A 56,809-nucleotide genomic window follows, 5' to 3' on the forward strand; every position below is an offset into this window, starting at 1 on the left:
TCGGCGGTGGCTTGGCCGAGTGCACCGTGGGTGCGGGCGCGGCTCCAGCCGCCGGCTCCGGCCGCGATGCTCTCCAGCCACGGGCGCGGCATCGGCGCGGCGGCGACGGTGCGGTAGATGTGCTCGGCGTCGTCGCTCGGATCGGTGTCGGTATCGGACATGGGTCCCCGCCTCGTTGGGTGTGTGGTGTGGTGCTCCGCCGCGTCGATGTCTTAGAGGCCGACGCGGCGGAGCCATTCCCGGGAGCCTCTGTCGCCGGGAGTCCAGGGGTGAGGGAGCAGCCCCCCGCCGGGCCCCATCCCGTCCTTACTGCGCCTCCGGGTTTGCCACCGCGCGCAGGCCCGGCCGCAACGGCGCCGTGAGCGCTGGGACTTGGCCGAGGTCTTCGTAGTCCGACCTGACCCGCAGATACCGGGTGTGCCCGGTCTCCCGGTAGTGGCGGCCGCGCCAGGCGTCCGCACTCGCCTCCGACGGCAGGGCGCTGGCCTCCGCCTCGCACTCACGACCGCCGGCCTGGCTAAGGCACACCACGTCCCACAGCGTCCGAGTGATCACAGGACCTCCCTCCCACGAGAACGAAGAGCAGTCAGCACCTCGCGATCCTCAGCACGACGCACCGATGCCGGAGTGGTGCTCCACGCCGGCCCGACACCCTCCGGCAAGGGACGCAGCCGGACCTCGTGCGGCCGCACCTCCTCCACCACACCGAGACGCCCGGTCAGACGGTCGATCACCACATCATCCCGCCTCACCTGACGGCCCTCGTCGTCATCCGGCCTACCGCGAAGGCGACTTCGCGGTGCAACGCGTCGACGCCCTGCTCGAACGTCGCGCGCTCGGCGCCGGTCGCGGGCCGTAGACGATCGGGACGGGCCGGCCACTCGTAGCCGGTCGCCGTGATGAGCACATACCTGCCGTCGTCCGCGACGCGCCGCATGCGTCCGACCCACGGCGGCCCAGGCGGCGACTCATCCACCAGGTACGCCCCCACGGCCGGGGGCCGCGCACTCACGAGACCGCTCCGCCCGAGAGGCGCACCTGACCGCCGGCGGCGGAGCCGAGCGCAGCCGGGCACGTCAGCTCGCCAGTGCCGCCGCTCCCCTCCCGGACCACCCGGACCAACAGGTCAGCAACGTCCGGCCACACGCGTCCCAGGCCTACAAGAACCAGCCCCGATGAGACATCGGCACGCAGGGACGGAAGCACTATGCCCACCTGATCCAGCGCCTCCCTCAGCGCCTCGACAACCAAGAAAAGATCGACGTCACGTGACTGCACGGCTGGGTTCATGGACGTGACGGTAGGGCCGGGGGCTTGACACCCACCATGCGATGTTCTCCTCTGTTCCCAGAAGCTTGCCGAGTGTTCTCGCGTGGTCTCACATCGGATGCCTTGCGTCGTAGCCCGCAACATCGAACGCCGTGATGCTGAACGCGATACGACAGGACCCGAGGCAGCTAGGAGTTGACGATGCGGCGACTGCGTTTCAATGGCACTGACAGCAAGAACGGTGGCTGCCCTGCGATTCATGAGGACCTCGACAGTGGTGAGATCATCGTGCAGGGAAAGCCGCTCTCCGCGCTGGACGATCTCGCCCAGCTTGAGCACTTCGGCCCGGGGGACGCTGCGGTAGCCGTCCCTCGCGAACTGCTTGTCAACCACGGACCCAAGGAGATCGAGCGCGTGCCGACAATCATCGGACTGGAGGAGTTCGGAAGGCTCTTCCAGTCCTTCGAGCACTCGGCCTGGCACCTGGAGACACGACGTGGCTACGCCACGGACCGGGAAGACCCCTCCTTCACGGAGTTCTTGGCGACGGGCACGGTTGCCTGTGACATCGACAGCGACTGGTGCACAAACATTCGGCGGCAGACGGACGCAGGCAAGTACGTGGGGCGTGTGCGTGTGGTGGATGACCCGCCCACGGAAGGTCAGTTGTTCCTGCTCAAGTACGCGGAGTGCAACGCGGCGACGGGCGAGGACGCGCGGAATCTATGGCGCGCGGACGCAACACGACTTCGGCTGCCTGAAGAGGACTTCTGGCTGTTCGACAGCCGCCTCGTGGCGGTACTCCGGTTCGATGACGAAGACGCCTTCCACGACGTGGAGATCATCACGGAACCGGGCGAGGTACTGCGGTACTGCCAGGTGCGTGACGCCGCAGTGCACGGGTCTGTGGCCCACGACGAGTTCGCCGCGCAGATGGGCGAGAAGGGCTAGCGAGCGGCACCGGTGAGCACGGACTTTCAGCAGGCTCGGGAGGCTCTGAGGGCTCGGTTGCGAGAGCTGCGCCTTTCCTCTCCTGGGGGCCGTGTCACCGGTACCGAGCTTGCCCGACGGCTCGGCTGGCCGCACTCCAAGATCTACAAGTTGGAGAACGGCCGGCAGACCGCCACCTCGGGCGACCTGCGGGCCTGGGCGGATGGCATGGGGCAGCCTGACACCTTCGAGGAACTGGAGTCACGACTCAAGGGCTTCGAGTCCCACATCCGCTCGTGGCGGCGTCAACTGGCTGCGGGCCACCGGCCTGTGCAGGACAGTTGGAACGCGGAAGTCTCGCGTTCCAAGGCCATCCGGGTATGGGAGGAGTCCGTGGTTCCGGGCATGCTCCAGACTGCCGACTACTCGCGGCACATATTCCTGCGGTACGCGGCCCTCCAGGGCACCATCCGGGATACCGATGACGCCGTCCGCGCGCGGATGAAACGCCAAGAGTGGTTGTACCAGGGAGGCAGGAGGCTTCACGCCTTGATGTGGGAGGCGGCCCTCCGCGCTCTGATCTGCCCGCCATCCGTTCTCGTCGCTCAGCTAGATCGTCTTACCGGTCTGATCGGGATGGATACCGTCGAACTGGGGATCATCCCCTTCGGCGCCTCGCTGAAGATCCCTGCCGCTAACGGGTTCTGGATATTTGACGAACGGCTTGTGGTCGCGGAGGACTGGCATGCTGAGCTGTGGCTCGACGATGCGGACAGCATCGATGCCTACGCGCGCGTATGGCGCACTCTTCGGGAGAGCGCAGTGTACGGAGCTGACGCACAGCACTTGATCAATACGGTGGTGCGGGAGCTGGCTCCGCGCTGAATGGTCGTGTCCGCAGCAGCGCGACCATATTCACCGCTCCCTGTGCCAGTGCGACCAGCATGGCCCACCGTGCCCAGCGATCCTTCTGCTCCGCTGCCGCCTCCTCGGTCGTTGGCAGGACCGTAGGCCAACTCGGTCTGCGGGCGTCGGCGATTATCCACAGGTGGGCAGATAAGTCACACCGGGGCGGCGGGGTGATGCTGAATGCGCGATTCCGCGAGTAGCGTCGCTGGTCAGAAAGTATGCTCCCCGCACACGCGGGGGTGGCCCTCGTCTCGACGTCGGCGAGCGCGGATCGGATCAATGCTCCCCGCACGTGCGGGCGGCTGAACAGAGAGCCCCGTCATCCACCAGAGCGGCGGGGGCTCCACCTCACCCAAGACGCTCGTACAGCGACACCACCAACGCCCCACCCCGGACAACGCCGCGATCGACGGCAGAGGCCACCGCCCGCGCTTCAACTCCTCAACGGCACCACAGAGATCCGCGATGTCCTTGTCATGATCCTCGCGGAGCCACCGGAGTTCGCCGGTGCTGCGGTTGCGGCGGATTAGTAGCCAACCGCCCCGCCCGTCCAGCAGCGGCGGCGCCACCCGCGAGCCGACCGCTCCGGTCCCGGCTGTCGCCCGGTTCTGTGGCGACCCGTCCGTGACGACGACGCGACGTGACCACTGACTGCCCTTGTGGCCAGGCGAGTTGAACTTTTCCCGGAGCTTCCGGACGTGCGCGCGTCGCGCGCCGAGCGGAATCCGCCGCGCGCTTCCATAACCGGCGACGGGACCGGTGGTGGGTGACGGCCCTCATCCGGTGGCGGTGGATCTGCCGCCCCTCCTGCGTCCTCCTGCCGTGACCCGTGCTTGCTCGCGGCGGGGTCGATCTCTGTAGGGAGAGCCCTCCGGCGTCGGACCTAGACTTCTGGAAGTACCCGAGGGGAGGTCGCCATGGCGCTGGACGAGGACGAACAGGCCATCTACGCGGCGCGCGAGTACTACGAGAGCGGCCGGACCATGGCCGCCATCGCCCGCGACCTGCACGTGTCCCGTTCGAGTGTGTCGCGGCTCCTGGCTCGGGCCAGGGAGGTCGGGCTGGTGCAGATCCATGTGCTGCCGCCGCGCTTCCGCGTCAACGACCTCGAGAAGAGGCTCGCGGAGGCGTTCGAGGTGCGGCCGCGCGTCATCGCCCTGCCGGAGTCGGCACCGGCGCCGGAGGCGTACGCACGCACAGCCAGGGCGGGCGCCCAGCTCCTCGGGGAGCTGATGGAGCCCGACACTCTGCTCGCCCTGTCCTGGGGGACGATGGTCAACGCGATCAGCGAGGTTCTCGAGTCCAAGCCCTGCACCAACTCCCGCATCGTCATGACGGACGGTGTGGGGCAGTCCGAGTCCGGCGTGCACTACTCGTTCGGGATGCTGGAGCGATTCGCCACGGCCTTCGGCTCGGACGTGCAACAGTTCCCCTTCCCGATCTTCGTCGACTCGGCGGCGGCGAAGGACATCCTCGAGCGCGAGCAGTTGCTGCGTCATGTCCGGTCCCTCATCGCCAACGCCGACGTGTTCGCCTTCAACCTCGGCACCGTTCAGGAGGGCATCCCGAGCCAGCCGTACGTGAGCGGGTACTTCCTGGACGAGACGGACTACCGGCAGCTTCGCGAGGACGCCGCCGTGGGCGACGTCTCGACGACCTTCTTCGACGCCTCGGGAGCAAGCGACGGTATCCGGATGAACGCCAGGACCACCGGTCCGGACCTGCGCACCGTCCGGGAGATCCCACGACGGGTGTGCGTGACGAGCGGAGTGGTCAAGGTGCCGGCCCTCCGGGCGGCCCTGAGGGGCGGCCTCGTCACCGATCTGGTGCTCGACGAGGGCACGGCCGAGGTGCTGCTGGCCCACTGACGGCCGCCTGCCGGCCCGGCTGCTGAGCAGCCGGCCGGCAGGATCAGGAGATGCGCCGGCCGCTGCCCTCCGTCATGAAGGCCGCCGCCGCGATGGAGACGACGCTCATCCCCAGCATCACCAGCGAGATGGCCCAGGTCCCCTCGGTAGCGCCGGTCAGCGCGGCCGCGAGGAACGGCAGGGTGCCACCGGACAGCGCGGCGGAGACCTCACGGCTGAAGGCGACTCCGGTGAAGCGGACCTTGCTGTTGAACTGCTCGGCCAGCAGCGTGGCCTGGGCGCCCAGCATCAGGTCGTTGGAGAGGGTCAGCAGGATCAGCAGGGCGAGCCAGATCACCACGGCGATGCCCGTGTCCAGCATCCAGAAGAACGGGAACGACATCAGCGCGCAGAGGACGGCACCCGAGATGAACACCGTCCTTCGCCCCAGCAGGTCGGACAGGTACCCGGACAGCGGGAGCGTGGCCAGTTTGACCACGTTCGCGAGGAGCACGCCGACGGTCCCGATCCATGCGGCCTGTCCCACGTCGTCGGTGATGTATGTCAGCGCGTAGACGCTGGGCACGTAGGTGGCGACGTTCGGACCGACGCTGGCCAGGATGCTCAGGACCACCTGTTTCGGGTGGGTGCGCATGAGAGCGACGAACGGGACGCGCTCCCGGGCGTCGTCCGCGGCCACCTTCTTGAACGCCGGCGTCTCGTCCACGCGCCTGCGTACGTAGAGCCCGACCGGCAGGAGGGCGATGCTCAGCAGGAACGGGACGCGCCAGCCCCAACTGTGGAACGCCTCCTCGGGGAGCCAGGTGAAGGGCGTGAACACCACGGTGGCGAGGATGACGCCCATGGCGTTGCCGGTCGGCGGGATCGCGGCGAAGAGCCCCCTCCGGTTGGTCGGCGCGTGCTCGGCGGCCATGAGCGAGCCGCCCGCGTACTCCGCGCCTGCCCCCAGCCCCTGCACGATGCGCAGCACGACCAGGAGCACGGCGGCCCAGATACCGATCGACTCGTAACTCGGGATGAGACCGATCAACGTCGAGGACACGGCCATCATCGTCAGCGTGATCATGAGGACCAGCCGGCGGCCGAAGCGATCGCCGAGGTGCCCGAAGACCAGGCCGCCGATCGGGCGGGCGAAGAAGCCCACCGCGAAGGTGGCGAAGGAGGCCAGCGTTCCCGCTGTGGGGTCCGAGGGGTCGAAGACGACCTTGTTCAGCACCAGCGCGGAGGCGGTGCCGAAGAGCATGAAGTCGTACCACTCCAGGGCAGTGCCGATGGTCGAGGCCGAGACGACCCTGCGGACCATCGAGCGCGTGGACTGCTCCGCTGTGGTGGCGGTGGACGTCAACGGTGCTCACCGCCCCACGGATGCGTCGCTGCTCGCCCCGAGGTAGGCGCCGCGCTGCTCGAGCTCGGAGCGCAGGCGAGCGGTGTCGGTCTCCCGGACCGGGGTGCCTCGGTCTGCGCCCCAGGCTGCAGCGATGCCCGCCGCCTCGCCCATGGCGAACGACGGCGGCATGACCCGGACGGCGGCGAGCGCCTCGTGGGTCGCCGAGAGGCAACGGCCCGCGACCAGGAGCCCGTCGACGGACTCCGGGACCAGGCTCCGGAAGGGGATCTCGTACTCGTTGGCGGTCCGCGGTATGCCGTCGTCGAAGGGGCCGGCGTTGCCGCTGGGGCTGTGGATGTCGACCGGGTAGCCGGCCACCGCGATGGTGTCGGGGAACCGGGTTCCGTTGACCAGGTCGTCCAGCGTCAGCACGTACTGCCCGACGACGCGCCGGGACTCTCGCACCCCGACCGTGGCCGCGGTGTCGATCAGCTTGCAGTGCTCCAGGCCGGGCAGCTCTCGGTGGAAGAAGTCCATCAGGACGTCCACCTGGCGCCGGGAGACGACCTCGGCCTTCGTGAGGTCCCGCGCGTCCGTCCCGTCGACCCCGTTGACCCGCGTGGTGTTGATGCGCCAGACGCCCGGCTCCATGGTCTTGAAGAGCTGGACCCCGCGGCGGGGCAGGTCGTAACGGCCGGAGGCCTGTGCCTCCTCCACCAGGTGCTGGAAGGGGAACAGCTCGTCGGGGTACTGCCGCTTGTACTCCTCGACGGCCTCGTCGTCGACGCTCCCGATACGGAAGAACAGGGTCATCGGCTGCATCAGGCCGTCCGATTCCCTGCCCTTCTCAAAGCGCGCCCCGGCGAAAGCCGCGACGTCACCGTCACCGGTCGCGTCGATCACCACACCCGCCGGGAGGTATGACATACCGGACTTGTTGACGATCACGACTCCACGTACCGCCCCGTCCTCGACTACGGCGTCCACGGCCCAGGTGTGCAGGAGCAGGTCGACGCCTTCCCCGAGCAGCATCTCCTGCGCGACCCGCTTGGCCGTCTCGGCCTCGAAGGGGGTCACAGCGTCGTGCCCGTACCTGATGAAACCGGAGTACTGCGTCCCGGCCTTGGTCCTGGACGGGTGGACTGCGCCGCCCTGCTCCTCCATCCTGCGCACGAACTCGTCGAAGACGCCCCGCACGAGCTGCGTCCGCCCGTCCAGGGAGAACGACGTCATGCACGGCCCGACGAGTCCGGCCGTCAGGTTGCCCCCGGCGACCCCGAACCGGTCGATCACGCGCACGCGCGCCCCGGTCCGCGCCGCCGAGACCGCCGCCGCCAGGCCGGCGGGACCGCTGCCGACCACCAGGACGTCGGTGGCCTCCGCCTCGTCGATATCGCGCTGGTACAGCCTCGTACTCAACGAAAGTCTCCTTCGACTCGCTTTCGGTGATGCGAACGCCGACCATCCTCAGCAGCGCGAAAGGCGGGTTCAACGGCCGGCACATCGGTGCACCGCCACAGCCACCGGACACCCCCGGACGTCCGGTGAGCACGGCTCGCCGGTGCACGAATGTGCCGATTCACCGGCGCCGTCCGCGCCTGTGGACATCTCACCGCGGCCTCAGCCGGAGAGGTGCCCCTCGCTGTACGTCACCGCGACGACGAGCAGCGAGCGGTATCGGGACGACGGCCGCTCGGAAGCGCGCTGTGAGTCGATCCTGGGGACGCCCCGGCTCGACGCAGCAGTCGTGGCGCCTTCAGCGCAGTGGTGACGCGGGGGGCCTGTGTTGCCGCGGACGTGGCCGGCCGGGGACCGCAGCGAGCGGCGGGCGGAGGACTGCTTGATCGGAGCTCCACCGGTGCTCCCCTCGGCAGAATTCCCTGCTGCCCGAGGGACGGAGCGGCAGCGAAGTTGGCCGAGAGTGAGACAGCTATGGGCTGCCACCTCCAGCGCGGCGGCTTGGGATCTCCGCAGTTGCAGAAACCACCAGGTCACTAGGGCCTGGTGTGTGCGCAGATGCTGTAGGAACCAGCCGGGGGCACGGCAGAGTTGCAGATCAGAGACCCGTCTGCCCGACAGGGTGGAGGGGGCCTCCGTTGTGCAGCACACATACGCCCGTGCCCATCCCTGCGGGAACTGTGCCCCGGAGATCGCATCGAGGGCCTGACGCGGTCCGGGCTGAAGCCCCGAGTAGAGGGCTAACTACGGGCAGCCGGCCTTCGGCAGCGACAAGCTCGCAGAGCTGGGCGAGCTGAATGACGTACGCCGCGCGGCACATGAGGCCGCCCGACGTCTCGGACGGAGCCGACCGCCAAGGTCGTCGGCGACCGACTCTCCGTAATCGACGAGCAGGATTCCCCGAAGGGACCTACGAGCGGGCGGGCAACAACGCCGCCGATCGCAGTGATGGCCGAAATCCTGGCCGGGCGCGGCGTTCAGCCACCAGGACCGACCGCCGCGCCCCCGTTCCTACTTGGTCGTGTGTGTGGGGTAGACCTCGACGTCGGTGTAGGCGCCCTTGATCTTTCCCGCGCCCGCGGGCCACTTCAGGTTCACGGTGTGTGTCTCGTTCGGGGGCGTCACCTGGATGTGGGTCGGATGGGTGTGGCCGTCGCCGTTCTTGTCGATGGCGTAGGCGAGGTTGAAGACAGCAGCGTCGCCGGGCTTGAGGTTGGTGACACGTGGCTGGGCGCGGCCTCGCTCAATGGGGCTGGAGGTGTGGTCGACGTCCTTGATGTCGACGCCCGCGAACCCCGTCGCCGAGCAGGTGGTCGAACCCCGGTTGATCATGGTGATGTCGATCCTGCCTGAAGCCGCGTCAGGCGCGGCGTCCCTGGCGTCTATGGCCAGGTCCTCTGTCTTGCAGAACTTGACTTTGCCTCCGGTCTTCGTCGCACCGTTCGCGGCGCCGGCGCGAGTCTGAGTGCCCTTGCCGGAACCCGACTTCGCGTGACTGGACTGCGAGCTCCCACCGTCCGAGGAGGAAGCAGACGAGGACGAGGCCCCCTTGGAGGACGAGTCCTTCTCAGGGCCGTCGTTGCCGCAGGCGGTGAGCGAGAGGGTGGCGACGACGCCGATGGCAGCGAGAGCAGTGGTCCGGGTGTACTTCACGGTCTTCCCCCAGGAGTAGGGCGGTGCATGTGATCCAGAAGTATTTGTATCCCGCACCGAGTTACAGGCGGTCCGCCGAGACGTCTTCGTTCTGTCACGGACGTATCGGCCACGCAGGCCGCCGAGACACCACCGCACGCCCACCTGATTCCGGCCGGTCAGCGGGGCAACGGCGAAACGGAGCTCCCTGTGAAGGGCCGTCCCGCCGCCCCGTGACCGTGCAGCGAGAGCCAGGTACGAGCAGTACCGAGCGTCAAGCCGCTCGGTACCGGTGGTCGGATGAGCCCTACGACGCCCCTGCCTAGGGTCGGAGCATTCCGGAACGGAGACGGTTTCGGTGTTCCGCATCCGTACGGCGCGGGACAAGTGCCCGACCGGTGAGGAGACTTGTGGATTCATTCCTCGGAGCACCCGTACCGCAAACGAACCGAGGGGCACCGATGACAGTAGCCACCATCCTTCTGGTCGACAGTGAACAGGTCGTGCTCGAAGGACTGCGCAAACTGCTGGACAGCTTCGACGAGTTCTCCGTGGTGTCGACGGCGCTCGATGCCGCTTCGGCACTCCATGCCCTGCGGGAACGAAGACCGCAGATCGTCGTCACGGGCCCGACGGTCGCGGGAGCAGGAGGCGTCCACGCCGCCCGGTTGATCCGTCAGGACTCCCCGCACGTACGCATCGTGGTCCTCAGCTCGAACCAACAACCCGTCTTCATGCGGGAGGCGTTCATGGCGGGCGCCAACGCCTATCTCTCCCGCTGCATCAGCGGTGAGGAGCTGCATCAGACCCTGTTGGCGGTGCACCGAGACGGCGCCGCGCTCTCCGGAGCCGCTGCGGGGCTGATCCTGCAGATCGCCTCGGGCTGCTCACCGGACGAGGGCTCACCGCTGTCCCAACTGACCGAACGTGAGCGGCAGATACTCTCGCTCGTCGCCGACGACCACGAGACCGGCCATATCGCCAAGTACCTGGGCATCAGCCCGAAGACGGTGCGCAACTACCTCAGCCGCATCTACGCGAAGCTCGGCACCCCGAATCGCGTGCAGACGACGCTCTACGCCAAGCGCTTCATGGGCCAGCCGCAACCGGACGGGGCGCCGGCGGTCCCCTAGGCGATCCCGTGCCCGGCCGGGTCCCAGTCACCTCAGTAGCACTCCTTGCTCACGCGTGATCTATTTCGCTACGCTACGTAGAGCGTAGCGAAATAGAGAATCCGCTCAGGGAGGAGCGCCAATGACCGGCAACCGCTGGTGGACCCTCGTGCTGGTGTGCGTTGCCAGTTTCATGGTGTTGCTCGATGTCACGATCGTGAACATCGCTCTGCCGGACATCGAGGCGGAGTTGGGCGCCTCTCTCAGCGATCTGCAGTGGGTGGTCGCCTCCTATGCGGTAGCACTGTCCGCCGCCCTGTTGACGGGCGGATCGTTGGCCGACAGGTTCGGCCGGCGGGCAGTCTTCGCTATCGGGATGATCTTGTTCACGGTCGCCTCCCTGCTGTGCGGGGTCGCGGGCGACCCCCTCTTCCTGAACGCCGCCCGCGTTCTTCAAGGACTGGGCGCCGCCGCGCTGCTGGCGACGTCACTGGCCCTGCTCGCCGCCGCCTATCCCGGCAACAAGGAGCGACACCTGGCGCTTGCCGTCTGGGGAGCCGTCAGCGGCGCGGCCCTCGCCGTGGGACCGCTGGCAGGCGGCATGCTGGTCGAGGCCAGCGGCTGGCGTTCGGTCTTCCTCGTCAACCTGCCGATCGGCTTCCTCGCGCTGGTCGGCGTGGCCTACCGCATGTCCGAATCGCGAGGCCGCAGGTCCGGACCCGTCGACTGGCCCGGGTTCGTCACCCTCAGCATCGGGCTGGGCTCCCTCTCCTTCGCGCTTCTGCGGGCCAACGAAGCCGGCTGGGGAAGCGCCCAGGTCACCGTGGCGTTCTGCATCGCCGCGCTCTCGCTCGCGCTGTTCGTGTGGATCGAGCGGACCCGCCGCGATCCGATGCTTCCCGGCGCCGTCTTCCAGCGCGTCACCACGACCGGGGCCAGCCTCGGGGTGCTCACGATGAGTTCCACGGCCTTCGCGCTGCTGCTCTACCTCACGCTCTACCTGCAAACGATCCTGGGACACGACCCCCTGGAGGCCGGGCTGAGACTGCTGCCCCTCACCCTCTCGATCTTCGTGGCGTCGGCGGTCATGGCCCGTGTCGGATCGGTGGTACCGGCCCGCTGGCTGGTGTCGGGAGGGCTCGCCCTCATCGGCGTCGGGCTGCTCCTCATGGGGGGTCTGAAGACCTCCGACGACTGGACGACGCTGTTGGCAGGGCAGTTGGTCACCGGCCTCGGCGTCGGATTCGTCAACCCGAACGTCGTGGCGGCGGCGATGGGAGCCGTCGACTCCGAGCGATCCGGTGTGGCCTCGGGGCTCAACAACACCTTCCGTTCCCTGGGCATCGCGCTGGGAGTGGCCGTCATGGGCGCCGTGTTCGCCGGCCGGGTCAAGGATTCCGTGTCCGACGCGCTGGCGGGTACCCCGCTCGCCGGACGTGCCGACGAACTCGCAGGCGCCGTCTCCTCCGGGCAGTTGGAGCACGCGATGGGACAACTGCCCGCACGCGAGCGCGGAATCTTCGCCCAGGCCGCTCAGTCGGGCTTCGTCGAAGGGCTCAACTCGGTTCTCGTCTTCGCCGCGGTCGTCGCTTTCGTCGGCACCGTACTCGTCATTCCGCTGATTCGGAGCCGTGACCTGGAGGGTGACGGTGATTCGGAACAGACGGCCGCCGCCTCCGGCCACTGACCGCTCCCTCCTCTTTCCCCCCACCACCCTCTTCCAGACTCAGGAGTCATCGCGGTGCACACCGAATACACTCGCGTCGTCGTCGTAGGTGGCGGCCCCGCCGGCATGATGGCGGGCCTGTTGCTCGCCAGACAGGGCATCGAGGTGATCGTGCTGGAAAAGCACGGCGACTTCTTGCAGGACTTTCGCGGGGACACCGTCCATCCCTCGACCCTCCGCATCATCGAGGAACTCGGCTGGATCGAAGAATTCCTCGCCCTGCCGCACAGCAAGGTGCGGACGATCGGCGTGCAGACCCCGGCCGGCTACACGGACTTCGCCGACTTCTCCAAGATCGGCGGCAAGCACCCGTACATCGCTTTCATGCCGCAGTGGCACGTCCTCGACTTCCTGACCCGGAAGGGCTCCCAGTACCCGGGGTTCCACCTGATCCGGAACGCGGAGGCCACCGAACTCGTTCAAGACGCCGACGAGGTCCGCGGCGTGCGTGTCAGCACACCCGACGGTCCGATGGAACTGCGCGCGGACATCGTGATCGCCGCGGACGGCCGCCACTCGGCCATGCGCGAATCCGCGGGGCTCAAGCCGTCCGTCAGCAAGTCCCCTATGGACGTGCTGTGGTTCCGCCTCAGCCGCCTGCCCGACGAGCGGCAGACCTTCCTGCACACGGGCCAGGGGTTCGTCCTGATCACCATCGACCGTGGGGACTACTGGCAGATGGCCTACGTCATCCCGCAGGGCGGCTACGCCACGGTCAAAAAACAGGGCCTCGAACGGCTCCGCGCCGACGTCGGCGCCATCGACGCCGGGCTGGGCTCGCGCATGCTGGAGGAGGTGGAGAGCTGGGACGACGTGAAACTCCTGACCGTGCGGGTCGACCGGCTGCGCACCTGGCACCGGCCGGGCCTGCTGTGCATCGGGGACGCGGCACACGCGATGTCGCCGGCAGGCGGTGTGGGCATCAACCTGGCCGTCCAGGACGCGGTGGCCACCGCCCGGATGCTCGGGCCGGTGCTGCGTGCGGGGCGCGCCCCGGAAGAGCGCGACCTGAAGAAGGTGCAACGCCGCCGCGAACTGCCTGTCAGGGCGGTTCAGCTCGCGCAGGTCAACATGCTCGCCGACCTGTATCCCAAGGACCGGCGGAAGACCGTGGAGCGGCCCTTCGCGGCGCGGATGGTGCGCCGCTTCTCGTTCCTCAACAAGTGGACCGCCTGGTTCGTCGGCGTCGGTCTGCGCTCCGAGCACATCGGCCCCGTCGTGGCCGGGGGCGGATCGGGCGCCGGGACGTCGGGCGTCGGCTCGTGACCCCGCTCCCCCGCACTCGCGGCGTCAGGTGAGGGCGGGCCACAGTGTGTCAAGGACCGTGTCCGTCCAGTCGGAGGGCACGGTCCCTTGCGTCGCCGAGAGGGCGATGAAGGAGCCGGCGAGCATGCTGACGACCGTGGGACAGTCGATCCCCTCGCGCAGTTCTCCGTCGTCGATCCCTTGCTCCAGCGCGGTCAGCAGTACCTCGACCCGAGGGTTCAGCACGCTTTCCCGAAAGGCGCGGGCGAATTCCGGATCGTCCTCGTCGCCGCTCAGCAAGGCGGCGAGCACACGGAGTCCTACGACGTCTTCGAGACCGTGACGGAATTGCCCGAGAAGGAAATGCAAGCGCTCTCGGATGGGCAATCCGGGCGGAGGTTCCGGAATCCCCTCGACGAAGCTGAGCGAGGCGCGGAGAAGCTCGTAACGGTTGCGGTAACGACGGTAGATCGTCGTTTTTGCGCGCCCTGAGTGGAGTGCGACGGCCTCCATGGTGACGCCCTGTGGGCCACGTTCCCGTAGCAACTGCAGTGCGGAGCCCATGATTACCCGGGAAACGTCTTCGCTGCGCGGACGGCCCGGTGCCGGACGGCTCACTCTTTCCTTTTGCATTACGCATCATTGTAGCGCCGACCGACGGGGCGCACCCCGTCGGTCGCAGGAAACCGTCTCTCAGAGGCGAATCGGCACTCCGGCGACGAACAACCGGCCGAGGCCGCGGAGCATGGCTTCGGCCCCGTCTTCGCTGCGGCCGATCGAGGCCAGCCAGAGCCTGTGGTCGCCGGGCAGGCAGCGCGGGCCCAGACCGGTGAGCGCGCGTCCCGGGCCTATCTCCACGAAGGCCGACGCCCCGAGCGCGTCCAGTGAGCGGATGCCGGCGTCGAAGCGGACCGGGCCCCGCATATGGGCGCTCCAGTGGTCCGGGTCGCCCAGGCGGCGCCGGTCGGCCACCTCACCCGTCACGGTGGAGACCATCTCCACACGCGGCGAGGACGGGCGTACGTCCGAGACGGCCGCCCGCAGCTCGTCCAGGGAGGGCTCCTGGAGCGGCGAGTGCAGCCCCTGCCGCACGGGCAGCGCCGAGGTGCGTATGCCCAGTTCCGTCAGCCGTTCCACGACCACGGCGAGTTCGGTAGCAGGGCCCGAGATCGACACGTCCCAGGGGGAGAGCACCGCCGCCACACCGACCCGCCGGGCTACTTCACCGAGACCGTCGAGCACGCTGCGGACGGACCGCTCCTCCGTGGCCGCCACAGCCATGGCGCCGCTGTCCACCCGCGCTGCCAGCTCGGTCTCCGCCACCAGCATCCGGACCGCGTCCCGGAGTGTGAGGGCGCCGGACAGATGTGCCGCGAGGTACTCGCCGGAGCTGAAACCCATGAGGGCGTCGGGCTCCACCCCGCGTTCCCGCCACAGCGCGGCGAGTCCGCATCCCACTGCGAACGTGGTGAGTGCGGCGTACGGGAGGTGGTAGAGCTCTCCGGGAGGCGCATCGGCGCCCGGTTCGAGCAACTGCGTCAGGGGCTTGGCGACGTACGGCGCCGCCGCGCTCGCGCAGCGGTCGAAGGCGTCGCGGTAGGCAGGCTCCGTCCGGTACAGGTTCATGCCCATGCCGGTGAACTGCGCCCCCTGGCCGCTGCAGAGAAAGGCGAGGCGTACCGGCCGCTCCGTAGCGGTCCCGGAGGCGACCCCGCGCACCGGGCCTCCCGCGAGGTGGGCCGACAGCCGCTCGGCGAGCTCGGCAGCGCTGTGGCCGGTGACGGCGATCCGGTGCGATGCGGCCGGATCGACGGCCGTGAACGCTTCGGCGCAGAGCGGGCCGGGAGAGCAGTCGTCGGCGGAGGCGAGCAGGGAGAGGAACTCGTGCGCCGTACGGTCGAGTTCAGCACGGGTACGGCCGGCGAGCGGCAACAGGTGAGCAGTCGCGGTGGGTTTCATCGGGGGCTGCCTGCGGATCTGGCGACGGCGCGGCACCATGCCGCTCCCGCATCGGCAAGCGCGATGGGAAAGGCCATGAACGTGAACGGGCCGTCCGGCAGGTTCCGTAGTCCGCCGAGTCCCTCGATCTGGATGAACTCCCGCTCCCTCCCGTGCATGTGCGCGGGCCACAGTGCCGAGGAGTCGCCGGTGCCGAAGAATTTCTCGACCATTTCCCGCGCGGGCCCGTCGAAGCTCCAGCAGTCGGTGCCCAGTACCTTCACCCCGAGATCGAGCAGGTGGTCGACGGCCTCCGGGGAGACGGCTGTGGACTCCGTGTGGTACGCGGGGGTGCCGAGGCGCAGGTCGGAATCGGTGCGGAAAAGCACCACCGTGCCCGGTCCCGGCTGCTGCTCCGAGCGCATCAACGCTTCCTTGACGTCCCGTTCGGTGACCGTTCCGCCGCACTCGCGGACGTCCAGCACGATCCCCGGGCCGCAGAACCACTCCAGCGGCAGGTCCAGCACCTTCTTCGCAGGCTGCCCCTCGCACGTCGGCCCGTAGTGGAAGGGGGCGTCCACGTGGGTGCCCTGGTGCACGGACATCCGGTAGAACTCGTTGGAGAGGAAGCAGCCGCCGGGCACGTCCTCGGCACGCAGCCGGCGGCGGCCCGAGAGCCAGCGCAGATAGTTGACCATCCGGTCGCGGCGGCTGTCGCCGGGGAGCGCCCTGATCCGGCGGGAGAGGATCCCGACGCCCTCCTCGTGCAGCCACTGCTCGAACTGCACGCCGGGCGCCCTGCGTTGGACAGGGATGCTCAGGTCGGTGAACACGGGGCGGGGGGAACTGCTGTGTGCAGTCACGGTCGAACCTCGTTCGCAGAGGGGGGCGTTCAGGGGAGTCGGTGCGGAGGGCGGGGCGACGTTCGGCCCCGGCCGGTGCGGAGGGTGGGGACCCACGCCGGTACGGACCGGCGGTAGCGGGCGTACTCGTCGCCGAAGGTCCGCAGCAGGCTCGGTTCCTCGACCCGCTTCGCGGCGGCGTACGACACGGTGAGCACCACCGCCGCCCACAGCAGGACGGCGAAGGCCGACCACAGCAGCGCCTCACCGGCGAGCAGCACCGTCATCCCGGCCGCCATCGGGTTCCTGACGATGCCGTACCAGCCGTTGGTCACCAGGTGTTCCGGCGGCCGGTCCCCCAACGGGGTGGGCTGGCGCAGATAGACACGGTCGACGGCGTACGCGGTCATCCACGCGCCCAGCAGCGCCAGCGCGACCCCGGCCGGTAGCGCTGCGGTGCGTGGTAGCGCCACGGCTGGGCCGGGCAGCACCAGGCCGAGCGACGTGGGGACGATGCCCGCCACGACCAGCGGCACCACCAGGGGACCGACCCGCAGCCCGCGGTCCGTGCTCATACGGCGCCCGCCATGGTCCGAGCGCCGGCCGTACCGGCGCCGTGCCCGTAGACGGCCCGTGTCCGGGCCGGTGCACTGGCGGCGTACCCGCCGTACGCTTGCGCTCCCCCGGCCTCCAGGGCCAGGGACGCGACGACGCAGCCGAACCGGCAGGCGTCCGCAGGCGCGAGACCCCGCGCGACGCCGGCGAGTGTTCCGGCGCACAGCGCGTCGCCGGCGCCGATCCCGTTGGCCACGGCGACGCCGGGCACGGCCGGGATCACGACGGGCTCGTGCCCGTCCCGTTCCAGCAGCACTCCGTCAGGCCCCAGAGAGGTGGTCCAGGTGCCGACGGAGTCGAGGATGCGCCTGGCGCTCCAGCCGGACCGCTCCTGCAGCACGGACGCCTGACGCTCGTTGGTGAACAGATGGCCGGCCCCGCTGATCAGGAACTGGGCATCGGCACGGCTCATACCGTCGAGCCGCTGCGGCGGGCGGGTGGCGAACGGGATGCCCTCCTTCCTGCACTCCTCGGTGTGCCGCAGCATCGCCTCCGGGTCGCGGGAGGCGAGGACGACGAGGTCAGGAGCGATCCCTTCGTACGGCGGGACACTCTCGGCACGGGTTCTCACTCCGTGCCGCTCCAGCCGGGCCCGCACCCCGCCGGGGTCCGTGCCCTCCGCGACCAGCACAGGTGCGAGTCCGAGGACACCGAGGCCGTAGGCGACGTTGGCTCCGGCGCCGCCCTGGACGCCTTCGGCAGGTGGGCCGGTTCCAGGGTCGGGGCCGGGGTCGTGAAGGTGTCTCGTGGGGTTCGGCCCGAGCGGTCCGAAGACGGCGATTCTCATGGCGTGCTGCTCCTGGCGGAATGGGGCGCTGGGCTCCGGGACGGGGCGGTGCAGGGGATGGCGGGCGGCTGCCCCCCACCGGCGGTGGGGGTTGGGCGGAGAGCAGCCGCCCGCCGCGGAGGCCGACCCGGAAGGGCCACGGCCAGGGCGACCTCCTGCTGTCAGGAAGCCTTCACGGCTCCCGATTCGATCTGCGCCTTGATGTTGGCCTGGTTCTCGACCGTGTGCTTCTGCATCCGGTCCAGGACGGTGGCGAGCGGGGTGGGGACCGCCTCGTCCAGCTCGAAGTCCTGCACCCAGGTCATCCGCGTCCCCGACGGCTGCGGCTCGCACGTCCACCTCAGGTGCATGAAGCCGAACGGGAAGAGGGGGTCACGCCGTTCGGCGATGGCCACCAAGTCGCGGTGGTCCATCAGCCGCCAGGAGCGCCAGCTTTCGCCCTCCGCGTTGGACAGCTCGAAGACGATCTCGGTCCAGCGGCCCTCGCGCTCCTGCGAGAGGACGACCGCCTTGTGGTACTCGTTGAAGATCTCCGGCCAGCGGGCGATGTCGTTGACGATCGCGAAGACGTCTTGCGGGTCGGCTTCGATGTCGATGCTGTTCTCGATCCTCGGCATGCTTCAGCCCTCCCTTGCGGCCGCGCCGACGGGCTCGCTCCGCGAGCGCAGCCGGGTGACGTGATTGACCAGGTCGCCCACCGTCCTGAACGCGCTCTCGGCGTCCGCGTCGATGGCGATGTCGAAGTGCTCCTCCAGTGCCACGACGATCTCCACCAGCTCCGTGGAGTCGATGTCGAGGTCATTCGAGAGCCGTGCCCCTTCGAGGAGTTCGCTCTCCTCGAAGCCTGCCTTGCACATCACCGAGACGACTGCCCGGCCCGTGTCCGTATCCATGATTCCTGTCATTTCCTCGTTGCCTCCAGGGAGTAGAGCGGGCGCCCGTCAGGTGGCCAGGGCCACAGCGACGGCCACGTCCGCGTCGTGGGTGATGCTCAGGTGGAGCCTGGTGAGCCCCGCCGCGCTGAACGCCTTCGAGGCCCTGCCGGTGAGCAGGGGCAGCGGCTCGCCGCCGCTTTTCCGGTCGACCTCCACGTCGTGCCAGCCGAGCCCTGAGCCGTGCCGGGTGAGCGTCTTGCGGACGGCCTCTTTGGCGGCGACTCGGCCGGCGACACAGTTGAGCCGGTAGCTCTCCGACGTGCCCGCGCACAGCGCGCGTTCAGCAGGGGTCAGGAGCCGATCGACGAGCCGCTCACCGCGCTCGGTCAAGAGCAGCCCGAGGCGGGCCACATCGACCACATCGACCCCCACGGCCCGCACGGCTCCCTGTGCGGGCGCCCGTTCCGGCCGCTGCGGGGCGGGAACCGACCACGGGTTCGCGATCCGCCGCGCGACCTCGGCGGCGATGTCGTCGCTCAGCTCCGCAGCACCAGGCACGCGTTGACACCTCCCAGCCCGCGCGAGACGACGAGGGAGTGCTCCCACCGGCCGATGTCGCGGGCCTCGCCGCGGACCAGGTCCAGGTCGACGCCCGGCGCGGGGCGGTCGAGGTTGGGGGTGGCGGGGAGGACGCCCTCGTTCATCGCGCGCAGCGAAAGCACCGCGTCCGCGAGGGCCGCGCCGCCCAGCAGATGGCCGAAGCCTGTCTTCGGCACGGTCACCGGCATCCCGTCGCAGTCCCCGCCAAACGCCTCTCGCAGCGCGTACCCCTCGGTGACGTCCTCGAAGGGGACGCCCGAGCCGTGTGCGAACACCGCCCCCACGTCCCGAGCCGTGACGTCGGCCCGCTGCACGGCCGTCTGCATGGCACGGCCCAGCACTTCACCTGTGGGCTCGACGGTGTAGTAAGGCATGTAGCCGTCGGTGGTGACGTCCCAGCCCGCCAACTCACCGTGGACGACGGCGCCGCGAGCCTCCGCGGTCTCGCGCCGCTCCATGACGAGGAAGACGGCGCCCTCGGCGAAGACGCTGCCGCCGTGGCCCGCGTCGAACGCGCGGTACAGCTCGTGCGGTTGGATGCTGCCGCGGCTCTTCGCGCCGAGCCCGCTGGTCTCCAGGCACAGCCAGCCGTACGGCGACAACGGTGCCTCGACACCGCCCGCGATCACCATGTCCGCGTGGCCCCGGCGGAGCGAGTCGGCGGCACCGATAAGGGCGTACGCACCGCTCGCCCGGTCCGCCACGAAGGTGCGGGCGGGGCCCTTGACGCCCTGGTCGATGCAGATGTTGCCCTGCGGCGCTGCGGGGAACCAGGCGGTCGCCTGGTACGGGCTCACCGCGCGGGGTCCCTCGGTCCACAGCTTGCGCAGCTCCCTCTCGGCGAACTCCCAGCCGCCCAGGACGTTCCCGACCATCACGCCGGTGCGCTCGGCGGGGACGTCCTCGCCGACGGTCAGCCCGGCGTCGGAGAGGGCCTGCCGTGTGGCGTGCACGGCGAGGTGCGTGAACCGGTCGGTGCGCTTCACGAACCGCGAGGGCAGATGGTCGCGGGCTTCGAAGTCGGCCTGTCCCGCGGCGTTGCACGCATAGCCGGAGGCATCGAACCGGTCGATGCCGGTGATGCGGGACCGTCCCGCGCGGACGTCTTCCCACAGCGGCTGCACGCCGATACCGGAAGGTGTGACCGCGCCGATACCGGTGATGACGATCGCGCTCATCGAGCGGCCTCCTCGGTCTTCGCGGTCGCCCCCGTCGTCGAGCTGACCGCGCGGGTCACCATGGCCGCGTGCAGACCGGCGAAGCCGCTGGCGTCCTTGAGGACGGTGCTGCCGTGCCACGGCCTGCCCGTTCCGGGGACGTAGTCGAGGTCGCACGTCGGGTCGGGGTTCTCGTAGTTGGCGGTGGGATGCACGAAGTGCCGGCGGTGCGCCAGCGCGGTGAGCACGATCTCCATGGCGCTCGCAGCCGAGAGAGCGTGGCCGAGCATCGACTTGGCCGAGTTCACCGGGACCTCGTGGGCGCGGTCCCCGAGCGCGAGCTTGAGGGCGCTGGTTTCGCAGGTGTCGTTCTGCGGGGTCGAGCTGCCGTGCGAGCTGACGTGGTCGATTTCCCAGGACTGGGCCCCCGCCTGCTCCATGGCGCTGGTCATGGAGCGGGTCAGATCGGCTCCGTCGGAGAGCAGGTCCGTCATGTGCGCCGCGTTCGAGGAGTGGGAGAAGCCCGAGATCTCCATGTACGGGGTGGCGCCGCGGCGCAGCGCGTGCTCCTTCTCCTCCAGCAGGACGATGCCGCATCCCTCGCCGAGCACGAACCCGTCCCGCTCCGCGTCGTACGGCCGCGAGGCGGCCTCGGGGCTGGCGGCGTGGGCACGCGAGAGGCAACTGATGATCTCGAAGGAGGCCACGGTGATGGGTGTGATGGGGGCTTCGCTGGCCCCGGCGACCATCACGTCCGCCTCTCCGTGGCGGATGGCCTCGAATGCCTGGCCGACGGCGTCGATACCGCCGATGCAGCCCGTTGAGAGCGTGACGCAGGGGCCCTGGGCCTTCAGGAGCGGCGAGAGCACGATGGCGGGCGTGTTGGACATCGAGGCCAGGTACAGTCCGCGACCGGCCTGGGACGGGTCGATGGGCTCGCGTCCGTGATCGGTGACGGCGAGGAACTCCTCCTCCATCTTCGGCGTCCCGCAGATGGCCGTCGAGAGTGATATCCCGGTGCGCTCAGGCGCGTAGTCGCCCGGCGAGAGGCCGGCGTCCTCCACCGCCTGGAGCCCGGCGGCCACGGCGAACTGGGAGAACCGGTCCAGCCGCTGCACCTCGGGCGGCAGCGCGGAAACACCGTCCTCGAAGTCCGGAACCTCCGCGATTGCGTCGGAGAGGAAGTGGAACGAGCCGAACAGGTCCGAGACCGTGATCTCGGAAAGGGATTTCGTGAGACTCTTCCCCGCCGACACCACATCCCACAGCGCGTCCGTTCCCACGCCTGCCGGGCTGACCGCTCCCAGCCCGGTGACCACAACTTCTCGCATGTTCATCGCCTCTGTCCTGTCAGGGCCGTTGTCAGCCCCTGTGTGATGGTCTTCTTCGGCACGAGTCCGGCATGCTCCATCGCCGCGCGGCACTCCTGGGGGCTGCGCAATCCGCCCTGCGCGGTGTTCACCAGCAGGCTGAGATCGATCATGGCCCGGGGCTGACCGGGCCCGACGTCTCCGGTGCGCATGACGTCGGCGAACAGCAGGGTTCCGTGCGGGCGCAGCATCCGGACGCAGCGGTCCAGCATCCGAGCGGCCTCTTCAGGGGCCGCGAACCGCCCGGCGTTGGCCATCACGACGGTGTCGAACGTGTCGTCCGGAAACGGCTGCCGCGGACCGAAGTCCCCCGATACGAAACTGAATCGGTCCGTCGCCACGGAGCTCCGTCGCACATGGCACCGTGCGATGTCCAGCAGCTCGGGCACGTCGTGCACCGTGACCTCAGCCGCCGGGTCGGAGGCGGCGAGCGCGATGCCCCACTCGCCGCTGCCCGCGGTGTGGTCGAGCACTCGACCTACCGGCCCCAGGCCGAGGCCCGCCACCACCTCGGCGGCCACCGGGGCCGCCACCGGGTAGGTACCGGCGAACATGCCGGGCTGCTGCCCCCGTTGTTGCGGTGCCCCGAGCCGACTTCGCCGTGCGCCGGTGCGCAGCGTCTCCGTGAGCCGGGCCCACTCGTCCCACTGCCCCAGCACCTCGGCGAAGTGGGCACTGAGATCCCCGGGCCGCCCCCGGATCAGGTACTCGGCGGCCAGCGGGGTGCACCGGCGCCCGGTGCTTTCGTCACCGGTGAGCAGGCCGAGGTCCACCAGGGCGTTCAGCAGCCGGGTGAGGGCCTCGGCGTCGCAGTGCAACACCGAGGCGAGTTCCTCGTCCCTGAGCGGACCGTCGGCCAGCTCGGTGAACACATCCAGTTCGAGGGCCGTACCGAGCACCCGGGCGCGGGCGAAGCCGAAGTTCAGCCCGAGCAGGGTCCCGGGGTGCGGAGCCTGCCCGGCACCGGGGGAAGCAGCGGCCGTGCCATGCGGCATGGCGGTGGCCACCGCGCTCCCCCGGTCCCCGGACTGGGTGTCGCCTGTCATCGACGCCCCCTACTTCGTCGCCACGACGAGGCCGGAGAGCAGCGAGATGTTGCTGGTCTCCACGGAGCCGAAGCCGGCCTCCTTGACCCAGCCGATGATGTCCTCGTCGTCCCGGACCTCGCCTTCCTCGGTGTTGACGAGGAGGATCAGGCCGAACATGTACGGGAACAGGCCGGCGGCGAGCGACGGCATGTGCGCGTGCACCAGCAGTTGCCCGCCTTCGGGCAGATGGTCGTAGACGCGCTTGATCAGGTGCGCCGCGCGCTCGGGCCCGTACCCGTCGAGGACGTGGGACAGCATGACCGTGGCGCTCTCCGGCCACGGGCCGTTCATGATGTCCGTGGGATGGGGCGTGACCTGGTCGCCGACGCCGGCCTCGGCGACGTTGGCACGGACGAGGTCGATGACCGCGGGGTAGTCGAGCGACGTCACCGCGAGCCCGGGGTTGCGCCGGGCCAGTGCGATGGAGTAATCGCCGGACCCGCAGCCCAGGTCGAGGATGTGGCTGACGCCCTCCAGCGGGGCAGCCTCGGCCAGCTTGTCGGCCTGCAGGCGCGAGCTGACGCGCATCGCCTGGATCAACCGCGCGGTGCCCTCACGTCCCTCACCGGCCGCCGCGCCCTGGTCGCGGTACCCCTGTTTGAGCACACGCTGGTTGAGCGAGGAGTTGTCCCGCACGGCGTCGGCGAGCTTGTCGAAGTGCGCGAAGTGGCTGTTCTGGTGGTTGGCGAAGCCGCCCATGTACTCGGGGCGGTCGGCCACCAGATAGCGAGAGGCCTCCGGGGAGTTGGTGTACCTCTCCCCCGCGCGCCGGACGAGGTCGAGACCGGTGAGCGCGACGAGCAGCGCACGGGTCGGACGCTGTTCGAGGCCGAGGGCCGAGGCCAGCTCGCCGACGGTGTGCGGCTCCTCCTCGAGGCTCTCGAAGAACCCGAGTTCCAGGGCCGTGAACACAGCCTTCGACTGCAGGTACGCGGTGAGGATGCCGTGGACGCGCGACGAGTCCTCGGCGGAGCCCGGCGCGGGGGTGACAGGCGCGGACGCGATGGTCACTTGTCCCCCAGGGAGTTCGCGTACTCGGGAAGCTGCGTGTACTCGTAGGGGTCGTCGGAGAGGAAGAAGTTGCGCACCGGGGGCCGCTCGCACGGCGCGACGACCAGGAACCGGCACGTCTGATCGGTCCCGGTCACGAAGCCGTGGGCTTCGTTGCGGGGGATGAAGACGACGTCCCCCGGACCGACCTGTTCGGTCAGGTTCTGCTCGGGCATCACGAGACCCATCGAGCCCTCGATGATGTATATTTCGTGCTCCCAATCGTGGTAATGGGGCGGAGTGGAACCGTTGGGGGAGAGCTCGAACTCCGTCAGCACGAAACGGTCGGCACCGTCCGTCGTGTCGATGAGTTTGCGGTGCAGCGCGTCTTTCGCCCCCGGTTCCCTGACGATTTCCGCCTTCACTTCGGTCCTGTGGATCTTCCTCATCGCATTCCCTTCGCCAAATGAGATCGGCTTCGCTCTGACCCCTCAAAAGCTAGGGGTGACCCGAAGGGATTTCGATGGGCACGGCTCCCCGCACAACTAAGGCATCCGCCCGAACTGCGTAGGGACGCGCGACCACGCAACTGGGACACCTGCCCACCGGCGGCCCGGCCATGGGAACAGAGGCCGTGGGGGAAACGGTGAGGTACCGGCGGTACCGGTCGACGGGGCCGGACGGTACCCGGAGGCGGATGCTCCGCCTTCCTCCCTCGCCTAAGGTCGCAGCGCACTGAGGAAACACGTGAGCCGAACCAGCACAACCCCCCACACCGTTCGGCTCCGGTGACCGCCCTCATTCCGTTAGTTGAAAACGAACGTACCCTGTCCCACGACCACTGGACTACGCCTGAATCTCGCTCGATATGCTCCCTCGGAGCCCGCACCGTGGCTCCGCACGGGGCGAAGCACGTCGTCGTCCTCACGGAACCCACGTGACCGGACGGCACGGCGAACCCGGTGGCGGCCGTCTGCCTGCCGGAGAACGAGGAGGCTTGTTCCTCCGTCGACGACGGAAACTCCGACACCGTCCCGGAGAATCGGGTCCGTCCGAGGACGGAGTGAAAGTGCGTCACCAAGCAGAACACTGTGCAACCTGGCCGACGCACCGCCCGCTCTTCCCGTGGCAGCGAGCTTCCGGACCAACCAGAGTGTTCTCGCACTCCTCAGGGGGAGGGGGCACAAAAAGCGCCGCAGCCCGGTTGCCACATGTGGCCCGAGTCAACAAATGACCCTCGGGCGTCCAGGAGCTCCACGGCGGCGCCTTTACCTCCGTCGACCTTCCCCCGGCCGTGCGCCTCACTGATCTCTGCACTGGCAGATACTCGCCAGTTCCCGCTCGCCGCGTACCGCATCAACGATCGCGGCCTGGCTGGCGGACTCGGAATCAGTCCAATTCCCGCCAGCGAGCCGACCCGACGGCTGATGCCGAAATGACTGGCCGTCTCCCGTTCGACGGTGCCGCGGTCCGAGTACGTAAAATCCGCGCCGGGATACAGCGGGACTCCAAGAGTCAACACGACCACGGCACCGTCCGGACCCCGCAATCTGGCGAACGCCCTGAAATACGGGCCGGGGGCGCTGCACAGGACGCCCGTGTCCCGGGCACCGATGAGCGGCCGTTGACAGCACATCGCCGCGGCCGGCAACGAAAGCCTCTCCTTGGGACTAATGAGAGAGTGCACAGCCTGATCGCATCGTCCACGTGATTGGAGCGCCACGTCGGATTCGATCTGGGCACGCACGCGCATCCTGCACCGCAATTCCGGCAAAGACCTCTCGCCGGAAACGGTCTCACCCGGTGAACACCCCGGCGGCCCATCAACCGCTAAACGGCCGCGCCACATGCGACCATAACCACCGATGAGCAGCGACCGTCAAGATTATTGCAGGTCCGCGTAGCGCGCTGTTAACATCCACTCACTTGAGCTGGCCAGAATGGTCTGGCGACCCGCCAGCGCGACTGAGTCCAGATCTGCAACCGAAGGTGGGGGCGTCGGCAATGGGAGTGGTCGTGATAGGTAGCCACCCGTGCACGCGAATGGCACTCAGCGAACTGATTGAATCCCAAACAAGTCTCACCTTGAAAGGCGAAACGGCCACGGCGGACCAAGGTCTTTGCCAGATCAAACGAGAGCGCCCCGATCTCGTCATCTCCGACTTGGAACCGTGCCAGGGCAGCGAGGGCGCAGACTTCCTGCGGGCGATCAAAACTCTGCCGTGGAGCCCCCGCATCATGGTGTTCTCGGCCTCGCGCGACCCGGGCGAAGTCCTCGAAGCCCTGTCGTCCGGCGCTGACAGCTTCGTTCACAAGAGCACACCGATGCATGAGGTGCTGCTCGCCATCGAGAAGACCAAGCGCGGGGAGAGCGTCCTCCTCCTGGAGCGCGACGCCGCCCCCGAGGGCCAGCCGCTCAAGCAGATCGCGTTGCAGCACGAACTCACGGAGAGAGAGGGAGAGGTCCTGCTTCTCTTGCTGCGGCGCTTAACTAATGAAGAGATCGCCGACGAGCTGGTCCTCGCCCGCCAGACCGTGAAGAACCACGTGAGCCGCATCTTCCGCAAGCTGGGTGTGGACAATCGGCACGAACTGCGGGACGCGATCAGGCAGGCCAGCCGCAGCGCCATCGACGCCGCCAGAAGCCCCGATCCTCCCCCACCTCCAGCACTCCTCCACCACGTAAGGGCGAAGATCACCGCGAGCCACGGAGTCGTCTCCGCCTCCGACGAAACGGGCCGGACGCGCGCTCTCGACCAGGAGCACGCGCGGGGTTCCGGTCCGACCACGACGCGCTGAAGCTACCGTCGATAGCGCTGACCCGTGTTTTGCTGCAAACGAAATGACCGTCGCACTGTTTCCGGGGGGGGGCAACGGTCACCTTAGTTCTGCACCGAAAGTTCGTGGCGTCTGCATCGTTCGTGGTGGGTGGCGCGGCCTTTGACCGGCTTATCCTTCGCCAGGCAGGCCGACGCGGCGCGTATCGGCGCCGTCGACTTCGTCGAGCAGTACCTCGTCGTGCAGTCGGCAACCGGTAGTCGGCCAGGTACCGGAAGCGGTGTTCCTTCTTCGGCAACAGCGGCGCGACCCGCTTCCACGGGTCTTCCGGCTCGCCGTACGGGACGAAGTTCCCAGGGGCAGACAACACCCAGCTCACCCACCGGTACGGCCGCCAAAGACGCCCCGTGTTCGAGCGGCTTCCGTTGTTCGCAGATACCCCATGCGCCGGCTCCCCCATTCTTGCGGTCCAGGTAAACAAGCGTTCAGCGTCAGACCCTCCGTACTGAATAGTAGAAAACTGGTGACACGTGCACTGCTCGCATCTACTCGCGACAACTATGTAGAGTGCGCCCCATGAAGGGCGTGACACTCGTCGGCGGGGCATTGTCAGCTCGCAAGCCCAGCCTTGTCGATCCATGGACCCGGGGAAAAGGCATAGACCTTCCCCGGATCAGTGGGGCTCCGGCGGGTCGAACGTCTCACCATTCGTCATCGCTCACACGGTTGGCATCCTGGCGTGCACCACATCATCGACGACGCCCGGATGTCAACGTTTGCGCCTTCGTAGGCCACACGCTTCCACGGATCTTTTCGACGGCGGCGGACCATGCGAAATCGGCGCCACCGCGGATTCCTGCTCGACCGAATGAGGAATCGCCATGGTGATCAGGGGGAATAGAAATGGGAGCAATCATCATAGACGGGCATCCTTGTGTCCGAGCGGCGATGGGAAGCCTTATCGCCTCAGGAACGACTCTAAAATTCCTGGGTGAATCGGCTTCCGCGAGCGAAGGAATAGCTCAGGTGCAGTATTTGCGCCCGAGCCTGGTGATATCCGAGCTGGAACCCCTACGCGGACCGCGTGGATGCGAGCTGCTGTGGTGCATCAACTCGATGCCCTGGAGCCCGAGGCTCATGGTCTTCTCCGCGACCCGCGATCCCGCCGAGGTAGTGGCAGCTCTGTCCTGTGGCGCCGACAGCTTCGTCCACAAGAGCATTCCGACGACCGAGGTTTTGCAGGCGATAGAGAGAACGAACCGCGGGGAGAGCGTCCTCGCGCTCGAAGGTGACTCGATCCCGGACGAGACACTGCCCAAGGTCATCGCGCGCCACCTCCTCACCGACAGGGAAGGCGAGGTGCTCCGCCTCCTGCTCGGGCGGTGCAGCAACGGAGAGATCGCCTCGGCACTGAGCCTGACTCAGCAGACCGTGAAGAACTATGTGAGCCGCGTGTTCCGCAAGATCGGCGTAAAGAGCCGCCGACAGCTCCGGGATTCGATTGCCGCCATGGTCACGCGCTGCCAGGAGGGCAATTGAGCCGCAGGACTCTCCCCTGCCGTACCGACGGGATCGGCACGGCAGGGGCGCCGCCCGGGCGGTTCCGAAAAGCCGCAACCACCCGGCGCCGCACATGACCCAGTGGGTGTCCGTTCGCGGTGGCCTTTCGGGAACAGCACGACGAGAGTGGTCCCTCTTCCAAACCGCCTGGTGAGGAGTGGCCGCGCGTTTGGAGGCTGCCGTGGCGCCGGAGCACCCAGGGACGAACCCCCACGCGCGAGCACAGGTCAGTAGCGCAGCTCGGCCGGGAGTCCCGCAACGGGCACGTTCTGGTAGGCGACGGGGCGGAGGAACCGGTGTATGGCCGCAGTACCGACAGAGGTCGTGGTGGGCGCTGTGGTGGCGGGCCAGGGACCGCCGTGCTGCTGCGCGTCGCTGACGGTCACGCCGGTGGGCCACTCGTTCCACAGGACGCGGCCGACTCGTTCGGCCAGCGCGTCGAGGAGGGTGAGAGCGTCGGCGTCCGGGGCCTCGCCGCCGTGCACGGACCCCGTGAGACTGCCGCCCGACGCATCGAGCACCCGGACGACCTCGTCCAGCGACTCGTACTCCACCAGCAAGGTGGCGGGCCCGAAGACCTCGGTGGAGATCAGTGAAGGGTCGGCGAGGACAGCTTGCGCATCGGTGCGCAGCAGGACGGCCTCGGGTCCGTCCTGGCGGCCCTCGGCGCGGGCGGCCGTGCCGACGTCGGGCCGCGAGGACAGTTCTCGCAGGGACTCCCGGTAGGCGTCGTGGATGCGTTCGTTGAGCATGGGGCCGGGTGCGACCGCAGGTACGGCAGCGGCGAAGTCCGTGGCGTCCGGCACGAAGACGACGCCGGGTTGGGTGCAGAACTGGCCCGAGCCCAGTGAGTACGAGTCGGCGAAGCCCTCGGCGATCTCGAGGCCGCGTTCCCTCCAGCCCGACGGAGTGACGACGACGGGGTTGGTCGAGCCGAGTTCGCCGTAGAAGGGGATGGGGTCGGGCCGGCGGGCGGCGAGGTCGAACAGCGCCCGGCCGCCATGGGTCGAGCCGGTGAAACCGACTGCCTTGATGCGACTGTCCTGGACGGCGGCCACGCCGGCCTCCTGCCCTTCGACGAGGGAGAGCAGGCCCTGCGGTGCTCCGGCCGCCGTCAGCGCCTCGGTGACCGTACGGGCGGTGAGGACGGAGAGTTCGGGATGGCCGGGGTGAGCCTTGACGACGACAGGGCAGCCTGCCGCCAGCGCGCTGACGGTGTCACCACCGAACACGCTGAACGCGAAAGGGAAGTTGGAAGCAGCGAAGACCAGCACCGGGCCGAGGGGCAGGTGGGTGCGCCGGATGTCGGGGCGCGGGCCCATGGGCCAGTCCGCGTCGGCGTGGTCGATTCGTGCGTCGAGGAAGGCTCCCTGCTCCAGACGGTCGGCGAAGAGCCGCGCCTGGAAGGTGGTGCGGGCGAGTTCGCCGCGGAGTCGGGCCTCCGTCAGACGCGTCTCGCGCTGTGCCACAGGTATGAGGGTGTCAGCCGCCGCGTCCAGGGCGTCGGCGGCGGTCCGCAACTGGCGGGCGCGGTCACCGGCCCGCGTATTGCGGGCAGGGCGTTGTGCCGAGCGGGCCGCGGCAAGCGCCGTGTGGACGGGAGCGGGGTAGGGCACGGTGGTGACGGGTGGAGTCACGGGGTCCTCCGGGTGTGTGGTGCTGATGTGCTGACGGCCGCCGAAGATCCGAGCGATGCCGCGCAGAGGTCTCAGGTGACGATCGTGTGCGAGGCCATGTCGGCGAGGGTCCACTCCTCGATCTCCACGAGGTGGAGCGCGGCTGCCTCCTGTGCCTTGTCCACATCGCGGGCGGCTATGGCGTCCAAGATCTCCAGGTGCCGCTTGGTCGACCCGGCCAGTCGGTGGCGCCCGGTGGCACCGAGAACGCGCAGCCAGTAGACGAACGGTTCGACGGATTCGCGGGCAGAGATCAACCGGCTGTTGCCGGTGGCGACGACGATCTCCCGGTGGATGCGGGTGTCGCTGGCGAAGAAAGGATCGTAGTCGCCGTTGTCGGCGGCTTTGAGCGCGGAGACAGCCTCAGCACGCAGGTCGGCGATCTGCTCTCCCGGCATGTTCACGGCGGCGACACCGGTCGCAAGCCACTCCAGTGCCTTGCGCAGTTGGCAGACCTCATGCACGTCGTGACGACTCGGCCGGGTCACAAAGGTGCCGGACCGCGGCCGGGTCTCCACGAGCCGGTCGTTCTCCAGGCGCACGAGCGTGTCCCGTACCGGCGTGCGGGACACTCCGAACTCCTTGGCGATGGCCTGCGGGTCGAGTCGTGAGCCCGGTGCATAGACCCCGGTGGTGATGCGGTCACACAGGATGCCGTACAGCTGATCGGCGATCGAGCCGACCACGAGGGCGGGCTCGCTGCTGTTCTGAGGGTGCTGAGTGGCCATGGACTGCTCCTGCGGGAAACTGATGTCTAATCGATCAGATTAGCCGCAACGAGCGCCGTGCGGATGCGCTCGCGCTCGGCCTCGGTCGCGGGCGCGAAGGGCCGCCGCGGCAGACCCGGGGAGCGTCCTTGGAGCTCGAGCGCGGCCTTCAGGGTGGCCGGCAGATTCGGAGCATCGATGGCACGCCAGACGGTGAGTATGCGTTCGTGGAGCGCGAGAGCCGTGGCATGGTCGCCCGCCTGCACGGCGTTCCACAGCTCGACGCTCAACTGAGGGGTGACCGTCGGGATGGCGGCCAGCGCTCCGTGCGCGCCCATCATGAAGGCGGGGTAGTGCAGGTCGTCCAGAGCGGCAAGGATCGTGAAGCGGTCGCGCACCCGGTGCAGCAGGTCGGCCAGAAGGTGGACGTCGCCGCCCGACTGCTTGACGGCGACGACCTGCGGAACCTCACGCAGCAGCTCGATGGTGTCGATGGGCACCAGCGCCCACGGAACCACGTTGTACAGGACGATCGGCAGGTCGGTCGCTTCACCGATCTCGCGGTAGTGGGCCACCGTTTCCTGGGGCGACGCGCTGAAGACGTAGTGAATCGGGGTGACCTGCAGCGCATCGACTCCGGCCTCCTTCAAGGCCAGTGAGTAACGCTTGGCCTGCGCGGTGGAGTTCTGAATGACTCCGCCGATCACCGGCACCCTGCCGGCGACCTCGTCGACGACAGTCGCACAGATGGCGGCGCTCTCCTCCAACGACAGCGTCTGCCCTTCGCCGGTGCTGCCGCACGCGCACAGCGCTGTGACCCCCCGGGCCAGGAGGTACTGCACCTCGCCGCGCAGCAGGTCGAGATCGACCTGGTCGTGCTCGTCGAACGGCGTGACCACCGTCGAAATCATGCCTTCGAGCCGCACTTCCTTCACGGATTGCCTCCCGCTGCTGCTCTTGCCGCCCCTTCAGAGCGGATGTAATGTCTGATGCATCAGATGTTAGCACGTGGGAAACGCGAAGGCACAGGCCGCTCCCGCCATTGCCCGCATCGCCCAGAGCCGTACATCGCAACGGAGCGAGCATGTCCACATCCGAGACATCCGAAGCTACGGCGCCCTCGCAGAGAAAATCGCTGCGCAGGGTCGTCACCGCCAGCACCCTCGGCACCACCGTCGAGTACTACGACTTCACTCTCTACGCCACCACGGCAGCGCTCGTCTTCGACAAGACCTTCTTCCCCACGGCCTCCCCGATCGTGGGCACCCTCGCCGCCTTCGCGACCTACTTCGTCGGCTACGTAGCCCGTCCGCTCGGCGGCATCGTCTTCGGACACTACGGCGACCGGCTGGGCCGCAAGAACGTCCTGATCATCACCATGCTCATGATGGGACTCGGGACCTTCGCCATCGGCCTGTTGCCCTCTTACGACAGCATCGGTGTCGCCGCACCCGTTCTCCTTGTCGCAATCCGGCTGGTCCAAGGGATCGGCATGGGCGGCGAGTACGGCGGCGGGCTGCTGATGGCGCTGGAGTACAGCCCCGCCCGCAGACAGGGGCTTGCCACCTCCCTGGTGCACATCGGTACCCCCGCGGGCGTCCTGCTCCCCGTCGGGCTGGTGACCGCGCTCGACGTCGTGCTGCCCGACGGGACGTACGACCAGTGGGCTTGGCGGCTGCCGTTCCTCGCGAGCATCCTGCTCGTCGGCGTCGGGGTCTACATCCGCCTACGGGTCACCGAGAGCCCCGAGTTCGTCAAGATGCGCGAGCAACGCGAAGTCCAGAGCCTCCCCGTGAAGGAGGTCTTCTCCAGGCAGTGGCGTGCCCTCGCCCTCTCCGTCGTCGCGAAGATCGCCGAGAGCGGGCTGTTCAACATCTACTACGTCGTTGCCATCACTTACGTCACCTCCGAACTCGACCTCGACAAAGGCCCGGTGCTGATGGCGGTGCTCGTGGCCTGCGCGGTGGAGTGCCTGACACTTCCGTACTTCGGGGCACTGTCCGACCGTGTCGGCCGTCGGAAGGTCTACATCGGCGGAGCCGTCTTCCAGGCGCTGCTTGCCGTCCCCTTCTTCCTGCTCATGCAGACCGGTTCGTTCTGGGGATACGCGCTGGGAATGACCCTCGGGCTGGGCGTCGGCCACGCCTCGATGTACGCAGCGCAAGGCGCGCTCTTCGCCAACCTCTACCCCGTCGACGTCCGCTACACCGGGCTGTCCGCCACCCAGCAGATCGGTGCCACTCTCGGCGGCGGCTTCTCTCCCCTCATCGGCACCGCGCTGCTCACCGCGGGCGGGGGCCACTGGAGCTGGCTGGTCGTCTACTGCGTGGGAGTCGCCGTCCTCTCCGCGCTCGCTGCCTCCCGGCTGCGGGCCGGTGAACGATGAGACGCCATGGCCGGAACGCCGACGCTTCCCCTGCCCGAAAGGACCCGGAGCGGTGAACCACCTCTTCCTCCCCCACACCGACCCCGTCGGCCTCGCACTCCGCGGCTTCGCCCGTGCCCACGCTCCGCTCGTGCAACTGCACGAGGACCCGCTGTTCGTCACCGCGACCGCGCCGCACCCCGACCGTCGTACCGCGCTCGTCTCCGGCGGCGGTTCCGGTCACGAACCCCTGCACACCGGCTTCGTCGGCCGCGGCATGCTGGACGCCGCCGTTCCCGGCCGGATCTTCGCGTCTCCGCACAACCGCCAGGTCTATGAGGCGAGCCGCGCCGTCGCCCGCGAGCAGGGCGTCATACACATCGTCAAGAACTACACCGGCGACCGCATCAACTTCGGCATCGCCGACGAGCGGCTGCGCGCGGACGGCATCAAGGTGCAGCGGGTCCTGGTCGACGACGACCTGGCCACCGAAAGCGACCGGACGGCGACCGGCCGACGCGGCACGGGCGCCACCGTCGCCGTCGAGAAGATCCTCGGCTCGGCCGCCGACACCGGCCTCGGCCTGGACGAGTTGGCACTGCTCGGACGGGAAGTCGCGGGCGCCTCGCGCAGCCTCGCCGTGGCCGGGCGCGCCCATACCTCCCCCTCCCGGGGCGGCGAGGCGTTCACGCTCGCACCGGACGAGATCGAGTACGGCGTCGGCATTCACGGCGAACGGGCCGCAACAACCATCGACCGCCCGGCACTCGACAACGTCGCCGAGAGAATGACCACCGAGCTGCTGGAGAGCCTGCCCAGCACGAGGGAGGGCGTGCTTCTCCTCGTGAACGGGCTGGGCGCGACCACGGCGCTGGAGCTGTACGCCGTCCACGAGCTCGTCAGCCAGATCCTGGAGAAGCGCGGGATCGACGTAGCCGCACGGCTCGTCGGCAGCTACGTCCCGGCCCTGGACATGAGCGGCTTCTCCCTCACCCTGACGGCTCTGCGTCCCGGGTGGCTCGACCTGTGGCAGAAGCCCGCCCGTACGCCCGCCTTCCCCGCAACGGAGCGATTCGCATGACAACGATCGACCAGTCCCGCGTGGTGCGCACTTACGCCCGAGCCGCCCGTACCGCGCACGAAGCGCTCACCGCGCTGGATCAGATCTCCGGTGACGGGGACTTCGGGGACAATCTGCGCGACGGCCTCGATGCGACCGTCGCTGCGCTGGATGCCGGACCCGACGTCTCGGCGACCGCGGTAGCCGGCAGCGTCTTCCTCGACGAGGTGGGCGGCACCAGCGGCCCGCTGATCGGCCTTCTCTTCAACGAGGTCAGCCGCGCACTGAACGAAACGGCAGACGACCGGGCGGGTTGGACGGAAGGGGTACGGTCCGGTCTCGCGGCGATCCAGCGGGTCGGAGAGGCCGACCCAGGGGACCGCACCCTCGTCGACGCACTGGTCCCGGCCCTCGACGCACTGGCCGGCGGAGGCTCCTGGACCAACGTCGCCGAAGCCGCACTGTCCGGTGCCTCGGCGACCGCCGACGTCCGAGCCCGCCGTGGCCGCGCCTCCTACCTGGGCGAACGGGCCGTCGGGAGCCCCGACCCGGGAGCCACCGGCCTCGCCCTGCTCTTCTGGGCTCTGGCCCGCGTCGCCGAACCGGACGCCCGGCTCGGCGACGTCCAGGAACTGGTCCCCGTGCCGCGTGGCCCGGAGCAGACAGGTACGCGATGAGTCGGTGCGGCGGGGCGTCCCAGCCCCGCTTACATCCCTGCAACGACGGCCTGTTCTCCCGAGGTGTGCGTGAGTCCGTCGGCGCATGCACTCCGGGCCGCAGACCCGTACGTCCGAGAGCTCGCTCAAGTCGCACCGGACACATCGAGCACTGCGCCGAGACCTTCCGACGACGCATCGCGAACCGGCGCATCGGTGGTCCAACCAAGCGAACTTTTCGTCGCAAATCGAGAGTTTCCACCCGTAGCAGTACGCTCGATCCGGCGGTGTCCACGAGGGCTCACCTCGCCTCGCGCTGGGGCGCAGACGCCGTCCCGGTTCCAGCCGTTCGATGCGCGGGAGGCAGTATGACCAGCCGCAAGCAGAACCCCGACGAGCAGGAGGGCCCCGCGGACGCGGGCGCAAAGGGCACCCCGGGTGTTGAGGACGGCGGAGCCGACAGTGGTGCCGAGGGTCCGGCGGACGGCGGCGCCGCCGGCGTCCCCGGCGTCCACGACGGCGGCGCGGACGGTGGCGCCGAAGGCCCGGCGGACGCGGGTGCGGCCGGTACCCCGGGTGTCCGGGACGGCGGAGCGGACAGTGGCGCCGAAGGCCCGGCGGACGGCGGCGCCGCCGGCGTCCCCGGCGTCCACGACGGCGGCGCGGACGGCGACGCCGAGGAATCCGACGACCGCTCTTGAACGCCTCGGGTGCCGAGCTCCGGAACCCTGGCGCCGCAGCGGACGCCGGGGTTCTGGAGACGCTCCTCGCCGGCCTGGCCCGGGAGGAGTTCGCCGGCGACGTATGGTCGCGCAGACCGCTCCTCGCACGTCGGGCGAGCGAGTTCTCCGGCCTCTTCTCCGCCGACGCCGTCGACGAGTTGGTCTCCCGACGCGGACTGCGTACGCCGTTCCTCCGCGTCGCCAAGGACGGGGCCACGCTCCCCGAGGCGTCGTTCACCTCGGCCGGAGGCGTCGGCGCCACGATCGCCGACCAGCTCGACGACACCGCCCTGTGGCGCCAGTTCGCCGACGGCGCCACGCTCACCCTGCAGGCCCTGCACCGCACGTGGGGACCGGTCGCGGACTTCGCCGCCAGGTTGAGCACGGAGCTGGGACACCCGGTGCAGGCCAACGCCTACGTCACCCCGCCGCAGAGCCGGGGCTTCGACGACCACTACGACGTCCACGACGTCTTCGTCCTGCAGGTCGAGGGGACCAAGCGCTGGCTCGTCCACGAGCCGGTACACCCCGACCCGCTCCGTGACCAGCCCTGGACCGACTTCCGCTCGGCCGTGGCCGAAGCCGCGAAGGAGAAGCCCGACCTCGACGCGGTGCTCGAGCCGGGCGACGTCCTCTACCTGCCGCGCGGCTGGCTGCACGCCGCGCAGGCGCAGGGCGAGGTCTCGATCCACCTGACGCTGGGCGTCCACAACTGGACGCGCTACGCGCTGGCCGAACAGCTCACGCACTCCGCCCTCGCGCTGCTGCGCGAGGAGCCCTGGATGCGCGGCACGCTGCCGCTCGGCGTGGCCGAGCCGGAAGACGAGATCGACAGTGTGCGCGAACACCTGCTCGCCGCCGTGCGCGAGGCCGAGGCCGCTCCCCGCTTCCACCGGACGCGGCGCCACCAGGGCCGCCCCGCGCCGCTGGGGCCGCTGGCCCAGCTCGCGGCCGTCGACGGCCTCGGCCCCGAGTCGCCGGTCCGACTCCGTGAGGCGTTGGAGCCGCGGTGGGAGGGCACCCGCCTGACCACTCGCGCCGGTTGGCTCGACTTCTCCGAGGACGACGTGCCCGCCGTGACCCGCCTGCTCGACGGTGCGGAACGCACCGCCGGTGAACTCGGCGTCGCCCTCGTCGAGAGACTGCTGCGCGCGGGCGTGCTCGTACCCGCCGGACGGTGACTCCGCCGCGTTGACTGCCACCGAGCGCTTCTTCTGCGCCGAAGCCGCCCGCGTCCGCGGCGACCTGCTGGCGGGCACCGCGCCGTACGGCCGCACGTGGGTGCTCGTCGAGTACCGGGGCGGCTGGCCGGTGAACGGCTTCGACGGTCTCGACCTCGATCCCGGCACCAAGGCACTCGTGTTCTCGGCGGCTCAGGCGGTGAGGGCACGGGTGCTGCTGATCAGACGACACGGAAGCGGCAGGTCGCACGGCCCGAGGCGCTGGGCCGTCCTGCACCACGAGACCTCGGGCGCCCACCGCCAGCAGTGGGGGGTGTGGAACCGTGACGAGGACCTGGCGCAGATTGCCGAAGCCCTCGGTGCCCCCGGAGACCTCGGGCGGCCCCCTGTTGTCCTCGTCTGTACGCACGGGAAGCACGACGTCTGCTGCGCCGTGCGCGGACGGCCCGTGGGGCGCGCCCTGAGCGAGCGCCGACCGGACCAGGTGTGGGAGTGCACGCACGTCGGCGGTGACCGGTTCGCCGCCAACGTGGTCGTCGTACCCGACGGTGTGTACTACGGCGGCCTCGACGCCGGATCAGCCCTCGTGACGGTGGAAGAGCACCTGGCCGACCGTGTCCACGCGGAGCACCTGCGCGGATACACCGATCTCCGCCCGCCTCAGCAAGCCGCCGTCGCGGCCGTGCTGCGGCGCTTCGGGCCGGCCGGCCGCCACGAGTACGCGGTCGCCGAGACGTCCCGAGTCAGTGGCGACCGCTGGTCGGTCCGCGTCACGGGCAGCCGGCCTTCGACCGACTTCGACGTCGACGTGCGGAGCCACCGCGCACCGCCGCGTCAGTTGACCTGCCGCGGGTTGCGGACGAGTGCGGCCGTCGTCCATGTCGCCACCTCGGTCCGGCCCCGCTGAAGGGCGGGGTTCACCGAGGGCACGCCCGCTCGCTCCCGGACGACGCGACGGCATAGGTGACGAGCCCGTAGACGAGGTGCGGCACCGCGTCCGAAGCCCAGTCCTTCGCCGACCAGTCCTTCGGATCGCTGACGCCCAGCTTCGCCATGGGAAGGTCGGTCGCGGCCATCGCCAAGGCACCGGTGACCGCACCACCCAGCCACCACGGCATACGCACGCCCGCGGACCGCAGCAGCGAGACGGCCACGCCCGTGCCGCAGCCGACGGCGATACCGGACAGGGCGCCGAGGCCGGTGAGCCGGTTCTCCCGGATGTCGCCCGAACCGGGGACCGAACGCCCCGCCGCCTGGGCGAGCTTCTCCACGACCTGGCTCGGAGCGCCGCTGGCGCCTCTGCCCCGCCGCACCATGTCGGTGTAGGTCACGGCGTTCAGCACGGTCGTCCCTGCGGCACCGGCCACGCCACCTCGTAGAAGGTTCTCAAGCATGCAGGCTTCGGTTCCCGATGTGCGGTGCTGCTGAAACCCCCGGAGACGGCGAGCACTTCGGCGTACGCGCCGGGCCGGTCCCATCGGTGGCTGACGCGTCTGCATCCGAGCCCGGGGTGAACCTGCGCGAGCAGCACACTGCTTACCGCCCCGGCCGCGGGCTCCCGCGGCGCCCGGCTCCGCGGGCGGTTACGAACCGGCACCACCTCGATGAACGCCCTGGAGACGGGGCTGCTGCTCCGTACCACGGTGCTGCTCAAGCCGAGCTCCGCTTCCCTTTTCGGCATCGCCCGGCACCCCAGCGGTCTTCGGACCCGACGACGCCGTCACCATCCGCTCCCCGCGGCAGCGCACCGCCACGCTCTCGGGCCCGCCGCCCCGCAGGACGACGGGCCCGAGGCGGCTACCCGACGTTCGCCGGCGGGGACGAACGCGCGTCGCCCTCCCCGTCGTCGGCCTCCAGGCTGCGGTGCACCGTCTCCGGCCCCATGGCCAGGGCGATCAGGGTGATCACCGACAGCAGCCCCATGTAGGCGACGATCGGCCACCAGTGGCCGGCCCAGGCGTACAGCGCGGTGGCGATGAAGGGCGACAGCCCACCCGCGATGACGGAGCCGACCTCGCGGGAGAAGGCGAAGCCGGTGAGCCGGAACTCCGTGTCGAAGAGCTCCGCGTACCAGGCCGCCTGCGGGGAGAGCATCGCCGGGTAGAGCAGCCCGAGCCCGACGATGAACGCGCCGACCACCGCGCCCGTGCTGCTCGTCCCCACGAGGAGGAAGAACGGGACGAGCCACAGCAGCGAGACGCCGGCACCCAGTGCGTAGACCGGCCGTCGGCCCACCCGGTCCGAGAGCCAGCCGTAGAGCGGGACCATCGGAAGTTGCACGACGGAGGCGGCCATCACTGCGGTGAGGGCGAGGGAGTCGCCGAGGTCGAGCGTCGTGGAGACGTACGAGACCCCGAACACCGGGAAGAGGTAGGCGAACCCGTTCTCGCCCATCCTCGTGCCGACGACGATGAAGAAGCTCCGCGGGTGCCGCCGCAGCGCGTCGAAGAGGGTCGCCTGCTGCGGACGCTGCTGCTCCTTGGCGTTCTCGAACGCCTCCGGTTCCTCGACGCGCTGCCGCACGAGGTATCCCACACCCACGCAGACGGCACCGAGGAGGAACGGAATGCGCCAGCCCCACGACTGGAAGGCGTCGTCCGGCATCAGCATGAAGAGCGCGAACACCCCGTTGGCCAGGAGCGTTCCGAGCGCGAAGCCGAGCGGGGCCGCGGAGCCGACCAGCCCGCGCCGCTTCGGTTCCGCGTGTTCGACGGAGAGCACGACGGCACCCGCGTACTCACCGCCGGCCCCGAATCCCTGGACGAGCCGCAGCACGACGAGCAGCGCGGGCGCGGCGGCGCCGATGGTCTCGTACGTCGGCAGGACGCCTATCGCCGTGGTGGCGCCGCCCATCAGCAGCAGCGTCAGGACGAGCACTTTCTTCCGCCCGACGCGGTCCCCGAGCCGCCCGAGCACGAGCCCGCCCACCGGGCGTGCGACGAACCCGACGGCGTACGTGGCCAGCGCGGCGAGGGTGCCGACGACCGGGTTCCCCGAGGGGAAGAAGAGGGTGTTGAGGACGATGGCGGCCGCCGTGCCGTAGATGATGAAGTCGTACCACTCGAGTACGGTGCCGACGAGCGCGGCGGCGGCTGCACGTCCGGACTGGGGCGTTCTGGTCGAGGGCATCACTGGTCCTCCGTGTTCTGCGGTGCCGCTCTGCGGAGCACGGCGCCCTGCTGCACCGGGCCGACGAGAGCCGCGTACTGCCCGAGCCACCCCCGCTCCAGGTCCGGACGGCCGGCGGTCACCGGCGTCCCGTTCCGGAGGGGGGAGACGTCGACGAGCCGGGCGTCCAGGTCGATGCTGACGGTGTCGCCGGGGCGCACGCCGGCGAGCGGCCCGCCGTCCGCCGCCTCCGGCATCACCTGACCGACCACCAACCCGTGGTTGAGGCCCGAGAGTTCGCCATCGGTGACCACGGCGACCTGCCCGGCGAGCCCGGCCCCGTTGAGGGCGGCCACGAAGCTCGCGGCGAACACGGTGCCGGGGCCGCCGCGGGGACCCATGCCGCGCAGCACGATGACGTCACCGGGCCGGATCTCGCCCTCCCCGAGGGCATTGATCGCCTCTTCCTCGGTGGCGAAGACGTTGGCCGCGCCCGAGAACCGGCGCCGTGCCGTCCCGGCTCCGGCCACCTTGACGATGGCGCCGTCCGGGGCGAGGGAGCCGCGCATGATGAGCAGCCCCGGCTCGTCGTTGACGGGTTCTTCGAGACGGTGCAGCACTTCGCCGTCGGCTGCCGGGGCGCGCTCGGCAAGGGCGCCGACGGTCTCGCCTGACACGGTGAGCGCGTCGCGGTGCAGCCTGGGCAGGAGGGTGCGCAGCACCGTCCGCACGCCGCCGACCCGGTCGAGGTCCCACACCTGGTGCGCACCGTTGGGCCGGATCGCGGCGAGCTGCACCGCGTCGCGCCCCTTCTCCTCGAAAGCCGCCACCACGTCCATCCCGAGGTCCGCCTCGTTGGCCACGGCCGCGAGGTGGCGGACGCAGTTGACGGAGCCACCGAGCGCGAGCGCGACCTCGATGGCGTTCTCGATCGCCTCTCGGGTGAGGACCTGCCGTGCGGTGAGGCCGCTCGCCACCATCTCGACGATGCGGGCACCCGCCTCGGCCGCCTTGGTGCGCATCGGCGCGGAGTCGGCACGGGTGGGGGCGGAGCCCGGCATCGTCATGCCGAGGGCCTCGGCGAGGACGTGCATGGTGTTCGCGGTGGCGAGGCCGGCGCAGACACCCGGGCCCTGGATCGCCGAGTCGGCGAGCCGCCCGAGCTCCTCGGTGGTCATGCTCCCCGACTTCACCGCGCCGACGGACTCGTAGACGGTGTCGATGTCCACCGAGCACCCGGCACGGCGACCGCCCTGCTGGTACCCGCCGACGACGAGGATCGAGGGGATGTCGAGACGGGCGGACGCCATGAGGTGCGCAGGCGTCGTCTTGTCGCAGGAGGAGAGGCAGACCATGCCGTCGAGCACGGCACCCTCGACGGCCGCCTCGACGTCGTTGACGATCAGGTCCCGCGTGGGCATCAGATACCGCGCCTTGCGCCCCGCGCTGGTGACGAAGTCGCTCGGCGCGACGGTGCGGATCTCCAGGGGCAGCCCGCCCGCCTCCCAGATCGCCTCGGAGACGAGGTCGGCGATCCCGTCCAGGTGTGCGAAGCAAACGGACAGCTTCGAGGAGGTGTTGACGACCGCGATCTTCGGCCGTCCCTGGTCCTTGAGAGCGTGCCCCATCGCGGTCCACTGCGCCCTGCGCACCGCCCACCGCGTGCTCCCCGGCGCGAACTCACTGCGCAGCCGGCCGGGTTCGCCCCGGTCCTCGTCCGGCAGCAGGGGGCGCCGGGTTCCGTCTTCGGACATGGTGCTCGGCCTCTCCTCGTTCTCGGTTCGACTGCCGACCCGGCGGACTTCTCGACGGCCCGTCACAGCGCGCTCCCCGCGGCACGCATCCGCTCCCGCACGTCGGAACCGCGGATGTCCCGGTACCGCGCCTCCTCCTCGAGGGAGATGAGGGTCGCCACGGCCGCCGCGTGCCCGTACTCGAAGCACTGGGCGGTGACCCGGGCGGAGGCGAGCGCCTCGTGCTCGGCGCTCAGGCAGCGCCCGGCCGCGATGACGTGCTCGCCGGCACGGGGTACGAGGGCGTGGTAGGGCACCTCGTAGTAGTCGTCGTAGAGCCACTGGAGCTTCGGCCGATCGCCGTTGTGCAGCTCGATCGGCCAGGCGGAGCGGACCACGCCGTCGGGACGCTTGCGGCACTCGACGACGTCGTCGTTGCGCAGCGTCTCCACCCCGAGGATGCTGCGGGTCTGCCGGATACCGACCTCGACCCCGGTGTCCACCACGAAGGAATCGGCGCAGCCGGGCACGTTCCTGGCCAGGAAGTCGGCGTAGGCCCGCACCTGTTGGCGTCCGTACACCTCGGCCTCGGTGAAGTCCTCCGGGTCGATGACGTTGAGCATCCTGCCGTCGCGCCCGGTCAACCGCGTGGCGTTCACGAGGAGTTCGCCCGGGCGGGGCGTGCGGAACATCCATATCTTCGAACGCGGCAGGTCGGCCCCTTTGTCACGGGCCTCTTCGATGGCCGCGGAGACCTCAGGGGCGCAGATCGTGTCGGGCCCGTAGAACGACTCGTACGCGGCCATGTCGACGTTGCCGAGCCGGAAGAACATCGTCGGGTTCTGGATGACGCCCTCGTCGCCGAAGACGGTGGGCGCACCGGTGCGCGCGACGACGGCGGCGTCCCCCGAGGCGTCGATCACCCGTCGGGCGCGCACGACGGAGCGTCCGGCGTTGGATTCGATCACCACGCCCCTGAGCGTCTCCCCGTCGAGGACCGGCGCGAGCACACCGGCGTGGAAGAGGACCCGGACCCCGGCGGCCTCCAGGAGCGCGTCGGCGGTCTCCCGCCAGACCAGGGGGTCGTGCGCGTCGGTGAAGGTCTTGCCGTAGAGCTGCGGCGCGGTGAGGCCGCCCCGGCTACGCAGCTCCTTCCGGAACCGCTCGGTGAACCCGTACACGAGCTGCTCGGGGGCGACAGGCTCCGGCGCGGAGCGGTACAGGCCGCAGATGGTGCCGGACATCCCCGCCACGGCAGCGCCGCCCGCGAAACCGTACTTCTCGACGAGGAGCACGCTCCGCCCCTGCTCGGCCGCGACGGTGGCCGCCGCCACCCCTGCCGCTCCGGCGCCCACGACCACGACGTCCACCTCGCACAGGACGGGCAGTGCGGCGATGTCGAGGTCGCTCGTGTCCAGGCGCCAGGAGGCGAACTCGGGCTGTGATGTGTGACTCATATATCAGTTGTACATGGCTAGGATGCTATGTGTCCAGACAAGACGACGAGCTGATTTATGGCAGGGAGGGCGCGGCGTGCAGCGGGAGCCGAACAAGGCCGACCAGGCGTACGACATGCTCGAGGACATGATCACTTTCCAGGAGCTGGCCCCCGGTCAGCTCCTGTCGGAAGCGATGCTCATGGAGCTCACCGGACTGGGGCGCACACCCGTACGCGAGGCCCTCCAGCGCCTCTCCCGGGAGCGCATGGTCGAGATCCTGCCGCGCCGCGGGGTGTTCGTGGCCACCACGACCATCGAGGAGCACTTCCGCCTCCTGGAGCTGCGCCGCTCCCTGGAGGACCTCGCGGTCCGGCTGGCGACGTTCCGCGCGGAGACCCGGCAGAAGGAGTCGATGCTCGAACTGAGCAGTGCGCTCGACGAGTTCGAGGGGGACGACGCCCGGGCCTTCGGAACCCTGCTGAAGCAGGCCCACGAGTTGGTCTCCACGGCAGCGCACAACGACTACCTCCAACTGGCCATGGCGCCGCTCCAGGCCCTCTCCCGCCGCTTCTGGTTCGCCCACCTCCCCGACACCGCCCAACACCTGGCCCAGGCGGCGCGGTTGCACGGCGCCATCCTCCGCGGCGTCGCGCACGGCGACGAGAAGGACGCCGTGTCGGCGTCCCGACGACTCAACGACTACCTGATCGACGTCACCTACCGGGCCCTCGGCGCCCCGAAGCAGCACGAGGCCGAGTAGCCCCGCCCGTACATCCGGAGGCAGGGCACAAGCGCCTTCCCGCCCGGGGCGATTCCGAGCGTCAGGGACGGGCCGTCTCCGCGCCGGAGGGCATCTCGTCCGGCTGCGTGCCGAGTTGGCCGGCGAGCCACGTGGCGACGAGGGCGAGGAGTTCGGGGTCGACCGGGTCGCGGAGGAGGCGGCCGTAGGAGCGGAGGGTGTGGCGGCCGGGGTCGCGGCGCAGCACGTGGGTGAGGTCCGGGACGCGGTGGATCTCGGTGGGGCCCTGGGTGAGGCGCCGGATCTCGTCGAGGTCGTCGGGGTCCACCTGGAGGTCCTTCTCGCCCGTGACGGCGAGGACGGGGGCGCGGACGGCTTCGAGGTCGGCGCGGGTGTCGTGGGCGAGGTTCTCGCGCATCCAGCGGGCGTTGAGGGGGAAGCCCGCCAGGCGCGCCACGTCGGTGCGGGTCTTTCGGATGTGGGCGAGGAATCGGTTGCCCAAGGCGCCGAGCGGGCGCCGGAGCAGTCGCACGGGGGCGGGGAGCCCTTGGACGACCGAGCGGGCCTGCCAGCGCAGGGCGTCCTCACCGAGGCGGGCGTATCCGGCCAACAGGACCGCTGCCCGCACGTCCTCCTGCCCGGCGACGGCCATCGCGTGGAGGGCGCCTTCGCTGTGGCCGACGACGCCGACCGCGTCGGAGCGTACGTCGGGGTGCTCGGCGAGGGCGCGTACCGCGGTGGCCGCGTCGCGGCCGTTGTCGGTGAAGCCGCTCGCGCGCCAGGCACCTGGGGTCTCGCCGACGCCGCGGCGGTCGTAGCGGAGTGTGGCTATGCCTTTCGACGCGAGGGCGTCGGCGAGGGGTCGGCCGAGGTCCACGGGCACCTTCGGCGTGTTCCCCTCGCGGTCGAGCGGGCCCGAGCCGTGCAGGAGCAGGACGGCGGGGTGCGGGCCCGCGGTGTCCGGCAGGGTCAGGGTGCCGGCCAGGGGTGTCCCATCGTCCGCGGTGACCGTCATCGCTGCGTCGGGCAAAGTTCCGCCTTTCATCACTCTCATATGCGAGAAAGTTATCAATCATGAGACACTGGACGCATGGCAAACGCGAACCAGCTCATGCACCCCGTCCGGATGCGCATCCTGCAGACGCTACTCGGCGCCGACGAGCTGACGACAACCCAGCTACGCGATCGACTGCCCGATGTCTCGCCAGCAACGATGTACCGCCACGTCGCCGCCCTCACCCAGGCCGGCATCCTCGAAGTCGTCCGCGAGAGGCCGGTACGCGGAACCGTCGAGCGCAGCTACCGGGTCCACCAGAGCGAGGCCCTGATCGACGCCGACACCCGAGCCAGCATGACCAAGGACGACCACCGCCAGGCATTCACGGTCTTCACCGCGGCCGTCATGGGCGACTTCGACCGCTACCTGTCCCGCGACGACGCCGACCCGCCACGAGAGGGAGTCCTGTACCGGCAGGGCGCCGTGTGGGTGACCGAGGAGGAGTTCACCGCTCTCGTCGACGAGATCGAAGCCGCCGTCGAACGCCGGACGCATACCACTCCGGGGGACGGGCGTCGGCGGCATGTGGTCAGTTTGGTGTTCGTGCCGGACAAGGCGGCGGGGGACGACGGGGAACGGGACGGTGCCGCAGCCGACGAGGAAGGAACTGCCGGTTGAGCGCAGAGGTGTGAACGCCGGACAGGCCGCGCGGGAAGAGCAGTCCACCGTGTACCGCCCATCGGCCGCCGGCTCGTAATGTCCACCCACGCGACCGTGAATGGCCGGCCGAACGTATCCGCTCGACCAGTTCCGCAGGGAGCGGCACCTGCCATGACCGGAGTTGCATCGCAGTGTCGCTGTACGAGGCAGCGGACGATTCTTCTCGCTCTCGTCGGCGCATGCCCGCAGGAAGTCCCTTGCTGTGACTCGCCGCCGCCCCAACGTCGTTGTGCCCTAGCTGAGTTCCAGGACGGTCGGATGAGCGCCCGGTGTTGCGTGGCCGCGCTTGTGTCGACCTCCGGTGTGGCCGCGGGCGGTGCCCGCCCGCCGGGCGGAGCGGGCACCTCCGGGATCATCCGCGCGGGTAGAGCTGTTCGATCTCCTTGCCGAAGTCCCGGATGATCGCCGCGCGCTTCAGCTTCAGCGAGGGGGTGAGGTGGCCGCTCTCCTCGGTGAAGTCCTTGGGGAGGACGACGAACCGGCGGATCGACTCGGCGCGGGAGACGAGCTTGTTGGCCTCGTCGACGGCCTGTTGGAGGTTGCGCAGCAGGTCCTCGTCCTGGCAGAGCTCCGCCGTCGACAGGTGGCGCTTCTTGTGCATCTGCTGCCAGTGGGCGAGGCCGTCCGGCTCGAGGGTGAGGAGCGCGCCGATGTAGGGGCGGTTGTCGCCGACGACGAGGCACTGGCTGACGAGCGGGTGTGCGCGGAGCCAGTCCTCCAGCGGGGCGGGGGCGAGGTTCTTCCCGCCCGAGGTGATGAGCAGGTCCTTCTTGCGTCCTGTGATGCTGAGGTAGCCCTCGTCGTCGAGGGCGCCGAGGTCGCCGGTGGCGAACCAGCCCTCGTGGCCGCGGTCGGGGACGGCCGTCCGGGTGCGGGCGTCCCAGTAGCCGCTGAAGACGTTGCGGCCCTTGAGGAGCACCTCGCCGTCGTCGCCGATGCGGACAGCGGTGCCGGGGAGGGGCCAACCGACCGTGCCGAGGCGGGGCTTGAGCGGCGGGGTGGCGGTGGCTGCCGCGGTGGTCTCGGTGAGGCCGTAGCCCTCGTAGACGGTGACGCCCGCGCCCTCGAAGAAGGCACCGAGGCGGCGGCCGAGCGGCGAGCCGCCGCAGATGACGTACCGGCAGCGGCCGCCGAGCGCTGCGCGTATGCGGCGGTAGATGAGCAGGTCGTAGAGGGCGCGGCCGGCCTTGAGGCCGGCGCTCGGCCCGTTGCCGCGGCCGTGCTCCTGCTCCTCGACGGCCTGCCCGTACCGCTGGGCGATGCGCGCGCCGCGGTCGAAGGAGCTGGCGCGGCCCATCTTCTCCGCGGTGGCGCGGCCGGTGTTGTAGACCTTTTCCAGTACGTAGGGGATGCCGAGGAGGAAGGTGGGGCGGAACCCCGCGAGGTCGGCGAGGAGGTCGTCGGTCCTGATGCTCGGGGCGTGGCCCAGCTTCACGCGGGCGCGGAGGCAGCCGACGCCGACCATGCGGCCGAAGACGTGCGAGAGCGGCAGGAAGAGGAGCGTCGAGGCCGGGTCCTTGCTGACGGACTTGAAGACGGGGTGGAGGAGTTCGATGGCGTTGTCGACCTCGGCGAAGAAGTTGCCGTGGGTGAGGACGCAGCCCTTGGGGCTCCCCGTGGTGCCCGAGGTGTAGATGAGGGTGGCGATGTGGTCGGGGGCGAGCTGCTCGCGCCGCTCGTCGACGGCGGCGTCGGGCAGGTCCCGGCCCGCGTCGGCGACGAGTCCGACGGCGCCGGTGTCGATCTGCCAGAGGTGCTCGAGGGCGGGCAGGTTGCCGCGCTCGGCGCTGAGCATCCGTGCCTGGCCGACGTCTTCGACGAAGGCGGCCCGTACGCCGGCGTCCTGGAGGATGTGGCGCGCCTGGGAGGCGGAGGAGGTCGGGTAGACGGGGACGGTGACGAGTCCCGCGGCCCAGGCGGCGAAGTCGAGGAGCGTCCATTCGTAGGTCGTCCGCGACATGATCGCGAGGCGGTCGCCGGGGGCGAGGCCGTGGGCGACGAGGCCCTTGGCGAGGGAGCGGACCTGGCCCGCGAAGTCCTGAGCCGTCACGTCGTACCAACTGCCGTCCTCGGCCTTGCGGCTGAGGACCTCCTCGTGCGGCGCCTCGACCGCGTTGGTGAACGGGATGTCGGCGAGCGAGCCGCTGGTGACGCCCGGTGCGAAGGCCGGTACGTACGCCTCCCTGACGGTGTCTCCGTCGCGGGTGAGCCGGGGTTCGACGAGGGTGGGACGCGGATTCTGCGTACTGGTCGCTGCACTCTGCTGGGTGGACATCGCGGCTCCTACAGGTCGGTACACCCGCCGTCGGGCTCCGGACGGGCGGTCTGGCCGGCGCTCCGCCCGCTCGGCGTGCGGCTCGCCGCTTCTGTGGCGCGGATCCGTACGGTGCGTACGGCCAGGTCGTGCTGCGGAGCCCGAACCCCCTTGCAGCCGAAGGGGGTTCGGGCGCTGTGTCAGGCGCGCTCCAGGATCGCCGTCACCCCTTGCCCTCCCGCGGCGCAGATCGAGACGAGTCCGAGAGCGCCGGGTTCGGCTCCCTCGCGTTCGGCGAGGAGTTTGGCGAGGGTCGCCGTGATCCGTGCGCCGGTCGCCGCGAACGGGTGGCCGGTGGCGAGGGACGAGCCCGCGACGTTGAGCCGGTCCGGGTCGACGGGCGCGAGTCCCCGCTTCTCCCAGGCGGCGGTGGTGGCGAGCACCTGGGAGGCGAACGCCTCGTGGATCTCGACGAGTGCGAAGTCCTCCATGCCGAGGCCGGTCCGCTCCAGCATCCTCGGGACCGCGTGGGCGGGGGCCATGAGGAGCCCGTCGGATTCGGCGTCGGTGCGCCCGTCGAAGGAGACGGCGCCGGTCTCGTACGCGGTGAGGTAGGCGAGCGGGCGGAGGTCGCGGCGCTCGGCCCATTCCTCGTCGGCGAGGAGGACGGTGGCGGCGCCGTCGGTGAGCGGGGTGGAGTTGCCCGCGGTCATCGTCGGTTCGCCCGGGGGGCCTTCGGGGTCGTCGGTGCCGAAGACGGGGCTGAGCCGGGCGAGTTTCTCGACAGAGCTGCCGGGGCGCAGGTTCTGGTCCCTGGCGAGGCCGTTGAAGGGGACGACGAGGTCGTGGAGGAAGCCGCTGTCGTAGGCGGTGGCGAGCTTCCGGTGGCTCGCGGCGGCGAGTTCGTCCTGTGCCTCGCGGGTGATCCCCCACTCCTTGGCGGTGCGCGCCGCGTGGTCGCCCATGGAGAGGCCGGTGCGCGGTTCCGCGTTGCGCGGGATCTCGGGGATGAGGTGGCGCGGCCGCACCTTGGCGAGGAGCGCGGCGCGCTCCTTGGCGGACTTGGCGCGGCGTACGCCGAGGAGCAGGCGCCGGAGCGCGTCGTTGATGGCGAGCGGGGCGTCGCTCGCGGTGTCGGCGCCGCCGGCGACCGCGGAGTCGGTCTGCCCGAGGGCGATCTTGTTGGCCGCGGCGATGACGGCCTGCATACCGGTGCCGCACGCCTGCTGGATGTCGTACGCGGGGGTGCGCGGGTCGAGCCGGGAGGCGAGGACGGTCTCGCGCGCGAGGTTGAAGTCCCGGCTGTGCTTGAGTACGGCGCCGGCGACGAACTCCCCCACGGCGCCGGGCTCTTGGAGGGCGTACCGCTCGACGAGGCCGTCGAGCGCCGCGGTGAGCAGCTCCTGGTTCGAGCAGGCCGCGTACGGACCGTCGGCCCTCGCGAAGGGGATGCGGCTGCCGCCGAGCACCGCGACGCGGCGTGGCGGCTGCGCTCTCATGAGGCCGTTGGAACTCATCCTCGACCAAACTCCTGACCTGTAAGTAACCTTACTCGGAAGTAAATTTACGCGAGACTGAGGAGTTGGGGAATGGCCGATCGCTACCTTCATTGGACCAACACAGGGCCCGGCCGATTCCTCTCCCGACGCCTGGGCCTCCCCCGTCCCGTCCCGCTGCACCGCTGGTCCGCGGAGCGGCCGACGCTGGAGGGGGGCCCGCTGCTCCACCTGACCCCCGTGCAATCAGCCGTCGGGGAAGAGGAGTTGGCAGCCGCGCTCGACGGTTGCGGTCTGCCCGTCCGCTCCGCGCAGGAGCAGGGCGAGCGGTACGCCGCCGTCGTGGTCGACGCTACGGGTATCCGCACGCCCGCGGAACTCACCGGCGTGCACCGGGCGCTCCACGCCGTCGGGCGACGCGTCGCCGAGTGCGGCAGGTACGTGGTGCTCGGCGCCGAACCCGAGGCGGCCGACCACCACCAGGCCGCGGCGCAGCAGGCGTTGGAGGGGTTCACCCGCTCGCTCGGCAAGGAGACCGGCGGGGGCCGCACCGCACAACTGGTCCGACTCGCCCCCGGCACCCGCGCACGGGACGCCGCGAGCACCCTGCGGTTCCTGCTCTCGCCGAAGTCGGCCTACGTCAGCGGTCAGGTGGTCCGGATCGGTCCCCCGGCCCGCGACGGCGTCCAGGAGGCCGACGCGGCACGCCCGTTGGCCGGCAGGACGGCGCTGGTCACCGGCTGCGCACGGGGCATCGGGGAGGCAGTCGCCGAGACGCTGGCGCGCGACGGGGCCGAGGTGCTGTGCCTCGACGTGCCGCAGGCGCAGGAGCAGTTGGAGGCCGTGGCCGCGCGCCTCGGCGGGCGCGCGGTGACGCTCGACATGACGTCGCAGGACGCGGGCGAGCAGCTCGCCGCGGCGCTGCCCCGGGGCGGGCTCGACGTGCTCGTCCACAACGCCGGCATCACGCGCGACCGCCGGCTCGTCAACATGGGGGAGGACCGCTGGGGTCCGGTCCTCGACGTCAACCTCGACAGTGTGCTGCGCACCACGGACCACCTGCTCAAGGAGGGCGCGCTGCGCAGCGGCACCGGGCGGGTCGTCGCCACGGCCTCGATCGCGGGCATCGCGGGGAACGTCGGGCAGACCAACTACGCCGCGAGCAAGGCGGGCATCATCGGCTTTGTCCGCTCGCTCGCGCCGCGCGCAGCCGACGAGCACGGGGTGACGGTGAACGCGGTCGCGCCCGGGTTCATCGAGACGAGGATGACGGCGGCCGTGCCGCTCTTCATCCGGGAGGCGGGGCGGCGGATGAGCTCGCACAAGCAGGGCGGGCTCCCCGTCGACGTCGCGGAGACGACCGCCTGGTACGCGCACCCGGCCTCCGGCGGTGTCAACGGCCAGGTGGTGCGGGTCTGCGGCCAGAGCCTGCTGGGGGCGTGATGGGGACGGCCGACCACGTCGAACGCCTCGACAGGGCACCGAAGTTGACGCCGCTCCTGCTCGGCGGCGCGCTGCGGGCACCGCGGAAGCGCGGGCCCTTCGAGGTGGCCCGGCTGCCCGCGCGCCGGCTCGAACTCGGGGGCGTACGGGCGGATTCGGCGGCCCTGCGCCGGTACGCCGAGGTCTGCGGGTTCCCTGCGGACGCCGAGGTTCTGCCTCCGACGTATCCGCATCTTCTCGGCTTCCCGCTCCAGATGCGGCTCATGTCCGCAGCCGACTTCCCCTTCCCGCTTCCCGGACTGGTGCACACCGGCATCGAGATGCACCAGCACGTACGTCTCGGGGCCGGGGACGCGCTCGACATCGCGGCGTGGGCGGAGGGTCCCGAACCGCACCGCAGGGGAAGCGTCTTCACCATGGCGACCGAGGCGCGCCGCGGCGGCGAGGTGGTCTGGGAGTCGCGCAGTCGGTACCTGTGCAGGCACCGCACCGCGGCGGCGGGAGAGCAGGGCGAGCGGGAGCCGGACGAGGAGCTCCCCGTACGCGCCGAATGGCGGCTCGGCGGCGACCTCGGCCGGCGCTACGGCGCCGCCTCGGGCGACCGCAACCCCATCCATCTGAGCGCCCCGACGGCGAAGCTCTTCGGCTTTCCGCGGGCGATCGCGCACGGCATGTGGAGCTTCGCGCGGTGCCTCGCGGGGAGCGAAGTGCAGCAGGCGTGGGCGCGCGGCGAGACCGGCGAACACCTGGACGCCGGCGCCGAGTTCAAGGCCCCCGTGCTGCTCCCCGCGACGGTGCGGTTCGCCGAGGGGGAGGCCGGGACGGGCACGGCCGCGCTCGCGCTGCGTGGCGCCGAGGACGGACGGCTGCACCTCACCGGGTCGGTCTCCAGCGCTCGCCCTTCACCAGCGCCCCCAGGCCCGTCCAACTGAAGTTCATCAGCACGGCGGCGGTCTCCTTCGCCGAAGGCCGGTCCTCCTGGCGGGAGTTGGACCAGCCGGCGAGGGACTCCGCGGCGCCGACGAGGGCGTGCGCGAGACCGGAGACCTCGCGGTCGGCCAACTCCTCGTCGCACCCGGCGTCCTGGGCCGCCTGCGCGAGCAACTCCGTGACGAGGTCGGTGAGTCGGGTGCGGAGGGAGGCGACCATGGAGGCGAACGGTTCCCCCTGGGTACGCGCGCGGGAGAGCACGGCCCAGCCGTCCGGGTGCGCCGAGGTGTGCGCGAAGAAGGCGCGCAGGCCGTTCCAGAGCTGCTGGTCGGCGGGGCCCGAGACGCCGGCGCCCAACCGTACGGCCTCGTGGAGGGAGTCGCCCTCGCGTCTGATGCAGGAGGAGAACAGCTCCTCCTTCGACTTCAGGTAGAGGTAGACGAGCGGCTTGGAGACGCCGGCGGCCTCGGCGATGTCGTCCATCGAGGCGGCCTGGTACCCGTGGCGGGCGAAGCCCGCGACGGCGGCGTCGAGCATCTGCTGCTCCCGCACCGCTCTCGGCATGCGCTTCTGCCCGCCGCGCCGCTCGGCCCTGCCGTTCCCCGTGGTCACTTCGCCTCCACTCCTGCTGCCCCGGAAAGCGTACGCGTCACGAAGGCGGCGCGGTGGGCCCGGCGAGCAGCACGTCAACTCGCCTGCCGCGCGAAGGCGTTGGTCGGTGTGCGGACTGCCGTGCGGGGCAGGCGGCGGGACGGACGCCTCGCTACGAGGGAGGCCCCGTGTGCGGCCCGCAGAACAGCCACTGGGTACGTACCCGCACCGAGGAGGGGAGGGCCGCGTTCCTTGCGGAGCGGAAAGCGGAGGAGGAGCGTGCCCTCCACCCCGGCGCGGGTGCCGTGGTGGCCCTCGCGCTCGGGGTGGGGGTGCTCAGCGTCGGGGTGGTGTCAGTGCTGCTGTGAGCGCCGGTGCGGGCGGCGCGCGCCACCCGCACCGTGCGCCCTACGACGCCGAACCGCCCGACGTCACGGGCTCCTTGGGCCGTGCGTCGGTCTTCGGGGGCTCGGTCGCGTCGAGGTCGTCGAGGCTGAAGCTGGTCGCTCCGCGGAAGGCCGCCACGTCGAGGATCTTCTCGCGCGACGAGACGAGCACGGGGACCACCACCTGCCCTGCGACGTTGGTGGCCGTGCGCATCATGTCGAGGATCGGGTCGATCGCGAGCAGCAGGCCGACACCCTCCAGCGGGAGGCCGAGCGTGGAGAGGGTGAGCGTGAGCATCACGGTCGCGCCGGTGAGGCCGGCCGTCGCGGCGGAGCCGATCACCGAGACGACGACGATGAGCAGGTACTCCTTGATGCCCATGTCGATGCCGTAGAACTGCGCGATGAAGATGGCGGCGATCGCCGGGTAGATCGAGGCGCAGCCGTCCATCTTCGTCGTCGAGCCGAACGGCACGGCGAACGAGGCGTACTCGCGCGGCACGCCGAGGCGTTCGGTCACCTTCTGGGTGACCGGCATCGTGCCGACCGAGGAGCGGGAGACGAAGCCGAGCTGGATCGCCGGCCAGGCGCCGCGGAAGAACTGGACCGGGTTGACCTTGCCGACCGTCGCCAGGAGCAGCGGGTAGACGCCGAAGAGGATCAGCGCGCAGCCGATGTAGACGTCGGCGGTGAACGTGGCGTAGTCCCCGAGCAGGTCCCAGCCGTAGTCCTTCACGGCGGTGCCGATGAGGCCGACGGTGCCGAGCGGTGCGAGCCGGATCACCCACCACAGCGCCTTCTGCAGCAGCTCCAACGCGGACTGGCCGAAGGAGAGCAGCGGCGCGGCGCGCTCCCCGAGCTTCAGCGCGGCGACGCCGACCACCGCGGCCATGAAGACGATCTGGAGGACCTGGAGCTCCGTGAACGGCGTGATGACGTCCGTCGGCACGATGCCGGTGAGGAAGTCGAGCCAGGACCCCGCGTCCTCGGGCTTCGCCGCGTCGGCGGCGGAAGCGCCCGAGCCGGAGCCCGGGTTGGTGACGAGCCCGATCACGAGGCCGATGGCGACGGCGATGAGCGAGGTCGCCATGAACCACAGCAGCGTGCGGGTGGCGAGGCGCGCCGCATTGTGCACGTTGCGCAGGTTGGTGATGGAGATGGCGATGGCGAAGAAGACCAGCGGCGCCACGGCCAACTTCAGTAGCTGGACGAAGATTTCACCGATCTTGTCGAGCGTGGTGCCGAGCCAGGAGACGTCAAAGCTCCGGGCGGCCCAGCCCAGGACGACGCCGAGGACGAGGCCGAGGAGGATCTGCGCCCAGAACGGGACTCTGGGTATCCGTGAGCGCGTGGGTGCGGAGGTATCGGCAGAGGACACGGAAGGCTCCGGGGAAGCTTCGAAGGATGGGATGGGCTTCCGGGCGCGTCCGTTGGCGGCGCGGCCCGAGCGATCGTCCGGAGACCTGCCCGGCGGGCGGAGAGCGGGAGGGCGTGCAGGGTGTCGACGCCATGACCGGAGGCTAGCCCCGGTGTGCCGCTCCGCGACAGACGGGCGCGGGGCCGGTTGCGGCCCGGGCCTCGCGGCGGGGAGACCTCAGCGACAGTAGGCGGAGAGGCAGCGACACAGATCGACGTGCAGCCGCGCGACGAGCAGGGGGCTCGTCGGCTGGGAGGTGCTCGCTGCCGTCGTCATGACGGACACGCTAGCACCGACGCGTGCGCCGCGCGCCGGGCGAGCTGAGCGGTTCGGCCCAACCCCCCTGTTGCGCCCGGGAGTTGGGCCGGAACGGTGTGACCGGAGTGGCCGGCCTCACAGAGAGCGGCGGGAACTCACCGGCGTCAGGCGACGCCGTCCTCCTGGCTCTGGTTGGCGGCGAGCTTGCCCTTCGCCTTGGTGACACCGTTGTAGACCTGCTCCGACATGGCGTCCCGCTGCCTGCGCAGCAGGACGAAGCTGAGCGGCGCCGAGACGACGAGGGCGAGCAGCACCACCCAGAGCGGGTTGGCGTCGCCTATGGCGGAGGGGAAGACCCCGAACTGCACCAGCAGGCTGATGACGAGGAAGCAGCCGACGAAGATTCCCAGCCGCATCAGGGTGTAGCGGAGGGTCGCGTGCGAGGTGGTGCTGCTCACGGTCTGTCTCTCCCTGCTTCGCGGAGTACTGCACTTGACTCGGCGGAGTCCGAACCCCCGGCGAACCCGCGCCACATGGTGACGTCGTCCCGGAAGTCCCCGTCCGCCACCTTGATCGCGCCGGGCACCCGGCCCACCTCCCCGTAGCCGCAGGAGGCGTAGAACCGCTCCAGCCCCGAACCGCTGCGCAGGGTGAGGCGTATCCCCTCGATGCCGTCCATCCCCCGGGCCGCCTCCTCGGCCGCTGCGAGCAGCCGCCGACCGGTCCCGCGACCCTGCGCGGACGGGTGCACCATCACGGTGTAGAGCCATACCCAGTGTCGCATCAGGCGGTGCGTGTTGAAGAAGAAGAACGCCGTTCCGCAGACGTGACCCTCGTCATCGAGGCCGACGAGGAGCCGGCTGCGGCCCTCGGCCATCGCCCGCAGGTACCGCAGGAGTTCGGGCCGCACGTCCTCGGGGGTGACCGGCGGCACGAAGCCCACCGAACCGCCCGCGTTGACGACGTCGGCCCACAGGCGCAGCACCTCGTCCCGCAGCTTCTCCGTGACGGGCGGGTCGAGGACGAACGCGCCCGCGGCAGGGGCTTCGGTCAGCGACACGGCACGCTCACACGCGCATCGGCTGCGGACTCTCGCGGCGGTCCGGGTCGGGCCCCGGGTGCTCCCGCAGGACACCGAAGGCGGCGTCGCGCTCCACCGGGCGGAAACCGGCGTCGCGGACCAGTTCGACCAGCTCCTCGCGGGTGAGCTCGTCCGGGCCCGCCGCCTCCTCGACGGGCTCGCCCGCCACCTCGTCGGCGCCGTGGTTGAGGGCGAGTTGCGCGGTGAAGAGGCCGTGCGACTCCCAGCCGACCCGGAGGTGCGGCACGTTGTCGACGAGGAGCCGCGCGACGGCGAAGACCTTCAGCGCCGCGGCGCCCGTCGCCGGGTGGTTGTCGGGGCCCTCGTAGCGGAGGGGGGCGAGGAGCGAGAAACCGCCGGTGGAGTCCTGGAGCCGGCGGAGGTCGAGCAGCCGGTCGACGAGCTGTTCGCTGCTCTCGCCGTGCCCGTAGGCGAAAGTCGCCTCGGTGCCGAGGCCGGCCGCGTGCGCGGCGCCGTGGATCTCGGCGAGCTCGGGCGCGTCCGGAGCGTCGAAGAGCGACGGGCCCTCGCCTGCGAGCGAGGTGACGCCCGCCGACCGCAGCGCGGCGAGGAGCTCGGCGCGGCGCGCGAGACCGCGCAGTTGCGAGGCGCTGCACGCCGCCAGCGACGTGCCCGCCGCCAGCTCGGCGGCGACCGCGCGGAGCCGCTCCGGCACCGCGGCCCAACCGACCTGCCCGGCCACCGACTCGACGCCGGTGACGACGACCTCCGTCGCACCGGCCGACGCGCTCTCCCGTGCCGCAGCCGCCGGTTCTGGCCCCGCGAGGTCGAGGCGGCGGGTGACGGCGAGATACCCGACGTCGCCGACCGCGGCGAGGCGGGCCGCGTGCGCGAGGCCGCCGAGCCAGGCGAGGTCGTCGGAGGAGAGGAGCGCGACGCCGTCCTCGCGTGAGAGCCTCGCCCCCGAACGCGCCTTCTCCTCCAGCTCGCCGCGGAGCTCCGCGTCCATGCCTCGCACCCTCCTCGATCCGTGCACGTACCCCGGCGAGCCTACGCCACGGCGCCCGCGCGGCCGCGGGGCGGTGGCTTCCGCCGTCAGTCGTCGGGGAGTTCGCCCACGCGGTTCTCCCACTTGGTGGAGAGGACGATCGTCGTCCGGGTGCGTGAGACGCCCTTCGTCCCCGAGAGGCGGCGGACCGTGCGCTCGACGCCGTCGACGTCCCGGGCGCGGATCTTCAACATGTAGGAGTCGTCGCCGGCGATGAACCAGCAATCCTCGATCTCCTGAAGGGAGCGGAGCCGTCCTGCGACCTCCTCGTGGTCGGTGGCGTCGGAGAGCTGAACGCCGACGAGCGCGGTGACGCCGAGTCCGAGCGAGGGCGCGTCGACCGTCGCGCGGTAGCCCGTGATCACGCCCGCGGTCTCCAGCCGGTTGATGCGGTCCGTCACGCTGGGGCCCGAGAGGCCGACGAGCCGGCCGAGCTCGGCGTAGGAGGCCCTGCCGTTCTCCCGCAGCGCCTGGATGAGTTGCCTGTCCACCGCGTCCATGGCTGCCGTCGCCTCCCGTTGGTCGATGTCGGGTCACCGGCGTTCCCCGGTGAAGAATCTAAGCCATCGCCCGTGCGCGCCTGCCCGCGGCCGGTCCGGCAGGTGCTCAGGCGGCCCCCTCCGGGCGGTGTGCCGGGAGGACGAGGCGGAAGGTACTGCCGCCTCCCGGCACCGTGTCGACTTCGACGCGGCCGCCATGGCCCTCCGCGATGACGGAGGCGATGGCCAGGCCGAGGCCGCTGCCGCCCCGGTCGCGGTAGCGGGA

The 56,809-nt window shown here is 70.2% G+C and carries 55 protein-coding genes (1 of these 55 cut by a window edge); 19 read left to right on the forward strand and 36 right to left on the reverse strand.

The features are described from left to right. Positions 1-306 precede the first annotated feature (306 nt). From F603_RS0129020 to F603_RS33180, 3 genes are all read right to left on the reverse strand, one after another. Entirely contained in the window at positions 307-555 is a 249-nt protein-coding gene (locus F603_RS0129020) for a hypothetical protein (protein ID WP_019549438.1), read from the reverse strand. A gap of 193 nt (positions 556-748) precedes the next feature. After that, a complete protein-coding gene (locus tag F603_RS0129025; RefSeq protein WP_019549439.1) occupies positions 749-1,012 on the reverse strand; it encodes a hypothetical protein in 264 nt (87 codons plus the stop codon). After that, the gene (locus F603_RS33180) at positions 1,009-1,290 is read right to left on the reverse strand and encodes a hypothetical protein (protein WP_106431427.1); all 282 of its coding nucleotides are present in this window, start codon (positions 1,288-1,290) and stop codon (positions 1,009-1,011) included. The genes F603_RS0129025 and F603_RS33180 overlap by 4 nt, the downstream gene beginning before the upstream one ends. A gap of 180 nt (positions 1,291-1,470) precedes the next feature. Between F603_RS33180 and F603_RS0129035 the strand changes: the two genes are divergently transcribed. The 3 genes from F603_RS0129035 (at position 1,471) to F603_RS0129045 (ending at position 4,976) form a co-directional block, all read left to right on the forward strand. Further along, positions 1,471-2,220, forward strand: coding sequence for a DUF6879 family protein (locus F603_RS0129035; RefSeq protein WP_019549441.1), 750 nt, complete (start codon positions 1,471-1,473; stop codon positions 2,218-2,220). Between the two features lie 12 nt (positions 2,221-2,232). Then, positions 2,233-3,084 carry a helix-turn-helix domain-containing protein gene (locus tag F603_RS0129040; RefSeq protein ID WP_019549442.1) on the forward strand — a complete coding sequence of 284 codons (852 nt, stop codon included), beginning with the start codon at positions 2,233-2,235 and terminating at the stop codon, positions 3,082-3,084. Positions 3,085-4,025: 941 nt separating this feature from the next. After that, positions 4,026-4,976 (forward strand): sugar-binding transcriptional regulator, encoded by a 951-nt coding sequence (locus tag F603_RS0129045; protein ID WP_019549443.1) that lies wholly within the window; start codon positions 4,026-4,028, stop codon positions 4,974-4,976. A 43-nt stretch (positions 4,977-5,019) separates the two neighbouring features. Here F603_RS0129045 and F603_RS0129050 read toward each other — a convergent pair whose 3' ends face one another. The 3 genes from F603_RS0129050 to F603_RS0129060 all read right to left on the reverse strand — a co-directional run bounded on the left by F603_RS0129050 (position 5,020) and on the right by F603_RS0129060 (position 9,414). Beyond that, entirely contained in the window at positions 5,020-6,321 is a 1,302-nt protein-coding gene (locus F603_RS0129050) for an MFS transporter (RefSeq protein WP_245600934.1), read from the reverse strand. Between the two features lie 6 nt (positions 6,322-6,327). Next, entirely contained in the window at positions 6,328-7,722 is a 1,395-nt protein-coding gene (locus F603_RS0129055) for an FAD-dependent oxidoreductase (protein ID WP_019549445.1), read from the reverse strand. 1,050 nt (positions 7,723-8,772) lie between these two features. Beyond that, positions 8,773-9,414, reverse strand: a complete 642-nt coding sequence (locus tag F603_RS0129060; protein WP_019549446.1) for a DUF4232 domain-containing protein — start codon at positions 9,412-9,414, stop codon at positions 8,773-8,775. A gap of 440 nt (positions 9,415-9,854) precedes the next feature. Between F603_RS0129060 and F603_RS0129065 the strand changes: the two genes are divergently transcribed. The 3 genes from F603_RS0129065 (at position 9,855) to F603_RS33185 (ending at position 13,497) form a co-directional block, all read left to right on the forward strand. Then, a complete protein-coding gene (locus tag F603_RS0129065) occupies positions 9,855-10,526 on the forward strand; it encodes a response regulator transcription factor (RefSeq protein ID WP_019549447.1) in 672 nt (223 codons plus the stop codon). Positions 10,527-10,647: 121 nt separating this feature from the next. Continuing rightward, positions 10,648-12,192, forward strand: coding sequence for an MFS transporter (locus tag F603_RS0129070; RefSeq protein WP_019549448.1), 1,545 nt, complete (start codon positions 10,648-10,650; stop codon positions 12,190-12,192). 54 nt (positions 12,193-12,246) lie between these two features. After that, positions 12,247-13,497: an FAD-dependent oxidoreductase gene (locus tag F603_RS33185; RefSeq protein ID WP_019549449.1), complete on the forward strand. Its 1,251-nt coding sequence runs from the start codon at positions 12,247-12,249 to the stop codon at positions 13,495-13,497. Between the two features lie 24 nt (positions 13,498-13,521). Here F603_RS33185 and F603_RS0129080 read toward each other — a convergent pair whose 3' ends face one another. The 13 genes from F603_RS0129080 to F603_RS0129140 all read right to left on the reverse strand — a co-directional run bounded on the left by F603_RS0129080 (position 13,522) and on the right by F603_RS0129140 (position 24,187). Beyond that, a complete protein-coding gene (locus F603_RS0129080) occupies positions 13,522-14,109 on the reverse strand; it encodes a TetR/AcrR family transcriptional regulator (protein ID WP_245600935.1) in 588 nt (195 codons plus the stop codon). 60 nt (positions 14,110-14,169) lie between these two features. Next, complete coding sequence (locus F603_RS0129085) at positions 14,170-15,435, reverse strand: acyltransferase domain-containing protein (RefSeq protein WP_245600936.1); 1,266 nt, start codon at positions 15,433-15,435, stop codon at positions 14,170-14,172. Next, entirely contained in the window at positions 15,432-16,277 is an 846-nt protein-coding gene (locus tag F603_RS0129090; protein ID WP_245600937.1) for a cyclase family protein, read from the reverse strand. The genes F603_RS0129085 and F603_RS0129090 overlap by 4 nt, the downstream gene beginning before the upstream one ends. A gap of 29 nt (positions 16,278-16,306) precedes the next feature. Then, positions 16,307-16,831 (reverse strand): methyltransferase family protein, encoded by a 525-nt coding sequence (locus F603_RS0129095; RefSeq protein ID WP_019549453.1) that lies wholly within the window; start codon positions 16,829-16,831, stop codon positions 16,307-16,309. Then, positions 16,828-17,658 (reverse strand): PfkB family carbohydrate kinase, encoded by an 831-nt coding sequence (locus F603_RS0129100; protein ID WP_019549454.1) that lies wholly within the window; start codon positions 17,656-17,658, stop codon positions 16,828-16,830. The genes F603_RS0129095 and F603_RS0129100 overlap by 4 nt, the downstream gene beginning before the upstream one ends. Before the next feature lie 161 nt (positions 17,659-17,819). After that, positions 17,820-18,275 carry an SRPBCC family protein gene (locus F603_RS0129105; RefSeq protein WP_019549455.1) on the reverse strand — a complete coding sequence of 152 codons (456 nt, stop codon included), beginning with the start codon at positions 18,273-18,275 and terminating at the stop codon, positions 17,820-17,822. 3 nt (positions 18,276-18,278) lie between these two features. After that, the gene (locus tag F603_RS0129110; RefSeq protein ID WP_019549456.1) at positions 18,279-18,551 is read right to left on the reverse strand and encodes an acyl carrier protein; all 273 of its coding nucleotides are present in this window, start codon (positions 18,549-18,551) and stop codon (positions 18,279-18,281) included. 48 nt (positions 18,552-18,599) lie between these two features. Then, complete coding sequence (gene acpS, locus F603_RS0129115; RefSeq protein WP_019549457.1) at positions 18,600-19,091, reverse strand: holo-ACP synthase; 492 nt, start codon at positions 19,089-19,091, stop codon at positions 18,600-18,602. Continuing rightward, positions 19,070-20,311 (reverse strand): beta-ketoacyl-[acyl-carrier-protein] synthase family protein, encoded by a 1,242-nt coding sequence (locus tag F603_RS0129120; protein WP_019549458.1) that lies wholly within the window; start codon positions 20,309-20,311, stop codon positions 19,070-19,072. Before F603_RS0129120 ends, acpS begins: the two co-directional genes overlap by 22 nt. Then, the gene (locus tag F603_RS0129125; protein WP_245600938.1) at positions 20,308-21,627 is read right to left on the reverse strand and encodes a beta-ketoacyl-[acyl-carrier-protein] synthase family protein; all 1,320 of its coding nucleotides are present in this window, start codon (positions 21,625-21,627) and stop codon (positions 20,308-20,310) included. Before F603_RS0129125 ends, F603_RS0129120 begins: the two co-directional genes overlap by 4 nt. Next, positions 21,624-22,706 carry a class I SAM-dependent methyltransferase gene (locus F603_RS0129130; RefSeq protein WP_019549460.1) on the reverse strand — a complete coding sequence of 361 codons (1,083 nt, stop codon included), beginning with the start codon at positions 22,704-22,706 and terminating at the stop codon, positions 21,624-21,626. The genes F603_RS0129125 and F603_RS0129130 overlap by 4 nt, the downstream gene beginning before the upstream one ends. 9 nt (positions 22,707-22,715) lie before the next feature. After that, positions 22,716-23,759 (reverse strand): methyltransferase, encoded by a 1,044-nt coding sequence (locus F603_RS0129135; RefSeq protein WP_019549461.1) that lies wholly within the window; start codon positions 23,757-23,759, stop codon positions 22,716-22,718. Next, complete coding sequence (locus F603_RS0129140) at positions 23,756-24,187, reverse strand: cupin domain-containing protein (RefSeq protein ID WP_019549462.1); 432 nt, start codon at positions 24,185-24,187, stop codon at positions 23,756-23,758. Before F603_RS0129140 ends, F603_RS0129135 begins: the two co-directional genes overlap by 4 nt. Positions 24,188-25,742: 1,555 nt before the next feature. On the opposite strand from F603_RS0129140, the gene F603_RS0129150 reads away from it, so the two are divergent. Next, complete coding sequence (locus F603_RS0129150; RefSeq protein ID WP_078503787.1) at positions 25,743-26,537, forward strand: LuxR C-terminal-related transcriptional regulator; 795 nt, start codon at positions 25,743-25,745, stop codon at positions 26,535-26,537. Positions 26,538-27,419: 882 nt separating this feature from the next. After that, positions 27,420-28,055, forward strand: a complete 636-nt coding sequence (locus F603_RS0129155; protein WP_078503788.1) for a LuxR C-terminal-related transcriptional regulator — start codon at positions 27,420-27,422, stop codon at positions 28,053-28,055. A 248-nt stretch (positions 28,056-28,303) separates the two neighbouring features. On the opposite strand, the gene F603_RS0129160 is transcribed toward F603_RS0129155, so the two are convergent. From F603_RS0129160 to F603_RS0129170, 3 genes are all read right to left on the reverse strand, one after another. Then, positions 28,304-29,713 carry an aldehyde dehydrogenase (NADP(+)) gene (locus tag F603_RS0129160; protein ID WP_019549466.1) on the reverse strand — a complete coding sequence of 470 codons (1,410 nt, stop codon included), beginning with the start codon at positions 29,711-29,713 and terminating at the stop codon, positions 28,304-28,306. Positions 29,714-29,784: 71 nt separating this feature from the next. Further along, positions 29,785-30,480 (reverse strand): GntR family transcriptional regulator, encoded by a 696-nt coding sequence (locus F603_RS0129165; RefSeq protein ID WP_019549467.1) that lies wholly within the window; start codon positions 30,478-30,480, stop codon positions 29,785-29,787. Positions 30,481-30,506: 26 nt separating this feature from the next. After that, complete coding sequence (locus F603_RS0129170) at positions 30,507-31,394, reverse strand: dihydrodipicolinate synthase family protein (protein ID WP_019549468.1); 888 nt, start codon at positions 31,392-31,394, stop codon at positions 30,507-30,509. A gap of 149 nt (positions 31,395-31,543) precedes the next feature. Between F603_RS0129170 and F603_RS0129175 the strand changes: the two genes are divergently transcribed. The 6 genes from F603_RS0129175 (at position 31,544) to F603_RS0129200 (ending at position 37,350) form a co-directional block, all read left to right on the forward strand. Beyond that, a complete protein-coding gene (locus F603_RS0129175) occupies positions 31,544-32,845 on the forward strand; it encodes an MFS transporter (RefSeq protein WP_019549469.1) in 1,302 nt (433 codons plus the stop codon). 52 nt (positions 32,846-32,897) lie between these two features. Continuing rightward, positions 32,898-33,905: a dihydroxyacetone kinase subunit DhaK gene (locus F603_RS0129180; protein WP_019549470.1), complete on the forward strand. Its 1,008-nt coding sequence runs from the start codon at positions 32,898-32,900 to the stop codon at positions 33,903-33,905. Then, positions 33,902-34,561, forward strand: a complete 660-nt coding sequence (dhaL, locus tag F603_RS0129185) for a dihydroxyacetone kinase subunit DhaL (protein WP_019549471.1) — start codon at positions 33,902-33,904, stop codon at positions 34,559-34,561. The genes F603_RS0129180 and dhaL overlap by 4 nt, the downstream gene beginning before the upstream one ends. Positions 34,562-34,908: 347 nt before the next feature. Then, entirely contained in the window at positions 34,909-35,241 is a 333-nt protein-coding gene (locus F603_RS0129190) for a hypothetical protein (RefSeq protein ID WP_019549472.1), read from the forward strand. Then, positions 35,238-36,443 (forward strand): cupin domain-containing protein, encoded by a 1,206-nt coding sequence (locus F603_RS0129195; RefSeq protein ID WP_019549473.1) that lies wholly within the window; start codon positions 35,238-35,240, stop codon positions 36,441-36,443. The genes F603_RS0129190 and F603_RS0129195 overlap by 4 nt, the downstream gene beginning before the upstream one ends. Before the next feature lie 10 nt (positions 36,444-36,453). Then, positions 36,454-37,350: a ferredoxin family protein gene (locus F603_RS0129200; RefSeq protein WP_019549474.1), complete on the forward strand. Its 897-nt coding sequence runs from the start codon at positions 36,454-36,456 to the stop codon at positions 37,348-37,350. Between the two features lie 10 nt (positions 37,351-37,360). On the opposite strand, the gene F603_RS0129205 is transcribed toward F603_RS0129200, so the two are convergent. The 4 genes from F603_RS0129205 to F603_RS0129220 all read right to left on the reverse strand — a co-directional run bounded on the left by F603_RS0129205 (position 37,361) and on the right by F603_RS0129220 (position 42,741). Then, positions 37,361-37,837 (reverse strand): hypothetical protein, encoded by a 477-nt coding sequence (locus F603_RS0129205; RefSeq protein ID WP_026328815.1) that lies wholly within the window; start codon positions 37,835-37,837, stop codon positions 37,361-37,363. Between the two features lie 403 nt (positions 37,838-38,240). After that, positions 38,241-39,572, reverse strand: a complete 1,332-nt coding sequence (locus F603_RS0129210; protein ID WP_019549476.1) for an MFS transporter — start codon at positions 39,570-39,572, stop codon at positions 38,241-38,243. After that, complete coding sequence (locus F603_RS0129215; RefSeq protein ID WP_019549477.1) at positions 39,572-41,305, reverse strand: dihydroxy-acid dehydratase domain-containing protein; 1,734 nt, start codon at positions 41,303-41,305, stop codon at positions 39,572-39,574. The genes F603_RS0129210 and F603_RS0129215 overlap by 1 nt, the downstream gene beginning before the upstream one ends. A gap of 62 nt (positions 41,306-41,367) precedes the next feature. Beyond that, positions 41,368-42,741, reverse strand: coding sequence for an FAD-dependent oxidoreductase (locus F603_RS0129220; RefSeq protein ID WP_019549478.1), 1,374 nt, complete (start codon positions 42,739-42,741; stop codon positions 41,368-41,370). 76 nt (positions 42,742-42,817) lie between these two features. Between F603_RS0129220 and F603_RS0129225 the strand changes: the two genes are divergently transcribed. Continuing rightward, positions 42,818-43,483 carry a GntR family transcriptional regulator gene (locus F603_RS0129225; RefSeq protein WP_019549479.1) on the forward strand — a complete coding sequence of 222 codons (666 nt, stop codon included), beginning with the start codon at positions 42,818-42,820 and terminating at the stop codon, positions 43,481-43,483. A gap of 61 nt (positions 43,484-43,544) precedes the next feature. On the opposite strand, the gene F603_RS0129230 is transcribed toward F603_RS0129225, so the two are convergent. Beyond that, positions 43,545-44,492 (reverse strand): alpha/beta hydrolase family protein, encoded by a 948-nt coding sequence (locus F603_RS0129230; RefSeq protein ID WP_026328818.1) that lies wholly within the window; start codon positions 44,490-44,492, stop codon positions 43,545-43,547. 60 nt (positions 44,493-44,552) lie between these two features. On the opposite strand from F603_RS0129230, the gene F603_RS0129235 reads away from it, so the two are divergent. Beyond that, on the forward strand, positions 44,553-45,137 hold the full coding sequence (locus F603_RS0129235; protein WP_019549481.1) for a helix-turn-helix domain-containing protein: 585 nt from the start codon (positions 44,553-44,555) through the stop codon (positions 45,135-45,137). 394 nt (positions 45,138-45,531) lie between these two features. Here the strand turns inward: F603_RS0129235 and F603_RS0129240 are convergent, their stop codons facing one another. Both F603_RS0129240 and F603_RS0129245 read right to left on the reverse strand, forming a co-directional pair. Continuing rightward, positions 45,532-47,454 carry an AMP-dependent synthetase/ligase gene (locus F603_RS0129240; protein WP_019549482.1) on the reverse strand — a complete coding sequence of 641 codons (1,923 nt, stop codon included), beginning with the start codon at positions 47,452-47,454 and terminating at the stop codon, positions 45,532-45,534. Between the two features lie 179 nt (positions 47,455-47,633). Continuing rightward, positions 47,634-48,950 (reverse strand): acetyl-CoA C-acetyltransferase, encoded by a 1,317-nt coding sequence (locus F603_RS0129245; protein WP_019549483.1) that lies wholly within the window; start codon positions 48,948-48,950, stop codon positions 47,634-47,636. Between the two features lie 72 nt (positions 48,951-49,022). Between F603_RS0129245 and F603_RS0129250 the strand changes: the two genes are divergently transcribed. Together F603_RS0129250 and F603_RS0129255 are read left to right on the forward strand one after the other, a co-directional pair. Next, positions 49,023-50,372, forward strand: a complete 1,350-nt coding sequence (locus F603_RS0129250; RefSeq protein WP_019549484.1) for a 3-oxoacyl-ACP reductase — start codon at positions 49,023-49,025, stop codon at positions 50,370-50,372. Then, the gene (locus F603_RS0129255; protein ID WP_051096419.1) at positions 50,372-51,304 is read left to right on the forward strand and encodes a MaoC family dehydratase; all 933 of its coding nucleotides are present in this window, start codon (positions 50,372-50,374) and stop codon (positions 51,302-51,304) included. The genes F603_RS0129250 and F603_RS0129255 overlap by 1 nt, the downstream gene beginning before the upstream one ends. On the opposite strand, the gene F603_RS0129260 is transcribed toward F603_RS0129255, so the two are convergent. Beyond that, the gene (locus tag F603_RS0129260; RefSeq protein WP_026328820.1) at positions 51,246-51,866 is read right to left on the reverse strand and encodes a TetR/AcrR family transcriptional regulator; all 621 of its coding nucleotides are present in this window, start codon (positions 51,864-51,866) and stop codon (positions 51,246-51,248) included. The two genes, F603_RS0129255 and F603_RS0129260, sit on opposite strands and share 59 nt — an antisense overlap. A gap of 215 nt (positions 51,867-52,081) precedes the next feature. On the opposite strand from F603_RS0129260, the gene F603_RS0129265 reads away from it, so the two are divergent. Beyond that, complete coding sequence (locus F603_RS0129265) at positions 52,082-52,261, forward strand: hypothetical protein (RefSeq protein WP_019549487.1); 180 nt, start codon at positions 52,082-52,084, stop codon at positions 52,259-52,261. 40 nt (positions 52,262-52,301) lie between these two features. Here the strand turns inward: F603_RS0129265 and F603_RS0129270 are convergent, their stop codons facing one another. From F603_RS0129270 to F603_RS0129295, 6 genes are all read right to left on the reverse strand, one after another. Next, the gene (locus F603_RS0129270) at positions 52,302-53,657 is read right to left on the reverse strand and encodes a dicarboxylate/amino acid:cation symporter (RefSeq protein WP_019549488.1); all 1,356 of its coding nucleotides are present in this window, start codon (positions 53,655-53,657) and stop codon (positions 52,302-52,304) included. Between the two features lie 461 nt (positions 53,658-54,118). After that, entirely contained in the window at positions 54,119-54,412 is a 294-nt protein-coding gene (locus tag F603_RS0129275) for a DUF4229 domain-containing protein (protein WP_019549489.1), read from the reverse strand. Then, positions 54,409-55,014 (reverse strand): GNAT family N-acetyltransferase, encoded by a 606-nt coding sequence (locus F603_RS0129280; protein ID WP_019549490.1) that lies wholly within the window; start codon positions 55,012-55,014, stop codon positions 54,409-54,411. The genes F603_RS0129275 and F603_RS0129280 overlap by 4 nt, the downstream gene beginning before the upstream one ends. Positions 55,015-55,021: 7 nt before the next feature. Continuing rightward, positions 55,022-56,005, reverse strand: coding sequence for a hypothetical protein (locus tag F603_RS0129285; protein ID WP_019549491.1), 984 nt, complete (start codon positions 56,003-56,005; stop codon positions 55,022-55,024). An 86-nt stretch (positions 56,006-56,091) separates the two neighbouring features. Continuing rightward, positions 56,092-56,544 carry an Lrp/AsnC family transcriptional regulator gene (locus tag F603_RS0129290; protein WP_016909164.1) on the reverse strand — a complete coding sequence of 151 codons (453 nt, stop codon included), beginning with the start codon at positions 56,542-56,544 and terminating at the stop codon, positions 56,092-56,094. A 106-nt stretch (positions 56,545-56,650) separates the two neighbouring features. Beyond that, positions 56,651-56,809, reverse strand: partial view of a sensor histidine kinase gene (locus F603_RS0129295; protein ID WP_019549492.1) — the 3' end only. The gene runs 1,374 nt beyond the window's last position; 159 of the gene's 1,533 nt are visible here — the last part of the coding sequence; its start codon lies beyond the right edge, outside the window; it ends in the stop codon at positions 56,651-56,653.

This window comes from Streptomyces sulphureus DSM 40104 (assembly GCF_000381025.1).
Classification (GTDB): Bacteria; Actinomycetota; Actinomycetes; order Streptomycetales; family Streptomycetaceae; genus Streptomyces; species Streptomyces sulphureus.

Coding starts and splice junctions, on each gene's coding strand:
- F603_RS0129260 (WP_026328820.1), bottom strand. CDS start 51,866: ATGCCGAGAGCGGTGCGGGAGCAGCAGATGCTCGACGCCGCCGTCGCG.
- F603_RS0129250 (WP_019549484.1), top strand. CDS start 49,023: ATGGCCGATCGCTACCTTCATTGGACCAACACAGGGCCCGGCCGATTC.
- F603_RS0129290 (WP_016909164.1), bottom strand. CDS start 56,544: ATGGACGCGGTGGACAGGCAACTCATCCAGGCGCTGCGGGAGAACGGC.
- F603_RS0129065 (WP_019549447.1), top strand. CDS start 9,855: ATGACAGTAGCCACCATCCTTCTGGTCGACAGTGAACAGGTCGTGCTC.
- F603_RS0129240 (WP_019549482.1), bottom strand. CDS start 47,454: ATGTCCACCCAGCAGAGTGCAGCGACCAGTACGCAGAATCCGCGTCCC.
- F603_RS0129035 (WP_019549441.1), top strand. CDS start 1,471: ATGCGGCGACTGCGTTTCAATGGCACTGACAGCAAGAACGGTGGCTGC.
- F603_RS0129155 (WP_078503788.1), top strand. CDS start 27,420: ATGGGAGCAATCATCATAGACGGGCATCCTTGTGTCCGAGCGGCGATG.
- F603_RS0129165 (WP_019549467.1), bottom strand. CDS start 30,480: ATGGCCACTCAGCACCCTCAGAACAGCAGCGAGCCCGCCCTCGTGGTC.
- F603_RS0129190 (WP_019549472.1), top strand. CDS start 34,909: ATGACCAGCCGCAAGCAGAACCCCGACGAGCAGGAGGGCCCCGCGGAC.
- F603_RS0129140 (WP_019549462.1), bottom strand. CDS start 24,187: ATGAGGAAGATCCACAGGACCGAAGTGAAGGCGGAAATCGTCAGGGAA.
- F603_RS0129205 (WP_026328815.1), bottom strand. CDS start 37,837: ATGCTTGAGAACCTTCTACGAGGTGGCGTGGCCGGTGCCGCAGGGACG.
- F603_RS0129215 (WP_019549477.1), bottom strand. CDS start 41,305: ATGTCCGAAGACGGAACCCGGCGCCCCCTGCTGCCGGACGAGGACCGG.
- F603_RS0129245 (WP_019549483.1), bottom strand. CDS start 48,950: ATGAGTTCCAACGGCCTCATGAGAGCGCAGCCGCCACGCCGCGTCGCG.
- F603_RS0129285 (WP_019549491.1), bottom strand. CDS start 56,005: ATGGACGCGGAGCTCCGCGGCGAGCTGGAGGAGAAGGCGCGTTCGGGG.
- F603_RS0129110 (WP_019549456.1), bottom strand. CDS start 18,551: ATGGATACGGACACGGGCCGGGCAGTCGTCTCGGTGATGTGCAAGGCA.
- F603_RS33180 (WP_106431427.1), bottom strand. CDS start 1,290: ATGAACCCAGCCGTGCAGTCACGTGACGTCGATCTTTTCTTGGTTGTC.
- F603_RS0129100 (WP_019549454.1), bottom strand. CDS start 17,658: ATGAGAATCGCCGTCTTCGGACCGCTCGGGCCGAACCCCACGAGACAC.
- F603_RS0129080 (WP_245600935.1), bottom strand. CDS start 14,109: ATGCAAAAGGAAAGAGTGAGCCGTCCGGCACCGGGCCGTCCGCGCAGC.
- F603_RS0129130 (WP_019549460.1), bottom strand. CDS start 22,706: ATGACAGGCGACACCCAGTCCGGGGACCGGGGGAGCGCGGTGGCCACC.
- F603_RS0129125 (WP_245600938.1), bottom strand. CDS start 21,627: ATGAACATGCGAGAAGTTGTGGTCACCGGGCTGGGAGCGGTCAGCCCG.
- F603_RS0129175 (WP_019549469.1), top strand. CDS start 31,544: ATGTCCACATCCGAGACATCCGAAGCTACGGCGCCCTCGCAGAGAAAA.
- F603_RS0129095 (WP_019549453.1), bottom strand. CDS start 16,831: ATGAGCACGGACCGCGGGCTGCGGGTCGGTCCCCTGGTGGTGCCGCTG.
- F603_RS0129045 (WP_019549443.1), top strand. CDS start 4,026: ATGGCGCTGGACGAGGACGAACAGGCCATCTACGCGGCGCGCGAGTAC.
- F603_RS0129220 (WP_019549478.1), bottom strand. CDS start 42,741: ATGAGTCACACATCACAGCCCGAGTTCGCCTCCTGGCGCCTGGACACG.
- F603_RS0129235 (WP_019549481.1), top strand. CDS start 44,553: ATGGCAAACGCGAACCAGCTCATGCACCCCGTCCGGATGCGCATCCTG.
- F603_RS0129150 (WP_078503787.1), top strand. CDS start 25,743: ATGGGAGTGGTCGTGATAGGTAGCCACCCGTGCACGCGAATGGCACTC.
- F603_RS0129120 (WP_019549458.1), bottom strand. CDS start 20,311: ATGAGCGCGATCGTCATCACCGGTATCGGCGCGGTCACACCTTCCGGT.
- F603_RS0129070 (WP_019549448.1), top strand. CDS start 10,648: ATGACCGGCAACCGCTGGTGGACCCTCGTGCTGGTGTGCGTTGCCAGT.
- F603_RS0129255 (WP_051096419.1), top strand. CDS start 50,372: ATGGGGACGGCCGACCACGTCGAACGCCTCGACAGGGCACCGAAGTTG.
- dhaL (WP_019549471.1), top strand. CDS start 33,902: ATGACAACGATCGACCAGTCCCGCGTGGTGCGCACTTACGCCCGAGCC.
- F603_RS0129105 (WP_019549455.1), bottom strand. CDS start 18,275: ATGCCGAGGATCGAGAACAGCATCGACATCGAAGCCGACCCGCAAGAC.
- F603_RS0129210 (WP_019549476.1), bottom strand. CDS start 39,572: ATGCCCTCGACCAGAACGCCCCAGTCCGGACGTGCAGCCGCCGCCGCG.
- F603_RS0129085 (WP_245600936.1), bottom strand. CDS start 15,435: ATGAAACCCACCGCGACTGCTCACCTGTTGCCGCTCGCCGGCCGTACC.